Source organism: Pectobacterium polaris, assembly GCF_002307355.1.
Taxonomy (GTDB): domain Bacteria; phylum Pseudomonadota; class Gammaproteobacteria; order Enterobacterales; family Enterobacteriaceae; genus Pectobacterium; species Pectobacterium polare.
This window is the reverse complement of the sequence record NZ_CP017481.1, coordinates 3,802,704-3,860,374: the sequence shown is the minus strand read 5'-3', so window position 1 is coordinate 3,860,374 and position 57,671 is coordinate 3,802,704. Positions and strand designations below refer to the sequence as shown.

Sequence of the window (57,671 nt, the reverse complement as noted above, 5' to 3'; positions counted from 1 at the left end):
GCTTCCAGCGCTTCTACCGTGTTGTGGCCTGCGGCGTAAGGCGGCGTGAAGCCATAATGTGCCGCCAGACGATCGAGAAACGCGGCCGTCGGTTTCTCATCGATCCCCATGGTGCGGTTGCCCTGCACATTACTATGGCCACGTACCGGACACAGCCCCGCGCCCGGTTTCCCTAGCTGCCCGAACAGCAGTTGCAGGTTCACGATTTCCCGCACGGTGGCGACGGAATGCTTATGCTGGGTAATCCCCATCGCCCAGGTGCAAATCACGCGCGGCGACTGCTGATAAATCGCCGCGACATAGCGCAGCTGCGCTTCACTCAGGCCGGACTGTTGTTCGATTTTCTGCCAGCTTGTCGCGTCGACAACGGCCAGATACGCATCCACCTGCTGGGTATGTGTAGACAAGAAATCCTGATCGAATAAACCCGCTTCCCCGGCAGACAAGCGCTGGCGATGTGTTTCCAGCAGCGCTTTTACCATGCCGCGCACGGCGGCCATATCGCCGCCCAGATTGGGTTGCAGGTAGGTTTCGCTAATGGTGCCGGACAGTGGCGTGAGCAGCTCCAGTGGGTTCTGCGGATTGGCAAAACGTTCCAGACCGCGCTCGCGTAGCGTATTAAACGAGACGACGTGCGCACCGCGATCGGCGGCGTGGCGCAGGCTGTGCAGCATACGTGGGTGATTGGTGCCAGGGTTCTGCCCGAAGACGAAAATTGCGTCAGCGTGTTCGAAATCATCCAGCCGGATCGTGCCTTTACCGACGCCGATACTCTGTTTCAGACCGATTCCGCTGGCCTCATGGCACATATTCGAACAGTCAGGAAAATTGTTGGTGCCCAGCATACGGCCAAAAAGCTGATACAGATAAGAGGCTTCATTGCTGGCACGGCCGGACGTATAAAGTTCAACCTGATTAGGGTGCGCCATGTTACTGATGTGGCGAGCGATCAGCGCAAACGCCGCGTCCCAGCTGATAGGAACATAGCGATCGCTGGCACGGTCATAGCGCATCGGGTGGGTTAAGCGGCCCTGATATTCAAGGAAATAGTTACTTTGCTGGCGAAGCGTCGTGACGCTATGGGCGGCGAAAAAATCCAGATCGACCGCTTTGCGCGTTGCTTCCCAGCTGACCGCTTTCGCGCCGTTTTCACAAAAACTGAACGTGCTGCTGTTGTCATCACCCCAGGCACAGCCGGGGCAGTCAAATCCTTTCGATTTATTGACCCGCAACAAGTTTCGGATATTTTTCAGCGCTTGCTTGCTGTCGAGAACAAAACGCGTGGTGGCTTCCAACGAGCCCCAGCCGCCAGCCGCATTGCGGTATGGCTTGATGGATGGTTTGAATTTCATGTTCGAATCCGCAGGTGAATAAACCCGTCATACTTCAAGTTGCAGGTGTGTTGGCTGCCTCGCTCACCCCAGTCACTTACTTGAGTAAGCTCCTGGGGACTCGCTGCGTTGCCGTCGGCCTGAAACTCGAATTATTTAGGGTTTTGTTGTTTTTATGTGAACAAAATTTTAAATGTTTGCTCTTTAGATGAAGTTTAGGTGCCGTCGGCGATCGCGTCTAATCAAATGCGGCTATGGTGGGATAGAGGCGGTTTATCGGTATATACTCCGGGCTTACCCACTACTGTGTCTGATGATCGAGTCTGACGATGGATATTAAGCAACTGCAATACCTGTGCAATCTGGAGAAAGAGCGCCATTTTGGCCGGGCAGCGGAAGCCAGTTTTGTCAGTCAGCCAACGCTCTCCATGCGGTTGAAAAATCTGGAGCGAGAGCTGGATCTGGCGTTAATCAATCGGGGTAACAATTTTGAAGGCTTTACCGCCGAAGGTGAACGCGTGCTGGCCTGGGCGCGGGAAATCGTCTCGGTTTATCAGGGGCTGAAGCTGGAAGTCGCGTCGCTGAAACGCGGTGTGAGCGGCGTATTGCGCATCGGCGCGGTGCCGCAAAGCAGTATCGCGCTGTCGAGCCTGCTGGCAGCGGTGAACAAGGTTTACCCGCAGCTGGATTTTCAGATCTCGCTGTTCAGTGCGGATCAACTGCTGGAAGCGCTGAATGCGCATTCGGTGGATGTCGGCATCGGCTTTTTTGAGTTTTCGACGCTACAGGAACTGCACTTTCAGGCGTCGCCGTTGACGGAGCAGGGCGTTGATCTCTTGTTCCATCCGCACTATTTCCCACAGCTGGTCGGGGAGACGCCGCTGCCTCTCGCTGCGCTTTCTGAGGTTCCGCTCTGTCTGGCGGAGGCCAGCCGCTACTTCCGTCGCTATCTCGATAGTCATTTCCGCGAAATGGGCGTTTCGCCGTGGGTCAAGGTGGAAAGCTCTTCCGTCCTGCAACTGATCCAAAGTGCTTATGTCGGGCTCGGGTGCGGCATTGTGCCTCACGGCAGCCTGATCCCGGACATGACGCCCGCGTTAACGCTCCGACCTCTGCTGTTTCCGCCAATGCGCCGCCGTGCTGCCGTTGTTGTTGCACAGGCTGGTCGAGCGACGCCGCTGGCGCAGAACTTCTTTGACGCGGCGCAGGCGTGGTTGCAGGCTCAGTCGTAGAGGCTTTCATCCTGTATCGGCGCAACGGATTTACTGGCGCGCAGCCGCCTGACGGACTGGCGAACCACCAGCGTGCCGTTTAGTAGCAGGTTGCCGACGGGGGCTTCGGGGCGAATCAGGCGATATTGCAACAGCCTGACGGCTTCTTCGCCCAGCGCCTCACGCGGCACATGTACCGATGTGAGCGGGACGTCGTGAATGGCCGAGAGATTGAATCCATCCATGCTCATCACCGAGACATCCTGCGGCACGCGCAATCCTGCTTTGGTCAAAGCATTTACCACCCCAACCGCGATGAAATCACCACCGGCCAAAATCGCCGTAGGTCGCTTATCCGGCGGGCAGCGGGCTAAAAAGGTCGTCATCGCCTGTTCGGCGTCCGTCGTGCTGAAATTATCTAACGCCAGCAAATTATCCTCAGAGGAAAACGGCAGATTATGGTGCTGATAGGCATCCCGAATCCCGTCCAGACGCAGCTCCATCGTGTAACGACGCAGGCACAGCAGCGTCAACACGGAATGGTGCCCTTGCTCAAAAATATAATGGGCGGAGAATTCGCCTATCAAGCGATGGGCGGGCGCCACACCCGGCAATCGCATCTTACGGTCAATGCAGTTAATCAATATGCAGGGCTTACCGCTGTCCGCCGCCAGCGCGTGAATATAGGGATCGTCGATGCCGATCAGCAGCGCCGCCTCCGTAGCCGGATCGCGCATTTTGTCTAAAAAGAGCGCCGCATCGCTGTCATTTTCCTCCAGCCCGCAGTAGCGCACTCGCACATCGTGTGGCTTCAGGGCATCAATGATGCTCTGTACCACCTTGTGATAGAAGATGTCGGACCGAATATCAAAAGCGCGCGGTGGGGCAAAAATAGTGAGCCCGTTCAACAGCAGGCGGCCGTTGGCGAGATCGGCCAGTACGCCGCACTGGCGGGCGCAGTTGAGAATGTCCGTTTTTGCCTGTTCGCTGGTATTGGACTGACCAGATAGCACGCGTGAGACCGTGCTGATCGAGTAGCCCGTCCGCTGCGCAATTTCGCGTATTTTCAGGTTTCCTTTCATTTTGTGATCCCGTTCACCTTCGAAAATGACAAAGTTTTCATTGCTATCTGTTACCTATTTTCAGGCGCTATATGCAGGTTTTTGTCTGCATTTTGACCATAGCATGAAAATGTTTTCAAAAAAGTGAGTGTTTCACGATTTTCAATTGTTCTACTCTCGATTTGGTAAACCAATTTCAGTGGTTAGAGGTAGTAAAACAGGATTTAACTCAATAAATACAATGATATGAAAATGGTTTGATTGTTCGATAGGCTATAAATACAAAAATGCCGTCGAGATATCAGACCAATGTCACCCTACTTTCCTGTAAAGGAGTCACCATGAGTCTCGACATCAATTCGTCCCCCATCGCTACCAAAGGTAAACGGACATTCAGAAACCTGCGTTGGTGGGTGCTGAGCCTGTTTCTGCTTGGCGTTACCGTGAATTACATCACCCGTAATTCACTGGGCATTCTGGCACCCGAACTGAAAACCAGTATGGGCATCACCACCGAGCAATACTCCTGGATTGTCGGTGCATTCCAACTGGCGTATACCATTTTCCAGCCGATTTGCGGCTGGCTGATCGATGTCATCGGCCTGAAAATTGGCTTTATGATCTGCGCGGTGATCTGGGCGCTGATGTGCATCTTCCACGCGGGGGCGGGAAGCTGGCTGCATCTGGCGATCTTGCGTTTCTTTATGGGCGCGTCCGAAGCGGCAGCGACACCGGCGAATGCCAAAACGCTGGGCGAGTGGTTCCCTAAAAAGGAACGCCCGATTGCGGCAGGCTGGGCCGGTGTCGGTTTCTCTATCGGTGCGATGCTGGCACCGCCGATTATCGTTGTGGCGCATGCCTATCTGGGCTGGCAGGGCGCGTTTATGTTCAGCGGTGGGCTGGCACTGCTGTGGGTGATTCTGTGGTGGCTGTTCTATCACAACCCCGAAAATCACCCCAATTTAAGCCGTGAGGAGCTGGATTTCATCCGTCAGGACAATGAAGCACCGCCGGTCAAACTGCCTTTCTTCACCGCGCTGAAAACCGTCTCAAAAAATAAACGCTTCTACGGTATCGCGATTCCCGCATTTATGGCGGAGCCCGCGTGGGCCGTGCTCAGTTTTTGGGTGCCGCTCTATCTGGCAAATGAGCGCGGTATGGATCTGAAACAAATCGCGATGTTTGCGTGGCTGCCGTTTCTTGCTGCCGATCTTGGCAGTATCGCCAGTGGCTATCTCACCCGACTTTATACCCGCTGGTTCGGCTGCTCGCGCGTTAACTCGATTGTGGCGAGTTCGGTCACGGGCGCGTTTCTGATGCTGTCGCTGGCGCTGGTTGCCATCAGTAAAGATCCGTGGGTGGCGATTCTGCTGATTTCCATCGGTGGGTTTGGCCATCAGGTGATTTCCTGCATGTTGAGCGCACTGGTGGTGGAATCGTTCGATAAAGGGCAGATGGCAACGGTGAACGGGATGCGCGGTTCATTTGCCTGGATTGCCAGCTTCCTGTTCTCGCTGCTGATTGGCGTCACCGCCGACAAAATTGGGTTTAACCCGCTGTTTGTCGCGATGGGATTCTTCGATCTGATCGGTGCCATCTTCCTGATCGCATTTATTGCTGAACGTCGTGGGAAAACGCGGTCGCAGGCATAACGGCTCATTTATTTTTCCTGAAAAGGACGCTGTATGAAAACGTTGAAAAATTGGGTGTTCCGTCATCAGAGTGCCGACCATGTTGAGCTGCTGGTGGACGACAAACATGTGTTTCGCCTGTACGTGCTGGAACCGATGTTGGCCCGCGTGCTGGTTAAACAGCATGGCGAGCTGAAGCTGAACCGCACCTGGAGCATCGCGCCGCAGCAGGATGTCCCTTGGCAGGGGCGCAGCCGTGAGAGCTGCGAGGGTTTCAGCCTGCCGGGATTCTCGCTGGAACAACTGGACGATGCGCTGCGTATCAGCACCGCGCGGATGCGAATTACGATTCATCAGCCGCTGTGGCTGGCGTGGGAATATTGCGATGAACAGGGCGAATGGCAGCCGTTTGCTGCCGATCGACCCACCAGCGCCTATCTGCTCAACCCACACGGTGATGGCGTGGCGCACTATCAGCGCCGTTTCCCGACGGAGCGCTATTACGGGCTGGGTGAGAAGGCTGGCGACCTTGAACGCACCGGACGTCGGTTTGAGTTCCGCAATCTGGATGCGATGGGCTACAACGCGGCGAGCACCGATCCGCTGTATAAGCATGTGCCGTTTACCATTACCCGACGTGACGATGTCAGCTTCGGCCTGTTTTACGATAACCTGAGCACGACCTGGCTCGATCTCGGCAATGAAATCGATAACTATCATCTGGCTTATCGACGCTATCAGGCGGAGGCGGGCGATCTCGACTATTACCTGTTCATCGGGCCGCGCGTGTTGGATGTCACGAAAGCATTTGTGCGCCTGACGGGGAAAACGCTCTTTGGGCCAAAATGGAGCCTGGGTTACAGCGGTTCCACCATGCATTACACCGATGCACCGGATGCGCAGCAGCAGCTGATGAAATTTATCGCGCTGTGCCGGGAACATCATATCCCGTGTGATTCGTTCCAACTCTCATCGGGCTACACGTCGATCAACAATAAGCGCTATGTGTTTAACTGGAACCACGACAAAGTTCCCCAGCCGGAAGTGATGTCGCAGGCTTTCCACGATGCGGGCCTCAAACTGGCTGCCAATATCAAACCCTGTTTACTGCAAGATCACCCGAAATACGACGAGGTGTCGGCGCAGGGGCTGTTTATCCGCGATTCCGAATCCGATGTGCCAGAGCGCTCCAGCTTTTGGGACGATGAAGGTTCGCACCTTGATTTCACCAATCCGGCAACGGTGGCGTGGTGGCAGGAGAACGTCACCCGACAGCTGCTGGGGAAAGGGATTGATTCAACGTGGAATGACAATAACGAATATGAAGTCTGGGATGGTGAAGCCCGCTGCCACGGATTCGGCGAAACGATGGCGATCAAACACATTCGCCCGCTGATGCCGCTGTTGATGATGCGCGCCTCGCTGGAGGCACAGCAGCGTTTTGCTCCGACGCTACGCCCTTATCTGATCTCGCGTTCCGGCTGTGCGGGCATGCAGCGCTACGTGCAGACCTGGAGCGGCGATAACCGTACCAACTGGCAGACGCTGCGTTACAACACGCGGATGGGAATCGGGATGAGTCTGTCCGGCCTGTTTAATGTCGGGCACGACGTTGGCGGGTTTTCGGGCGATAAGCCAGACGCCGAGCTGTTTGTGCGCTGGGTACAAAACGGCGTGATGCACCCGCGTTTCACCATTCATTCCTGGAATGACGACCATACGGTAAACGAACCGTGGATGTATCCCGCGGTAACGCCTGCGATACGCAGCGCTATTGAGCTTCGCTACCGTCTGCTGCCGTATTTTTATACCTTGCTGTGGCAGGCTAGCGCGGACGATGAACCGATGCTGCGCCCGATGTTCCTCGACCACGAGCAGGACAGCGCGACGCTGGAGGAAACCGACGATTTCATGCTGGGACGAGATATTCTGGTCGCCAGCGTGGTTGAGCAGGGACAGCGCCAGCGCACGGTCTACCTGCCGGCGAATACGTCAGGCTGGTACGATTTTCATTCTGGTCAGTGGTTCAGCGGCGGACAGACAGTCGTGCTGGATGCGCCGTTGGAACGGCTCCCGCTTTTGGTCAGAGCGGGTGCGATGATTCCGCTGTCGGCGCGAACGGCCCACGTCAGTCCGCGTGAAGATGACCAGCGTGAATTCCTGCTCTTCCCGCCTGTCGCGGGTGGTACGGACAGCGGGCTGCTGTTCGAAGACGATGGCGAGACGTGGCAATGGCGTGAAGGTAACGCGCTGTGGCTGCGCTGGGAAATCCGCACGGATAGCCAACGGATTGACGTGACGTTTACATCGGAAGGGCGATACCAGCCCGCTTGGCAGCATGCGACGCTGCGCCTGCCGGCGGGCGAGCAACGCCAGCTGTACATTAACGGCGTTCATACGGAGACCTATCAACACCAATAATCATCTCCATTTCTCTATACGCTAAATAATTCGAGTTGCAGGAAGGCGGCCAAAAGAGGGAATCCCGATGAGCTTACTCAGGTAAGTGATTCGGGTGAGCGAATGCAGCCAACGCACCTGCGGCTTGAAGTATGACGCGTATATTGCGCCTCGGTATTATTGTTTACCGGGGCGTTTTTTTTGTTATGCAGAATATAAATAATATCCGATTGGTTATCTTCAGGATAAAGAGATGTTAATAAAGTGAATGGAATATTAAATATAAAAAAGAGTTGTGCGAATACCCTTAATAAAATCGGATCTACAAAATAGTTTAAATAGTAAGAAAAGATTTTATAACAGTTAAAAAAATAGATACTTGGTAAGTAATAAGTTCGCAAATTATCAGCCAGAAAAATTAATAAAAACAAACATGGCGGCTTCTGATTCATTCGCGAACAGAGTTTTTATTTTAAGTGGAGTATTCGCTATGAAGAATAATCACCATGATCTATTTGCCGCTTTTACACTCCCCAACGGCGCGACGCTGAAAAATCGGGTACTGATGGCTCCCATGACCACCTGTAGTGGGTTTTACGATGGGAGTGTGACCAAAGAGCTGGTGGAATATTATCAGGCCAGAGCTGGCAGCATCGGCACCGTGATTGTGGAATGCTGTTTTATTGATGACAAAGGGTTGGCTTTTCCCGGTGCGATAGGGATAGATAACGACGAGAAAATTGCCGGACTGGCCAAAATTGCGACGGCGATTAAAGAAAAAGGCTCGACGGCGATCCTGCAAATTTATCACGGCGGCCGTATGGTCGAACCACGTTTTATCGGTGGCGCGACGCCGGTTGCTCCGAGCGCCATTGCCGCGCCGCGCGCGGGTGCCATCGTTCCGGTTGCACTGTCGGGCGACGAGGTTGAGGCCATGATTGGCAAGTTTGGCGATGCCGTTCATCGTGCCATTCAGGCGGGTTTTGATGGCGTGGAAATTCACGGTGCGAACACTTACCTGATCCAACAGTTCTATTCTCCGCACTCTAACCAGCGTTCAGATAAATGGGGCGGCAGCCGTGACAAACGCGCGGCCTTCCCGCTGGCGGTGTTGGATATCACCCACGAGGTCGCGGATAAATACGCCGATCCTTCGTTCATCATCGGCTATCGTTTCTCGCCGGAAGAAATCGAAGAACCCGGCATTCATTTTGATGATTCTCTCTATCTGCTGGAAAAATTAGCGGCGCGCGGGCTGGATTATGTTCATTTCTCTATGGGCAATATTCTGCGCTCGTCCATTATCGAAACAAACGACCCGACCCCGCTGATTAAGAAATATGTTGCCCGCTGTTCCGCGACATTAGCCGCGATTCCGGTTATTGGCGTAGGGGATATTGTCAATCAGGCAGACGCGGATGCGGCGCTGGAAAATGGTTATGACCTGATTGCCGTCGGCAGAGCCTGTATTGCTTATCCAGACTGGACAGATCGCATTGCCGAGCAGGAAAAACTCGATCTTTATATTGCCAGCGATAAACGTGAAGCATTGACGATCCCTGAACCGCTGTGGCGTTTTTCATTAGTTGAAGCCATGATTCGGGACGTGAATTTAACCGGCAAAAAATTTAAATCCGGGATTTATCAGGAAAACGTTCAGGATGAATGTGGCGAGCTGCGAATTGCTATCCATTTTGAGCAGAATCGAGTCGCCGATATTGCGCTGGAGAATAGCGAGATTGATGATTCACTGAAAATCAGTTTTGAGATTATCCGCGAACGCATTCTGGATACCAATAGCCCCCATGTTGATGCCGTAACGGGCGCAACGGCGCAGAGTGAAGCGATTAAAAAGGCCGTCACCAAGGCGATGGTGAAATCGAGTAAAGACGCCATTATTGCCGACGGCGGTAATCCAGACGCGCGTCGTGAAGCGGATGTGGTGGTGATTGGCAGCGGTGGCGCGGGGCTGGCGGCAGCGATTCAAGCCAGCGAAGAGGGCGCGCGCGTTATCGTCATTGAAAAGATGCCAGTCATCGGTGGCAATACTATCAAGGCCTCTGCTGGTATGAACGCGGCGGGAACCGTCTTCCAACAACATAAAGGTATCGAAGATAGCCAGGCGCTGTTCTATGACGAAACGCTGAAAAGTGGCAAACAGAAGAACAATCCTGCGCTGGTGCAATATTTCGTCGATCATGCGTCTGACGCGATTAACTGGCTGGCGCAGCACGACATTGAACTGAGCGACATTACCACGACGGGCGGCATGAGCGTTGACAGAACGCATCGCCCTGCCAACGGTGCAGCGGTGGGTGGCTATCTGGTCAGCGGACTGATTAAGAACCTCAATAAATACAATATTGAGGTGCTGCTGGAAACGTCGGTAACCGAAATTGTGCAGGAGAAGGGCAAGGTTAGTGCCGTCAGAGTCGTCAATGATGATCAGGAAGAGAGCCTGATTGCGACAAAAGCGGTGATTGTTGCCACGGGCGGTTTTAGTGCCAATCAGGCGATGGTGGAGTCATACCGCCCAGACCTGAAAGGCTTCGTCACCACCAACCACAAAGGTGCTACGGGCGGCGGTATTCGCCTGCTGGAACAGATCGGCGCGGATACGGTGGACATGGGGGAAATTCAAACCCATCCGACGGTTGAACAGACAACCTCTTATCTGATCTCCGAATCCATTCGCGGTGGCGGGGCTATTCTGGTGTCGCAGCGTGGGAAGCGTTTCTTTAACGAAATGGAAACGCGGGATAACGTCTCGTCAGCCATCGTCAACCTGCCGGAAGAGTACGCGTACATCCTGTTCGACGAGCAGGTCAGAAACCGCAATCGGGCGGTCGAAGAGTATGTCGCACAAGGGCTGACCGTCAGCGCGGACAGCGTCGCTGAGCTGGCCGATAAGCTCAACATGCCGCCAGCTGCGCTGCACGCCACGTTCGAACGTTACAATGCCTTTATTGCCGATAAACACGATGAAGATTTTGGCCGTACCACGGGGATGCGTGATCCGCTGAATCAGGCACCGTACTACGCGATTAAGGTGGCGCCGGGCGTGCATCATACGATGGGCGGCGTGACTATTAATGAAAAAGCGGAAGTACTGAATCGCCATAAAGAGACGATCTCCGGGGCTTATGCCGCAGGGGAAGTAGTTGGTGGTATTCACGGTGCGAATCGCATTGGCGGCAACGCCGTAGCGGATATCATTATCTTCGGGATTCAGGCGGGGATTCAGGCGGCGGCCTATGCGCGGGCACCGCGTCGTTCCGATGCTTTTCCGACGAAAGCGCGTAAGCCAAAGTTTGCGAAAACTACGTCAAAAACCACGGCGAAAACGGCTGAAAATCAACCGATGCTGGTAGCCGAGTAAGTGATAGAAAAGAACGTGATAGAACCGTAGTGCTAATGGCGGGCGTCTGAAAGGGCGGGCGCTCGCGATTTTCCGACCGTTTCCTTTCCGTACCGCCATTCGATCATGGGAGTCACCGTATGCCTTCTGTCGATAACGCTTACGTCTATTCTGTTCACCTGATGGGCAGCCCCATTCTGCTCAAACTGTTTGTCCATGATGAAATCGCTGTCAGGCAAGTTTTCCAGCGCATCAAGCAGCTTGAAGACTTGCTAACCGTTAATCGGGTGCAGTCGGAAGTGATGAGCATCAACCACGCGGCGGGAAAAGCGTACGTTTCGGTGAGCCCAATTGTCTTTGAGCTGATTAAACGCGCCAAAGCGGTGAGTCTGATTGAAAACAGCGGCTTTAACGTCGCGATTGGTCCTGTCGTGAAACTATGGAAAATCGGTTTTAGCGGCAGCACGGTGCCTGACAGCGAATCGATACAACGGGCGCTGGCATTAACGCATCCCGGGCGCATTATTCTCAGAGAGCAGGACTGCGCCGTGATGCTGGAAAGCGCGGGAATGGAGATCGATCTGGGCGCGATTGCGAAAGGCTATATCGCCGATATCGTCCGGGACGTTCTGCATCAACATGCGATTCAGGATGCGCTGATCAATCTGGGGGGAAACGTGCTGGCTATCGGCAGCGCGCTGACGGATGAACAAGGGCTATGGAGCGTCGGGTTGCAGAAGCCTTTCGCGGATCGCGATAGCCTGTTGGGCATTATTAAAGTGAAGAACAAATCCGTGGTGACATCCGGCGTCTATGAACGTTTTTTTACCGTGGACGACCGTATTTATCATCATATTATCGATCCCCGGACGGGTTACCCGCTGGATAATGAACTGCACAGCGTAACGGTTATCTCGAACGACTCTCTCGACGGCGATATCTACACCACGCTGCTCTATGGCATGGGCGTCAGCGCCGGCATTCACTTTCTACAAAACCAGCCGGATATCGAAGCCATCTTTGTGACAAAGACCAAAGAGATTATTTTCTCTTCGCAGCGGAATTATGTGTTTGAGTTGCTGGATAAGGATTATTCTGTGACTAATTTGTAAAGGTTAATTTTTATCAAAATTCGACATGGCGTGTTGATTACTGTACGCACTATTTTTTGATATTCAGGAACGGTGTCTATTCACGAATTAACCTACTTACTCGATACACCATATAAAATATTAAATTTCGACTATTTCATTATTCGCCCATAGAGATATGGCCTCAAGCACAGGTTTAAATGATTGGCCGAACTCGGATAGGGAGTAAACCACTTTGAGTGGCGGTTTTTCACCAAAAATTTCTCGCGTGATAAGTCCGTCTATTTCGAGTTTTTTAAGTTGTAAGCTTAATGTCATTTCAGTGATTTGAGGGATGTTTCTGCGCAATTCACTGAACCTTTTATTGCTATCTTTCAAGTAATAGAGAATAACGCCTTTCCATTTCCCACCGATCAAATCCATCACCATGCTAACCGGGCAAGGATAGGTTTTATCATTAAAAAAAACCTTACAATCCGCATTTTTAGTGACTTTTGTTGTCATTTTTTCTCCACTATCTTTCTTGATAGTTATTGCTAATTAAAAGCTACACGGTTAATTTATCACAAGCACTATCATTTTGATAGTTAGATTGCTATTAACGGAGAATGTATGACATTAATAATATTGGCACATCCAGATATCGAGAATTCTATAGCAAATAGTACTATTGTAACTGAATTACAACATGGTCTTTCTGAACTAGAAGTACGTGATATTTTTCGATTAAACAGTGATTATAAAATTAATGAAAAAGAAGAACAGGCAGCGTTATTGCGTCATGACTTGATTATTCTGCAATATCCTATGTATTGGTATAATATTCCAGCCATTCTAAAAGCATGGTTTGATCAGGTTTTTACCTATCAATTTGCTTATGGTTCACAAGGCGATAAGCTTAAAAATAAGTATCTGTTGCCAAGCCTTACCATTGGTCAACCGGAATGTAATTTTTTACAAGAAAAAGGTTTCCCATTGATGGACAGTTTATTAATGCCAATAAAAATGTCGGCTGAGTATTCTCAGATGCACTATGTAGAGCCTGTCATTTTGTATGATACTTCAACCGTGTCCGGCCATACTGAATCAGATATTAGAGCTAAAGCAGAAATTCACAGTCAAAAGCTAATGGGCATAATTAATATGAGTAGAGAAATAGCAGAATAGAGAAGTAGCCTATCCGAGATAGGCTACTTTTGATGACTTATTTCAGTTCCAGCTCGTTCATTGCAGCGATGCTGAAACCGCCGTCAACGTGCAGAACTTCACCGGAGATACCGGCAGCCAGATCGGAACACAGGAACGCAGCAGAGTTGCCCACGTCTTCAATGGTAACGACACGGCGGATTGGCGTAACGGCTTCGCAATGCGACAGCATTTTCTTGAAGTCTTTGATGCCGGATGCAGCCAGTGTACGAATCGGGCCCGCAGAGATGGCGTTAACGCGCACGCCCTGAGCACCCATGGCGTTCGCCATGTAACGTACGTTTGCTTCCAGAGACGCTTTTGCCAGACCCATAACGTTGTAGTTAGGGATGGCACGCTCAGCACCCAGGTAGGACAGGGTAACCAGCGCAGAGTTCGGGTTCAGCATCTTACGGCAGGCTTTCGCCATCGCGACGAAGCTGTAAGAGCTGATATCGTGAGAAATGCTGAAACCTTCACGGGTAACGGCATCAACGTAGTCACCGTCCAGTTGGTCGCCCGGTGCGTAAGCAATGGAGTGCACGAAGCCATCAAAGTTCGGCCATACGTTAGCCAGTTCGGTAAACAGTGCTTCGATGCTGGCATCTTCAGCGACATCACACGGCAGAACGATGCTGGAACCCAGTTCGCTGGCAAAGCCTTCAACGCGTGCTTTCAATTTGTCGTTCTGATACGTGAAGGCCAGTTCGGCACCTTCGCGCTGCATTGCTTGTGCAATACCGTAGGCAATAGAACGGTTGCTGGCAACACCTGTTACCAGAATGCGCTTACCGGTAAGAAAACCCATAGCAGTAATCCTTGTGATCATTGTTGCTGCGATCGCCACCTCTGTACCCGTAAACATACGTGGCAAGTGACGACCGAGATGAATAAACCGCGCGATTCTACCATGTTGGGGACGGTAGGGGTACTCCGAGCAGTATCCGCCTTTTTCCACAGCCCTGTGGCTGTCGCGGGGATGCCGCCGTGGTGCGCGGAGATTAACGTTGTGCGCCGTCGCGTCGCCAGGCGTCGGCGCTGAGCGCTTCGCCGAAGTGGCTGGCAATCAAACGTTTCGTCAGGTCATGGAGCGGGGCGGACAACACATCGGCGGTACTGCCGCGTTCGACCACTTCGCCTGCCTGCATCACCAGAATCTGGTCGCTGATGTGTTTCATCATGCCCAGATGCTGCGTCACGTAAATATAAGAGATACCGTGCTTTTCCTGTAACTCCAGCATCAGATTGATAATCTGTGACCGCATAGACATATCCAGTGACGCCAGTGCCTCATCGGCGACAATCACTTTCGGTTGCAGGATTAGCGCACGCGCCAGACCGACGCGCTGTTTTTGCCCCGGCGCGAGCGCATGCGGATAATAATAGGCGTGATCGGGACGTAGCCCGACCTGATGCAACGCCTGATTAATCGCTCTTTCACGCGCTTCAGCGCTGAGATCGGTATTCAGCCGCAGCGGGACATCCAGCAGTTGCCCGATGCGCTGACGCGGATTAAGCGCGTTGCTCGCATCCTGAAAGATCATGCGGATGCGCTGGCTGCGGTAGCGGTAATCGCCGTAGTGCAGTGGATGGTCATCGATAACCAGCTCGCCGGACGTCGGCGCGATCATGCCCGACAGCATTTTAGCCAGCGTTGATTTCCCCGATCCGTTCTCGCCGATGATGGCGAGCGTTTGCCGTTCACGCAGCGTAAAGCTGACGGATTTCACCGCCTCAACATGCTGACGACGGAACAGCCCGGTCCGATAGCGGAACGTCTTGGTCAGGTTGCGGGCTTCAAGCAGCATCTCAACCATCACGGTTCCTCCATGTTGAGCGGGAAGTGGCAGGCATATAAGTGGTTCTTAACGGAAAGCAGCGGCGGCGTTTGCATACACTGTTTTTGTGAATACGGGCAGCGCGGGCCGAGCCGGCAGCCAATCGGCAGGTGCTCTAACGAGGGGATCGCCCCGTTCAGAGTATTTAGCCGGCTTTTGTGCGGCAGAGAACGACCGAAATCGGGCATTGCGCGAATCAGCGCCTGCGTATAAGGATGGTGCGGCGCGGTGATCAAATCTTCACAGGTGGCGCTCTCCACCGTTTGCCCACAATAGAGCACGTTGATCCGGTCGGCCCATTTGCTCATGGTTTGCAGGTCATGGCTGATGAGCAGAATCGTGGTGTTATTGTTTTGGTTCAGGCGCGACAGCAGGCGGAAAATCTGCGCCTGCGTGGTGGATTCCATCGCGTTGGTCGGTTCATCGGCAATCAGCAGGCGCGGCTGGTTTGCCAGCGCGATAGCAATCATCACTTTCTGACACTCGCCGTCGCTCAGCTCATAGGGGTAGCTGCCCATGATGTCTTTATGATCTTTAATCCCGACGCGGTGCAGCAGTTCGATCGCGCGGCGCTTGCGCCAGTTAAATCGCTGCCACCAGCGGCCTTTGTACGTCCAACCCGGAATCGCCTGTACCAGCTGACGGCCCACACTTTCGGACGGATCGAGACAGGATTGCGGCTCCTGGAAAATCATGGAGACGTTATGGCCGACCAGCTTACGCCGCTCGCGCGACGACAGTTGTAGCAGGTCGATATCATCGAAGCGGAAACGATCGGCGGTCACGCGCCAGTTTTCTTTGGTGATCCCGCAGATGGCTTTGGCGATCAGGCTTTTACCTGAGCCGGATTCGCCCACCAGCCCGCGAATCTCACCCTCGCTCAGCGTCATACTGACGCGGTCGACAGCTTTTACCGCGCCGTCGGCGGTCAGAAATTCAATCGTCAGGTTACGGATATCAAGTAATGGCATAGGGAGTCGTCGCCTCTTATTCCGTTTCCGCGACGAGCGCACGGCGGATGCCGTCGCCCAGCAGGTTGACGATTAACACGCTCAGTGCAATAGCCGCACCGGGCAGCATCACGGTCCACGGTGCGGCATAAACCAGCTCCAGCGAGTTGCCAAGCAGGGCACCCCATTCGGTCGTCGGCAGCTGCGCGCCCAAATCGAGAAAGCCCAGTGCGGCGATATCCAGAATGGCAATCGACAGCGCGCGGGTAAATTCGGAGACCAGCAGTGCGGCAATGTTTGGCAGCACAACGTACCAGACCAGATAAAGCGTGGAAGCGCCGTCGAGACGGGCGGCGATCACGTACTCTTTGTCCATTTCATCGTGTACAGCGTTGTAGATGGTGCGCACCATGCGCGGCAACAGCGCCAGCCAGACGGCGAGCATTGCGTGTTCGAGCTTAGGGCCGATAAAGGCGATGACGACAATCGCCAGCAGCAGCGACGGAATGGACAGCAGCGTATCCAGAATATGGTTGAGCATCGCAGAGCGCAGCCCGCGCGTGACGCCCGCAAAGACGCCCAGCACGATGCCGCACAGCGCCGCCGCGTAGGTGACGATGAGCGACGCGCCAACGGTCGGTGCAGCACCGCTCAGCAGACGGCTTAGCTGATCGCGGCCTAAATCGTCGGTGCCAAGAAAGAACGACACTTCACCATAGTGCGACCAGGAAGGAGGCAGCAACTGATAGCCCAAGAATTGCTGGTCAACTTCATAAGGTACGAGAAATTTGCCGAACAAACACAGGCCGATCAGGATCAGAAAGCCGTATAGCCCGACCATCGCCAGCATATCCTGATGGAATGCCCGCCAGGTATCGCCCAGTCGGCTAGGCAGCCGCTTTTCGCTATAAACGTTATCGTAGGGCATACCATTCCTTGTGTTTCAACGGATTTGCCATGGCACCCCAAATATCGGACAGGATGTTGACCGTGATGACCATTGCGCCAACCACCATCACGCCCGCAGAAATGGCCGCGAAGTCCTGCTGGCGAATGGCGTTCACCAGCCAGCGACCGATGCCCGGCCAGTTAAAGACCACTTCGGTAATCATCGTCAGCGTCAGCATCGTGGAAAATTGTAATCCCAGTTTGGGAATAATCGGCGGCAGCGCGTTATGAATCAGATGGCGGCGAATGATCGTAAAGCGCGACAGTCCGCGAGTCGCCGCTGCTTTAATGTAGTTTTTGCTGATAATTTCCGTAGTGCTGACGCGCATCAGGCGAATCACTTCGGTCGTCGGCCCAACGGCCAGCACGGTAATCGGCAGAATCAGATGGCGGATGGCGCTAACGATCATTTCACCGCGATGTGGCGAATCTGACAGCCAAGCGTCAATCAGTGCAAATCCGGTGACGGTTTTCACCTGATAGAGCAGGTCGAAACGGCCTGAAACCGGTAGCCAGCCGAGGTGCAGCGAGAAAAAGAGCGTTAGCAGCAGCGCCAGCCAGAATACCGGCAGGGAAAAGCCGATGAGCGCTAGCGTGCTGATCACAATGTCCGCGCCGCGGTTCTGCATCACGCCAGCGGTAATCCCCAGCGGAATACCGACCAGCAGCGAGAGTGCAAACGCCAGCAGACAAAGCTCAATCGTGGCCGGGAACACTTCTTTCAGCAGCTCGCTGATGGCCTGTCCGTTAATGCTGGAGCGACCGAAATCCCCCTGAAGCAGGCTGGTGAGGTAAAAGTGATAGGCATCAAACAGCGCCGCGCCGTTGAGCGGGGCGTTAGGCGTGTAATAACTGAGGCTAAAGCCAACCAGCGTCAGCAGTGATAAGGTCACAATCAGTAACACCAGACGTCGCAAGGTAAAGATAATCACGGCTGTGCTTCCTCCACGGTTTCCGGTGCAGAAGGCTTCTGCTGCGCCTGTTGATCCTCGCGGAAGACGCCCGCGAACGAGGCATTGCCGAAGGGACTCAATACCAGCCCTTTCATGTCATAGCGGTAGGCCAGCAGTCGTAATGACGACGCCAGCGGCAGAACGGGTAACTGTTCCGCCAGAATGCGCTGTGCCTGCTGATAATAGTCAATCCGCTTAGAAAGCTGCTGTGACGAAAGCGCGTTTTGCAGCACTTCATCAAACGTGGGATCGCACCAGTGCGCGTAGTTGCTCTGGGAGCGAATTGCTGCGCAGCTTAACAGCGGGCGGAAAAAGCTGTCCGGGTCGTTACTGTCCGTTGCCCAGCCTGCCAGCGTTAAATCGTGGCTAAGCTCCATCAGTCGCGCTTCCTGAAAACGACCTTCCACCGGAATGATGGTCACGGTGACGCCAATTTGCGCCAGATCGGCCTGTATCAGCTCTGCCGTTTTCAGCGGACTCGGATTGTAGGACTGTGACGCGCTGGGCACCCACAGGCGCAGGTTCAGGTTCGTCAGCCCCAGTTCCTGCAAGATTTGTCGCGCTTTCTGCGAGTTATATTCCGTAATTTGCGATTCATTGTCGTACGCCCACGAGGCGCGGGGCAGAATCGACGCCGCCGTTTCCGCTGTGCCGTAATAGATCGACTGCATCAGCCTGTCGTTATTGATCGCCAACGCGATGGCTTCCCGCACGCGGCGGTCGTCCAACGGCGGTTTACGCACGTTGAAGGCCAGATAGGCGACGTTCATGCCGGGACGCAGCGAGAGACGCAGACGCGGGTCATTACGCAGGATCGTCAACTGGCTGGCCGCCGGATAGGCGAGAACATCACATTCACCGGTCAGCAGTTTGGATAAGCGGCCCGTCCCGCCAGAGCCGAGATCGACAACCACCTGCTGCATACGTGGCAGGCCGCGCCAATAATCGCCGTTGCGCGTCAGTCGGATATATTGCCCGTTGCGATATTCATCGAGCAGATAAGGGCCGGTGCCGACCGGTTCGCGATCCAGCAGCTCCTTCTTATCCTCTTGCGCCAGACGTTGCGCGTATTCTGCGGACAGAATCGGCGCGTAGTGCGTGGCCAGATGCCAGAGGAAAGACGCGTCCGGGCTGTTGAGCCGGATCTCAATACTGTAGTCGCCCAGCTTGCGGATGCTTTGCACCGAATCGGCGAATTGCAGGCTGTCGAAATAGGGGTATTCGCCGCCGTTGACATCATGATACGGGTGCTTTTTGTCCAGCATGCGCTGGAAGCTGAATATCACGTCGTCAGCGTTCATATTACGGGTTGGGCTGAACCAGGCGGTGTGCTGAAACGGCACATCGCGGCGCAGGTAGAAACGGTATGTCGAACCGTTATCCAAGACTTCCCAGCGCTGAGCCAGTTCTGGCATCAGACGATAGGTATAAGGATCGACATCCAGCAGGCGATCGTAAAGCTGCGCCGCCAGCGTATCAATCGTGACGCCGCTGCGCGCCATCTGCGGGTTAAACGTGTTCAGGACATCATTGACGCAATAGACAAAACCGCTCTGGCGAATATTTTCCAGCGGAGCAGGCGGCGTTAGCACGGACGGTGGTGCGGCCAGTGCAGGCAATGCCAGCCAGGTGAGTGCCAGTGCGAAACAGGTTTTTCCGAACATACGGGATTTTTCAGTCAAGACGGTTATATACAGAGTGTATCGCACTCTTGGCATCCTCCCCACTCTTGTTATGCGCGTCTGGCGACTTTCCAACCGTTTGAGCCACCAGATGAATGATTGAAAACGTCATAGTGAATGCTATAGTTAAGTCATAATGACGAGGAAATAACTATGAATGCAGAAATCAGTCTTAAAGTTGAAAACTTTGCTCGTGAAGCCGAGTTGCCTGATGGCGTTTTCCATGACCCGTTAATGTTCGTTAATGTCGTGCGCAGTGGGATCTCCGGCGCGATGCTGAAGCGCGGTGCGGATGCCAGCGGGCTAAGCCGTAAGCTGATTGGCTCGGCGCTGTCCGTCGACCCGTCTAATATCTCTCGTCTATTCCGCCGTAAGCATTTAACGCTGGAGCAGGGGGAGGCCGCGCTGGAGACGTTCCGTCTGTGGTTGAAAGCCATGACGACGTTTGAAGATGAAGCGAAGGCGCAACTGTGGATGGAGAGCGGCATTCCGGCCTTTGGCGGGAAAACGCCGGCGGAAATGCTGGATACGCACAAAGGGCGTCAGTTGGTTGATAACGCGCTGAATCGTATTGAATACGGCGAATTTATATGAGGCTTTACCGCATTACTAAAGCGGTCTGGCTGGAGGCGTTTTCAGGGCAAACGGGCGTAAGTTTTCAGCACGGTGCACGTTTCAATCAGCCCAACACGCCGGTGCTATATTTCAGTGAAACGCCCGCTGTCGCGATGCTGGAAATGGGCAATTATCTTCCTTCGCCGCAGTTGCTGCCCGCCAGCTATCGTTTGGGTGTGTATGAACTGCCGGACGATGTCCCACAAGAATCCATTACGCTGGACATGCTGCCTGAAGACTGGCATCGCTATCCCTTTATGCCGGACGTGCAGGCACTGGGATCGCGCTGCCTGAACGCTGGGCAATCGCTGGTGATTTGGGTGCCGACCAGCGCGGTTAAGCCGTTTGGCAGCATGCGTAATGCGTTGATTAATCCGCTACACCCCGCGTTAAGCCAGCTACGTCTGATTGAGGCGATCCCGGATTTTTACAGTCATAGGCTGTTTAACCCGATCGGACACTAAGCCTGCTATCAGCAGCGATGAGGCTGACAGGAACCCCATAATCAGTATGGTAATGAGAAAAATTCTCAACAAAGTGCTTTACAGATGATACTGATAACTATTATCATCATTTTCGCACTTCGACGGTGGCTTCTCGCAGGCACTGAAGGAGAGCACGACATTGCTCACATTGCTTCCAGTATTATTTTAGCCAGCCGACGTGCTGGCTTTTTTTTTTGTCTGAAAAATGACTTCGCCAGATACTTACCCTGCTTTCTATTTCCCTGTAAATAATTAATAAAATCAATATGGTTGGGAAATTTCCTAAATTGTTTGCGGGAACAAAAATCTCCCTTATCATGCCTACACCCAAGATCATGGGTGTACACAATGGAGATAAGGAATATGTGGATGAGAAGGAATCAAATCGTCAGGAAATTGACGTTAGGGGTGGTAACAACGGTGCTGGGGATGTCACTCAGCTTTTCAGCATTATCCGCTACGCCGGTAGAAACGCATGGTCAGCTGTCCATCGAAAACGGGCGACTGGTGGATGAACAGGGGAAAAGGGTGCAGCTGAGAGGGGTCAGTTCGCACGGTTTGCAGTGGTTTGGTGACTATGTCAACAAAGATTCGATGAAGTGGCTGCGCGATGACTGGGGGATCACGGTATTCCGTGCCGCTATGTACACGTCGTCTGACGGCTATATTTCGAATCCTTCCCTCGCCAATAAGGTAAAAGAGGCCGTTGCGGCGGCGCAAAGCCTCGGCGTCTACATCATCATCGACTGGCACATCTTGTCGGATAATGATCCCAATATTTATAAAGCACAGGCAAAAACCTTCTTTGCTGAAATGGCGGGGCTGTATGGCAGCTCGCCAAACGTGATTTATGAAATCGCTAATGAGCCAAACGGCGGCGTGACATGGAACGGGCAAATTCGGCCTTATGCGCTGGAAGTGACTGACACTATCCGTAGCAAAGATCCCGATAACCTGATTATCGTTGGTACGGGCACCTGGAGTCAGGATATCCACGACGCGGCGGATAATCAGTTACCCGATCCTAATACGATGTACGCACTGCATTTCTATGCGGGTACGCACGGGCAGTTCCTGCGCGACCGCATTGACTATGCACAAAGCCGTGGCGCGGCGATTTTCGTCAGTGAGTGGGGCACCAGCGATGCGTCCGGCAACGGTGGGCCGTTCCTGCCTGAATCGCAGACCTGGATCGATTTCCTGAATAACCGTGGCGTAAGCTGGGTGAACTGGTCGCTTACCGATAAGTCAGAAGCGTCCGCCGCGCTGGCTCCGGGTGCGAGCAAATCAGGTGGCTGGACGGAGCAGAATCTGTCGACGTCAGGCAAATTTGTCAGAGAGCAGATTCGTGCAGGTGCGGATCTGAGCAATGGCGATAACGGTGGCGATACGCCAACCCCACCAACGGAACCGACCAACCCAGGTAACGGAACAACGGGTGACGTCGTGCTGCAATATCGTAATGTCGATAACAACCCTTCCGATGATGCGATTCGTATGGCCGTCAACATCAAAAATACCGGAAGTACGCCGATCAAACTGAGCGATCTGCAAGTGCGTTACTACTTCCACGATGATGGCAAACCTGGCGCGAACCTCTTTGTTGACTGGGCGAACGTCGGCCCTCACAACATCGTGACCAGCACAGGGACGCCAGCCGCCAGCACCGACAAAGCCAACCGCTACGTTCTGGTGACCTTCAGCAGCGGAGCCGGTTCCCTTCAGCCGGGCGCGGAAACTGGTGAAGTGCAGGTGCGTATCCACGCCGGTGACTGGAGCAACGTGAATGAAACGAATGACTATTCATACGGCGCTAACGTCACGAGCTACGCTAACTGGGATAAGATCACCGTGCACGATAAAGGCACGCTGGTATGGGGCACGGAGCCGTAATCGCGCGCTGTTAACCTATTAATCCATTTCCTCTGCGGGCGTTAATTCGCCCGTATTTTCTTTCCAGACCGTCACTCATTCACCGCAATATCGTGCTTCTTCAGCAATCCACGCAGTTGGTGATAGGTTAATCCCAGCAGTTCCGCGGCTTTACGCTGGTTAAACTTTGCCTGATTCAATGCCCGTTCGATCAAGCCTTTCTCTTGTTCCAGCAGCCACGGTTTCATCTCCAGCGGTAAATCCGGCTGATTGATTGCCGTACGTAGCGGCGTTTCCTGAACGGCGGTTGCCCGGCGGAAGGGATTCAGAATGATGGCATCGAGAGGCTGCTCACTGTTGCCGTGACGATAGACCGAGCGTTCAACCACGTTTTTCAGCTCACGAATATTGCCCGGCCAGTCGTAATTCAGCAGCGTCTCGCGCGCGGCAGGCGTAAAACCGGGAAACAGCGGCAGATGCAATTCGCGGCACATCTGAATCGCAAAGTTATCCGCCAGCAGCATGATGTCCTGTTGGCGTTCACGCAGCGGCGGGAGCTGCACAACGTCAAAGGCCAGACGATCGAGCAGATCCGCACGGAATTTACCGCTGGCGGCAAGCGCAGGCAGATCGTCGTTGGTCGCACACACCAGGCGCACGTCAACCTGTAGCTGATCTCGGCCGCCGACACGCTCCAGCATGCCGTATTCGATCACCCGCAGTAATTTTTCCTGCACCAGCATCGGCGCGGTAGCCAGTTCATCCAAAAACAGCGTTCCGCCGTCGGCGCGCTCGAAACGTCCCAGATGGCGTTTTTGCGCCCCGGTAAAAGCCCCCGCTTCATGACCAAATAGCTCGGAGTCGAGCAGATTCTCGTTGAGCGCCGCACAGTTGAGGGAAACGAACGGCCCTTGCCAACGCGGGGAAAGATAATGTAGACGGCTGGCGATCAGCTCTTTACCGGTACCGCGTTCGCCAATCACCAGCACGGGCTTATTCAACTGTGCCAACTGCGACACCTGTTCCAGTACCTCCAGAAAGCTGTTGGCTTCGCCCAGCAGGTTCTCTTTTTCCTGAAGCATGATGTTTCACCGTGTTATTTTTACTAACTGTTAGTGTATTTGACTAATCTAGCGGAAAGGAGAAAATAGTCAAAATTATCTATTCTTTAATTTTCAGTTGGTTAAACTGAATTAAAAGTTGGCATGCTTATTGATATATCTATAACGAGATCGCGACTGGCTCAGCTGGTCACGGTGATAAATCAGGCGTAATCAGACGCTGGAAATCATGAAGAGGATGTAATTATGGGTATTTTTTCTCGTTTTGCCGACATCGTGAACGCCAACATCAATTCTTTGCTGGATAAAGCTGAAGATCCGCAGAAATTGGTGCGGCTGATGATTCAGGAAATGGAAGATACGTTGGTTGAGGTACGTTCAACCTCGGCGCGGGCGTTGGCAGAAAAGAAACAGATTGCCCGTCGTATTGAACAAGCGCACGGTCAGCAGGAACAGTGGCAGGAAAAAGCCGAGCTGGCGCTGCGTAAAGATAAAGACGATCTGGCTCGTGCGGCGCTGATTGAAAAGCAGAAGCTGACCGACCTGATCGCGGTGTTGCAGCATGAAGCCGAAAGCGTGGATGAAACGCTGGAGCGCATGAAGCGTGAAATCGGCGAGCTGGAAAACAAATTGAGTGAAACCCGTGCTCGCCAGCAGGCGCTGACGCTGCGCCATCAGGCTGCGGCATCGTCGCGTGATGTGCGTCGCCAGTTGGATAGCGGTAAGCTGGATGAAGCGATGGCACGTTTCGATCAGTTCGAACGCCGCATCGATACGATGGAAGCGGAAGCTGAAAGCCACGGGTTAGGGAAACAAAAATCGTTGGATCAGCAGTTTGCCGAACTGAAAGCGGACGATGAAATCAGCGCGCAGTTGGCGGCACTTAAGGCTAAAGTTAAGCCAGCAGAGTAAAGCGTCATAAGCGCGTAAACGCTATCGGATGGGCTGTCGTTAGAAAACGGCAGCCACCGACGGGTGAATAATAACTAAGGAGACACAATGAGTGCGTTGTTTCTTGCCATTCCGCTGACCATTTTCATGTTGTTTGTGGCACCGATATGGCTTTGGCTACATTACAGTCAGCGTAAAAACAGTGCTCAACTGGGACAAAACGATATGCAACGTCTCACACATTTAACGGAAGAATCCAACCGTATGCGTGAGCGTATCAGGGCGCTGGAAGATATTCTGGATGCAGAACACCCGGACTGGAGAAAATCGTAATGAACAATACGTGGTCAGGTAAAACGTTATACCGCATACCGGAAGAAGGCATGCTGAAAGGGGTTTGCGCTGGTTTAGCACGTTACTTTGACGTGCCAGTGAAACTCGTGCGGCTGATTGCGGTGCTGTCGATATTTTTCGGCCTGTTCTTTTTCACCATGGTGGCCTACATCATTCTGACCTTTATGCTCGACCCGGCTCCGGCGGGAATGGGATTTGAGGATGAAAAAGCGGCTCGCACACCCAGCCAACTGCTGAATGAAGCGGATGCGACCTTGCAGGCCAGCGAACAGCGCCTGCGCAACATTGAACGCTATGTCACCTCGGATACGTTTGGTGTTCAGAACCGCTTTCGTCACCTGTAATTTTTCATCGGTTATACTCTTTCGCTGACATTATCCACCGTACGACTTGAGTCGAGAGTGGATAATGTCGCGCTGTTTTCTCGCAGAAATCTCTATGATCCGATCCCACTGTGCATCGGATGCCAGCCATTTCCTTCTTTCGCGCTGTAGCGAACATTCTGTAGCGGTGCCAGTTTCCACTGACCATGATTGTCCTTCACCAGCTCGCTAGCCTGTACGCGGCACTGGTAGTGCAACGTATCGGCTTCCAACTGGAACTGATATTTTTTGCCTTTTTCCGGAACAAAGCGAGTGGTAATAAGGCATGAGTATTTGCTTTCAACATAAACGTTGATAATCGCTGTTTCAACATCAGGCACTAATGGTGTTTCGTAGTAGTCAATATTGTATTTCTCTCCAGATACTTTTGGCATTCCGCGATCCTGGGTGTTCTGTAAAACCCATTCACTGGAACGAATAAGACCGCCAGTGCGTTTGCCGTTTAACGTCTGGTAAATACTCGTCTGTTCTGTGTTATCTACGATACGTACCCACGGGGAGTCATTTTTTTCAGTTGGTGGGGTAAAAAAGGAATTATTCGGCATGATGGAGCAGCCTGAAGCTAAAATAGCTATCGCAGCAAGGTTGGTTAGTCGTAAAAATTTCACTTTCATTTCCTCGATTACTGGACTATTCAAATCATCTAGTGAAAGGGGGGAGTAATGTCTAAACGTTTTATTCAACCAGAGTAAAAATAAGCCTCAGCATTACGCTGAGGCTATATCATCATTCACTATACATTCTGGGGAAATAGTCGTTGATTTTTGCGTTATCAAATAGTCGATCCGTTGTGAAATCGACTACATCTGATACTGCAATGCCATGATGTAGCTCGCTGGGAAAATCGGCTATCGAACCATAAACCGTAGGTGTTAAGAAGCGGAAGTAATCACCCATTTTCGTGTTACCTTCATAGCCAACAAGATAATCTTCGCCTTCAAAACTTCCCTCAATCCCATGGTAGACAAAAAATCCCTTTACTGAGGGGACATTATATTCCCCGATTTTTTGCTCATAACCAGATCGTTCTTTTAGCCATTGATCAAATTCTTCTCTGCTAGCCATATGGCTAAATCTTAAGCCGGAATAGAGGTCTGACACAGTCTGACCGCACTTATTCTCAGGATAGACGTTAAATTGTTCCGATTCTTCCCATAAAAATTCGTTCAACTGGTCGAGTAATGACTCGGCATCATTGATTGATAAAAGCGCTTTCGGTAGGTCACCAAAGCAGTTGTTAACCATAACGGCAATTTTCCCATGCTTATCCATCGCAAACCAGGTGAAAATTGTACCGAATTCAGGTTTCCAATTTATGTTTAAGGTATTCACATTATTGTCCTTTAGGCCATGTTACCTGGCAATTTTCGCAAGGTTTTATGACCGATTCTGGTGTCACTTTTCCTGCGTCGTACACCGCTCTTGGCCTGACGGCATCCGTGAATTTAACATTCTCCGGTGATGCACCCTGACGAACCAGTTGGTCTGCTGCAGAAACTTCAGCACAGGCTCCTGCTTTGTTCTTACAAAAACTTGTAAATTCACCGATTTTGACGCCTAACTGCTTTTCAATGTAGGCAACAGTTTTGGGATCCAGTGCATCAGCTGTGATGCTGGCATTACTGCTTCCTACCGCGGTTTTACCTGTCACTGGGTCATATGCGCCAACCATGGTGGCGGTTTTATTCGCCTGGGTTTTCGAAGGGAAATTCTTAATTTTATCCAGCAGATCTTGCTGCGCCTGAGCAGCAACTTTATCTGCCTGATTTAACGCACTTCCTTTCCCTGCTCCCGTCTGCGTTTTTTGTATGACTTTGTTGAACGCCATGCCAGCCGCAAATTTTACAACTTCCTGCGCCGATGCACCATTATCGTATAAGCTGAGGATCCCATTGATATCAACAGGCGTCATCGCTGAGGTAATGATATCGTTTTTCAGTGCCAGCTCACGGATTTTCTCATCGCTCAGTCCCTGTGCTTTCCATTCGGTAAGTTGTTCACTGCCCTTAATAGCGGCGACATAAGGATTGCCAGCGATGCCCATCGGTGTCCAGTCAATGCCCGTCTGTGTATAGATGTCACCGATGAATCCAGAGTAATCAGAATTTAACTGGCCCTGTTGCGCGCCATTCATCATAGTCCTGGCATAATCTGTTACGAGATAGCCGAACTCATCAGCCGTTATTGCCCCAGATTGATACATCGCGACCAGCTTTTCACCCGCTTCTTTTTCCCGTTTACGGTACTCATTACGGATATCGGTCTGGCATTGACCATTAGAACCACAGGCAGCAAAGCGTTCCTGTAGTTCATCCATGCCACCGATACCGGCGGCTTTTAGTTTTTCATACAGCGCGCGGCCTTCTTTACTCAGTTTTTCAACGCCGTACTTATTTGACAGCAGGTTATAATCAACGGCATTTTTACCCGCGTCATGTCCTGCCACCGCGCCTGCTGAAGAATCGCTTGCCAGACCTGCCGCCATGGTGGCAGCCAGAGACGCCAGATTACTGACTTTCGCCCGTTCATCATCAGTCAGTGACTCAACCGTTCTGTTTGGATAGAGATAGTCGACGATCGCTCGCGCGGCCAGCTCACCACCTGCTGCACCAACGGCCCCGGCAGTGGCGTTGGAACCGGAAAGCTCAGCCACCACGCCGCCAACGATAGCGTGACCGATGGCATTGGCTGCGATCTGCGCGGCAGTGGGATTGTCGCTATTCTGCAGAGTCAAATCGCGCACGGTGCTGGACAGATAAGGTGCAGCACCTTGTGCCAGTGCTTTCAGTGGATCACCACCCGCCAGCGCAGTGATGGCTGCCGCTGCGGCACGAATGCCTTTATTAAGCTCACCACCTGCTTTATATTGATCGTTGATGTCCTTATACGCGGCGGTATTTTGTACCCGAGTCCAGTACTCCTGACGCGTCTCCTTGGTCTCATCCCACTCGCCAGCCGCGTTAATTCCCGCGTTGTTTGCCATAATCTGGCCCTGGCTGAGGGTGATATCCACGCCTTGGTTAACAACGTCGCTAATCAGGCGCAGTTGGTTCAAACGCTGCTGTTCCTTCGCTTTATCGAAGATTGGGCTGATACTTTGGTTAGCGTGCTCGACATCGCGGCTCAGTTCGCTGACATCCTGCTGCTGGTTCGCCTGATCACGGATAATCAGCGATCCTGGAGAAACGGCAGCATAAGTCGTACCGGAAGCATTCCCATCGCTGCCACTCGCTCCTAGGCCATTGGCCGCCAGATTTTGCACGGCGTTTTTCAGCAGATCCTGCGCACCCAGCCCGCCAGTGCTGATACCGACGCTGCTGTGTGACACCTCAAACTCTGCACTGTTGTTGATATTGCTGAAGCCCAGCGTGCCAGTACTGAGACGGTTTTTATCTTCGCTGGCGGTGCTGCCAATCACGGCACCATCCAACTGCGTGTGGTTACCGACAGTGATATCGAAGCCGCCGTCACCCGCGAAGATGCCGGTTTGCTCCTGCACACTGTTATAGGTGCTGTGGATTTTGTCCTTCGCCACATTGGCGCTGACGCTGCCAGTCATGCTGCCAAAGGTAAAACTGGCGCCTGCTGAGCTGTTCTTTTGCTTCGAGTCGTAGTTATTAACGTCCTGCTCACTCTGTAGCGTCAGGTTACGGCCGACATTGGCGACGACCTGATCGGCACTCAGCTGTGCGCCGCGCAGGGTGGTGTCACGCCCGCTGTTGACCGTCAGCTTATTACCGGCGTCGACGGTGGTTTCTGTATGTGTCAGGCCATCGCCATTCTCGTTACCGGAACCTTTACTGGCATTGGCAAACACACTGATTCCTGCACCGCCTTGGCCCGCACCGATGCTAACGCCGATGCCGCCACCGCTGTTGCTGTTTTTGCCGGTCTGCAACTGCGTGTTCTGCGCTGACAGCAGGTTGATATCGCGGTTTGCCGACAGCAACACATCGTTGCCCGCTTTCAGCTGACTGCCACCGATGGTCAGATCGCCATCGTCGCCATTCTCTGAGCCGGTCGCCACCAGATTGATATTGTTGCCCGCCTGCACGGTGCTGCCGGAGGCGTTGACCGCTTCGCTGTGGCTCTCGCTCTTCGACTTCGAAGTACTCAGCGACAGGCTGACACCAATGGCGTTCTGGTCGGTAGTGTTCTGCGACGCCAGTACTGCCGCCTGAGCGGCCTGTACGCCTGCCAGACCGGATTTCAGCTTCTGCAGCGATGCCATACGGCCATCCTGCTGCTCATCGGCGGCTTTCGCGCTGGTGTAGGCAGTGTTGATCGCGCTGCCAATCGCGCCGGACAGCGCCAACGTCAGCCCTGTCTGTTTACGTTCGTACGTAGTGTCGGTGGTGCTTTGGTTATTCGCGGCATCAATGGTGATGTTGTTCGCCACCATATTAATGTCGTTACCAGCGATCACATCAGAACCCTGCACGGCGATATTATTGCCTGCGACCAGACGGGTATCGCCATTGACGCTGCCCAGCGTGCTGTTGTGATGGGTCAGTGCGTCAGTATCAGAGGTTGAGGCCTCTTTGATTGAACCGACAAAGAAGCCAATGCCGCCGCTGCTCATCAGGCCCGATTTGGTGGTTTTCTTCATCGACCAGCTGTCGCGGCTCTCTTCTGCCGCCGTGACGTTGAGGTCGTTACCAGCATGCAGCGCCAGATCCCGATCCGCCGCCACATCGCTGCCAGTGATATTCAGGTTGTTACCCGCGCTGACGGCGATATTTTCCCCGCCCAGGCTGCTGCCGTTCGCCAGCGTGGCATCGTAGCCGGCGCGGGTGGTCGTGGTGCGTTTCGACAGGAAGCCGGAACCTTTCACCTTCGAGTTCATGTCGAGATATTCCAGGCTGCTGGCGCTGCCGAGGTTGATATCATTGGTGGCCGTCAGCGCAAGCTGCCGATCGGCATTCAGTTTCGCCGCCTGAGCGTTAATATTATTGCCCGCGTTCAGCGTGATATTGCCGTCGCTGGTGACGTCACTGCCCTGTACCTGAGTCAGCGTCTGCGTGACGTGGTTATCTTTATCCCATACCACCTTGTCGCTGCTGCCGGTGGTAATGGTGGTCATATTGATATCGCGGTTAGCGGCGATCTGCGTCTGGCTGTTTTCACCGGAACTGACCACCTGCGCGGCCTGCAGATTGACATCACGGCCTGCCTGCAGCAGCAGTTTGCCATCGTCACCTTGCACATACATGCCTGCCACGCGCTCGATATTGTCACGGCTGAAGCTGTTGCTGCCGTTCTGGCTCTCGGCGTGATTGGTCTCGCTGGCGACGGTGAGATCACGTCCGGCCTGCGCCAGCAGGGTATCGGTCGCACGTACCGTGCCACCGGTATTGGTGATGTCGTTGGTTGCCTGCAGGGACACGGATTTACCGGCGATGATACCGCCCACATTGACGATCTCGTCGCCGGAAATGCTGACCAGTTGGGTGGCGTTGATGCGACCGCTGTTCAGCATGCCGCCGCTGACGCCGATGCTGACGTTCTTACCCGCCAGCAGTGCGCCGCTGCCGTCCATATCGCCTTGCTGCACCTGCGCATAAACCTGCGGTACCAGCACGCGCTGGGTGGTGCCATCTGGCATCTTCATATCCTGCGCCACCAGCCACACCATATCCTGGGTGATCTGCTTCATTTGCTCGGCGGTCAGCGCCACGCCCGGTACCAGGTTGAATTTCTTCGCGAAGCTGACGCCCGCTTCCATCAGGCCTTTGTACTGTTCTTCATCGCTGGTGTAATCCGCCAGATAACGCTGGCCGACCAGCTCAACGATCTGCTCGCGCACCAGGCGCTGTTCATAGAAACCATCGCCGAGGCGTTTTTGCGTGATCGACGGATCGGTCCGCAACTGGCTCAGCATATAGTCGGAACTCAGCCAGGTTCTCTGATTGGTGAAACGCGGATCGGTTTCGATCAGATAGCTGCTGGTGGCATCCGGCAGGGTGGTGAACAGGCTGCCGGTTGGCAGAGAAGCGTCCGGTGTTATGGAACGAATGACATCGGTGTTCTGTCCGGCCACTTCCACGCGCTGCGCGGCATAATCCGCCAGCGATGGCGCGTTGCTGGTCGCTTGGGTATTCTCCTTCATCACGCTCGGGCTGAGGCTGATGGACTGAATTTCTGTCGGCGGGGTATAGGCGGACGCTCTGGCTTTCTGGCTGTCGGTGCCTTTCTTATGAATACGATCCCACTCAATCACCTGGCCGACTTTTTCCGTCAGTTTCTGACCGGTGACTTCGGTGTTCACCAGTTCTTTGACGGCGGTCAGCAGGCTGCCGCCAGCAATAATCTGGCTCTTGTCGTTCAGCAGCTTATCGCCGGCGAGTGAGATCTGGCCGCCCGCGATAATTTTCGCCGGATCGCTCTGTGCGATCTGTTCTTCGCGCACCGTTTCGGTATAGCTGTACTGATAATAGTGGTCACGACCGCACACCACACCTTCAATACAGATATGACGCACTTCATTTTTGTAGAAACTGATGTTGTAGTCGTCAGGGCTATAGTGAACGCCATTATTCAGGTCGACCACCATATACTCATTTTTCTGCTTCTCTGACAGCTGTACGAAGCGGGTTACAAAATTGTCGTTGATATTGTTCAGCGCGGTGAAGCTGAGCGCCATATTGCCGACAGACTCTATTGTGGCACTGTGGTTGTTAAGGTCGCCCGCTTTGCCGCTGGCCACACCGTTTTCATCGAGATTGCCACCGATAGCCAGATCGCCACCGCTGTAGATCAGGGAATGAGTATGGTTGTTCAGCGTGCCGACACCCAGATCGAGACGCTGACGCGCCGCAATGGTGGCGCTGCTGTTATTTTCCGCCAGGTTATTCAGTGTCGCGGCGTTGATCGCCAGGCCGTCACCATAAATACGACCGGTACCGATATTGTTGATGGTGCTGGCATTGATGCGGGTCAGTACGCCGTCGATCAGGCCACGGTTGCTCAGCGTATCGCTGGCGTTCAGCGTGGTCTGCTGCGCGCTCAGTTCGCCTGTGGGCTGGTTGTCGATGTTACTGGCCTGCACATTCAGTTTACCGCCTGCGCCAAGCAGCGCATTGTTAATCAAGCTGTTATTGACGTTCAGCGTCAGATCGCCATTTGCCAGCGTTTTATTGTTGTTACTGAAGCCGTCCGCGAAGCTGAGATCCATATCGCCAAGCGACAGAATTTCACCGCTGCCGTTAATCTCGCGACCGCGGAAGATCAACTGCTGACCCGCCACCAGACGACCACCTTCATTGCTGATACGCAGATCGCTGTTGGTGGCTGCGGCGCGGGAGAGGGCGCTGCTGTTTTGCTGATCGAGCGTCAGCTGTTTATTGGCGGAGATTTGCCCCAGGTTGTTGTTCAGCACCGGCGTGGCGATGGTCAGATCGCTGGCGGCGGCTAGCGTACCGTTCTGGTTATTCAGTTCACTGCTGGCCGCAACATCCAGCGAGCCGGAACCGGCCGCCATGATGGTGCCGCTCTGGTTATTCAGGCTGGCGCTCTGCACGCTGAATTTTTTGGCGTTGGCGGCGATGCGGCCATTCTGGTTATCAATGCTGTCGCTGCTGAGTTGCAGATCGTGGTCGCCGCTTTGCAGTAACTGGCCGCCACGGTTGCTGATAACCGGCGTACTGACCTGTAGCGCATTGGCGTTAATCACGCCGCGATCGTTGCTGAGTTTACCGGCCGCTGAGAGTTTCAAATCGCCACTTGCCAGCAGCTGCGCGTCGTCGGTGATGATATCGCTGCTGCTGGTCAGCGTGGCGTGATGCGCGGCGGTATCGCTGCCACTGAGATCAATCTGGCTGGCGCTGGCGTTCAGATTGCCACCGGCCAGCGCCTGGCCCTGACTGGTCAGTTTGCCGTCGCTGGCGAGTGTCAGATTGCCGCTGTTGGCCAGCGTGCCATCGGTTTTCATCCCAGCGGCAATGGCCGCGCCTTTGCTGTTGCGGATGGTGGCGCCGCGCACATGGGTGTTGCCTTTGGCGGCGATCAGGCCGCTGTTGATCACCTCGTCGCTGGCGGTGGTGCTGTGGTCGCGCTGGGCAAACAGGGTGCCGCTGTTATCGACTTTTTTACCGCCCAGCAGCAGATCCTGTCCGGCATTGACGGTGCCGCTGTTAACGATATCGCCATTAGCGTTAATGGTGATATCACCCGCCTGCGTGCCGAGTGTGCCTTTGTTGCTGACGCCGACCCCTTGCTCTGTCGCCACCAGACGGATTTTACCGGCATACATGCCGCCCAGTTGGGCTACGTCGATCGCCAGTGTCGGCTTGACGTCGCTGCTGTCGCTCTCCGCTGCACTGCTGGCGGTAGCGCTGTTGTTATCGACAACCTTATTGTTATCGGCGGCCACTTCGTTTTTACCGGTGGTGACGGTCACATCTTTCGCCCAGATACCGGCATTCACTTTCACAGTGCGGGCAATCAGATCGGTGTAGTCCTGCCGGCTGCTGTCCATGCCAGCGCCTTCAACCACGATCTCACCGCTGCCCACACGGTAGCCGCGCAGTTCACCGTTGGTGATTTGCGGTGTGCCGGTGGTCAGGGTGGCGCGGTTGGCATTAATAAAGCCACAGCCGTCGCAGCTGATGCCCGCCGGGTTAGCAATCACTACCTGCGCCTTACGGCCTGCGACTTCGACGTAGCCATTCAGCTTGCTTGGGTCACGCGAATTGACTTCGTTAAGAATAATTTTGGCTTCGCCTTTTGCCAGCCATGGGTTACTCGCCACCCAGCCGCCCAGTTGGGTCTGTACCTGCTTGTGGGAGTTATTCAGAATCGCGCCTTTATTATCGACGTCGAACTGGGTGTATTTGTTGTGCGATACGCCACCAGCGCTTGGCGTCTGGATATTGACCTGCGGCGTGCCGTTGGCGCTCTGCATCACATTCGGTTGCTGCCCGCCCGGTGCGCTCTTGTCGGCGACAATCCCGGCCGCCATCACCTGTGGCGCGAGCGTGACCAGGCCGAGTGCGGTCATGGTCAGGAAAGCGGTGGGCTTCATCCGACCAATCAGCTGGCTCAGCGTATGGCCGACGCCGTTTGCGCCACTTTTGCCCTGGCCGCGGTTGATTTCGGAAACCACGATTAACAGGCCGCGAGCCTTGTTGAAAATGACGCGATAGAGGTTCTTGTTCACGAAAAGTTATCCCTGCTAAAAGTGATGTTAAGCAACCAGCGGCGTGTTCTGCTGCCAGAGTCTGAATTGTTGTTGGGTGACGTCATCGCCACGGAATTGTAGTACCCGTTGTCCGCGTTCCGCCCCTTTGTGGTACAGCGCACGGCCACATAAATGGGGAAACAGCGTGCCGCCGACGATGCGGCGAAACGCCTGCTGATCGCCGAAGGGCGCGACCCAGTCGCGGAACCACAGACGGTCGCCGCTGGTCCAGTCCTGTGGCTGCACGAGGATGCCGGGGCCAGTGAGGTAGCGTTGTTCCGCTTCTTCATCCATCCACGCCCAACTGAGGAAAAACATCGGCTTGTCATCGCGGCTGGCGATAACAAACTGTTGATGTTTGATGGCGGGCAACAGCAGCGTCGGCAGAACACTGAGCGGAATATCGCGGTGCTGTGCCGAATGCATCCACAGCCAGACTGCCGCGCCAAGCGCTTCCGCTTCGCTGAACTGGCCGCCGAGCAGCGGGGCGGTTAACTGATAGCCATTAACAGGTATTTTCATCACGCGCCTCCTTAATACTGCCAACTGAGGTTAAAACCGAGGGTGACAGGGCTAGTGTGGAAGCCTTCCGGTTTGGAGAACGGCACACCGACAAACAGGTCGTAGCCCGTGTTAAAGGCGTTGCCGCGCAGACCAAGGACGCCGCCTGCCAGATGTTTTCCGATGAGGTAATCACGCGTGCCGTCAACTTCACCGTAGTCAGCGCCGAGATACAGTTCCTGGTTGGGCAGCGGCGTGCGCCAGGCCAGATCGTTGCGTATGAACCAGCCGCGGTCGGCCGTCAGGGTGCGTTCACCGTCGAAGCCGCGCACGGTCCAACGGTTACCAATCGACAGTTGATCTTGAGGCGTTAGTTTGGTGTGGTTGATCTGGCGCAGATACTGGAGGTTATACCGGAAGGTCTGGTTTCCTATTGTAAACGGCATATCCAACTGGGCATTGAGTTGGATAATTTTCGCCAGTGCTGTGCCTTCATCGAAATACTCTTCCTGCGCCGGAATCGCGCCGAACCAGCGAGTGCCGCGCTGATAGCTTACTGCGGCATCAAGCGTGGTGGCGCCGAAGTAGTGGCGGTGCTGCAGGCCCAGACGCCAGGCGCTGGTTTTACGCCGCTGCACATCCACTTCGGTATCGTTGACGAAGTTCTGTGATTCGCGCGTCAGAATTTCATAGCTCATCGAGGTTTTCTGACTGCCGCTGCGGTACAGCACCCGGCTCAGTTGGAAGTTAAGGTTTTTGCTGTTGCCGCTGTAGTTGTAATCTTCATACGCGCCCGCTACATTCTGGTTGTAGTCGTAGCCGCTGGCGGTGACGCCTGCCATCCAGTAACCGAACGGCACAGAGTAGTGCAGCATGTAGTTCTTGCTGCCTTTTTCGCTGCCGGATTCCAGGTCATGGTTGCCGGAAATGTAGAACAGATCGCTGAGCGCGAAGGGGTTATCGATATACAGCGTCAGGCCGCCTTGATAACGACCGGTGGTTTCGGTGCCAGAGTCATCGAGCGTCGCACCGAGACGCCACATTTTTTCCTGTTTCCAGGTCACGTCAATGTCGCTTTCGCCTGGCTGTTCGCCTGGAACAATCGCCATTTCTGCCTGTACGGTTGGCACGCGCTGCAGGTTTTCCAGTCCCTGTTCGATATCACGCAGATCCAGCAGTTCGCCTTCACGCGCTGGCATGGCGCTCCAGAGGCTCACGTAGCGATCGCTCTCTTTGGTCAATTCGATTTGGCGCGTTTTGCCTGGAATCAGGGTGATATGCAGGGTGCCAGTTTTCAGGTTCTGCGGCGGCGCCATCACGCGCGCGGTGACGTAGCCATGGTCGATCAGACGGTTTTGCAGTGCGCTCATCAGCAGGTTGACACCCTGAGCTCCCAGGCACTGACCTTTACCCTGATCGGCCAGCTGTTGCAGCGGGATACGCAGCCAGGAAGGAAAATCTTCTTTGCCGGTTAGGATAATGTGATACAGCATAAAGCACTGTTTTTCCTGATGAAATTGCAGATTAGTAAAGAATGAAGAGGGGGGCTGCAAACGCACATCGGGCGTTTGTGGCGCTAATTGCTGCTGAATCGCACGCTGGCGATCCTGCTGGTTGATATTCAGCTGTTCATCCACCCGGTCCGGTGCAGACGTCAGATTATTATCTGCCGCCCAGCTGCTTGCTGAGGTGGTCAATAAAATAAAGAGCGCAAGTTGGCTGAGACGCGCAGATTGATACCCGTCAGTGAATGACGCATTCCGTAGCATAATGAATTAACCTGAATTATTAATTGTTATTGGGACACCATTCGTTTCCAGAAACAATTGGTTACTTGGTACAATTTCAGGTTGTATACGTTAACAATTTGTTTGCTAAGAGTTGTCTTATTGCTTGCTAAGAGTTGTCTTAAAATTATCGTTTCTTTACATTTTGGCGGTAAAAATACGGTATGAGATAGGTGAGCGTGGTTGAACTTATGTTGGCGTGAGGCGTTTGTCGGATTTTATTATATTGATACGATATCTCTCTCAGCGATATATGGTTCTCAACGACATACAGTTCTCAACTACATATATCTCCCAACCAAAGGAGTGATGGTTCATTCGATGAGTCGACTACAGAACGAAATTAACTCTCTGGTCAATCGCGGCGTAGATCGCCACCTGCGGATTGCCGTCACTGGGTTGAGCCGCAGTGGCAAAACCGCGTTTATCACCGCGTTCGTTAATCAATTATTGAACACCCACAGCGGTGCCCATTTGCCGATGTTTTCCCCTGTGCGCGAAGAGCGTCTGCTGGGGGTGAAGCGTGTGCCGCAGCGCGATTTGGGCGTGCCGCGCTTCGCCTATGATGAAGGCATGGCCGCGCTGTATGGTTCCCCGCCGGCTTGGCCGACGCCGACGCGCGGCGTGAGTGAGATTCGTCTGGCGCTGCGCTATCGTTCCAAGGATTCGCTGCTGCGTCATTTCAAAGACACCTCGACGCTCTATCTGGAAATTGTCGATTACCCCGGCGAATGGCTGCTGGATCTGCCGCTGCTGGAGCAGACCTATTTGAGCTGGTCACAGCAGATGAGCGGCTTGCTGCAAGGGGGGCGCACCGAGTGGGCCAAACCCTGGCTGGCGCTGTGTGAGAAAGTCGACCCACTGGCCCCGGCGGATGAAAATCAGCTTGCCGAAGTGGCGCAGGCTTACACTGACTATCTGCACCGCTGCAAGCAGGAAGGGCTGCACTTTATTCAACCGGGTCGATTTGTGCTGCCGGGCGATCTGGCGGGCGCACCGGTGCTGCAATTCTTCCCTTGGCCGCAGGTGAATCAGATCGGTGAAGCCAAACTGGCGCAGGCGGATGAGAAAACCAACATCGGCATGCTGCGCAAGCGTTTTGACTATTACTGTCAGTCGGTCGTCAAAGGATTTTATAAGGATCACTTCGTACGCTTCGACCGGCAGATTGTTCTGGTCGATTGCCTGCAACCGCTCAATAGCGGAATTCATGCGTTTAACGATATGCGGCTGGCGCTGACCCAACTGATGCAAAGTTTTCATTACGGGAAGCGCACGCTGTTCCGGCGTTTGTTCTCGCCTTGCATCGACAAGCTGATGTTTGCGGCGAGTAAAGCGGATCACATTACCGCCGACCAGCACGCCAATCTGGTGTCGTTGCTTCAGCAACTGGTGCAGGAAGCGTGGCAGAACGCGGCGTTTGAAGGCATCGATATGCGCTGTGAAGGCATTGCGTCGATCCAGTCAACGCAGAGCGGGGTGGTCGATCATCAGGGCCAGAAAATTCCGGCGCTGAAAGGGCATCGGCTCAGCGACGGTCAGCCGCTGACGGTCTACCCCGGTGAAGTGCCCGCGCGTTTACCGGGTGCGGCATTCTGGCAAACGCAGGGCTTCCATTTCGATCAATTTCGTCCGCGAGAAATGACGGTAGACACGCCGTTGCCGCATATCCGGTTGGATACGGTCATGGACTTTCTGTTAAAGGATAAATTGCGATGAGCGAACCACTGAAACCTCGCGTCACGTTCGATGACGTTTCACCGCAAGAGCCACAGCCGCAGCTGCGTGCCGGGTTGGCGTTTGACGAGCAGAGCGGCACGCCGTTTTCCCCGATCAGCCGCGAAGAAGAAGTACCGGAAGAAGGCGCGGCGGAAGAGGCGATCAGCGCGGCGCTGCGACCAAAGCGGAGCCTGTGGCGGCGTATGGTGATGGCAGGAATCGGGCTGTTTGGTGTTAGCGCGCTGGCGCAGGGCGTGCAGTCGCTGCATACCGCCTGGGTACAGCAGGACTGGATCGCACTGGGCGGCATTACCGCAGGCAGCCTGATTGTAGCAGCGGGCGTCGGCTCGCTGGCCGTCGAGTGGCGGCGGCTCTATCGCTTGCGGGAACGTGCGGAAGAGCGCGACGTGGCCCGCGATCTGTTACATAGCCACGGCGTGGGGCGCGGGCGCGAATTCTGTGAAAAGCTGGCGCGACAGGCGGGGCTGGATAGTGGCCATCCGGCGATACAGCGTTGGCAGGCTTCGCTGCATGAAACCCACAACGACCGCGAAGTGCTGGAGCTTTATGCGCGTCTGGTTCAGCCTGTACTGGACACGCAGGCGCGGCGTGAAATTAGCCGCTCGGCGGCGGAATCCACCTTGATGATCGCCGTCAGCCCGCTGGCGCTGGTGGATATGGCATTTATCGCCTGGCGCAACCTGCGGTTGATTAACCGTATTGCCGCGCTGTACGGCATCGAACTTGGCTATTTCAGCCGCATTCGCCTGTTTCGGCTGGTGCTGGTCAATATCGCGTTTGCCGGCGCATCGGAGCTGGTGCGGGAAATTGGCATGGACTGGATGTCGCAGGATCTTGCCGCGCGGCTATCAACTCGCGCTGCACAGGGCATTGGAGCAGGGTTGCTGACCGCGCGCTTGGGTATCAAAGCGATGGAACTGTGCCGCCCGCTGCCGTGGCTGGATGACAAACCGCGCCTCGGTGATTTCCGCCGCGAACTGATTAGTCAGGTGAAAGAAACGCTGCAAAAAGGGCGTTAGGGCCGAAGACGATGGTGCAGGCAGTGTGCCATCGTCGTTTTATCGTTGCTTAATGGGGAAATGCGGCACAAGCCGCGTGCTACTTCGGCAGACAGTACCGTTGTTACAGAATCGTGTGTAGGATAAAAACTCCTCATTTCTGTATAACAGGACGTTTTTATGATTCCCGGTAAAAAATTGACGCTGGCGGCCCTGTCGCTGTCGGCAGCCATTCTCTGCTTACCTGCCAGCGCACAGCTGGTACTGGCACCCGCCGATGCTGAACGTTACGCGCAACACAGCTTCCCTGAATATCTCGAATTACTCATGTTGCCAAATGATGCCGCTGTGCCTGCGGATATCCAGCGCAATGCCGACTGGCTGGAAAAGGCTTTTCAGAAGCGCGGTTTCACCACGAAAAAGCTTGCAAATGGTGATAAGCCGCTTGTTTATGCTGAGCTGGGCACGCCAAAAGCCGATCGTAAAACCATCTTGTTCTACATGCATTTTGACGGACAGCCTGTGAATCCGGCCGAATGGCAAACGCCGCCGTGGCAGCCCGTGCTGAAAGAAAAAGACGCTGCGGGCAAATGGCAGACGCTGCCTGAGTCACGTCTTCTGAAAGGGGATATCAATCCAGAATGGCGCCTCTTTGCCCGAGCATCGGCCGATGATAAAGGGCCGATCGTGATGTTTCTCGCCGCTATGGACGCAATGAAAGATAAAGGCGTTGAACCTGCGGTCAATATCAAAGTGCTGCTGGATTCCGAAGAGGAAAAAGGCTCGCCCGGCCTGACGACGGTGATGGCCGACAATCTGACGCTACTGAAAAGTGACGGCATGGTGATTTATGACGGCGCAATGCCATCCAGCAATCACCCTGGCATCAACTTTGGCAATCGTGGGTCAATCCAGATCGATATGACGGTTTTCGGTGCGAACGCGGCGGCGCACAGCGGCGGTTATGGCAATGTCATTCCCAATCCGGTGCAAAATCTGGCTACGCTGTTGGCCAGCATGAAAGATGCAGACGGTAAGGTCACGATCCCCGGTTACTATGACCGAGTCACGCTTAGCGAGAGCGATAAAAAACAAGTCGCAGAGACCGCGCCACCCGCTGGCGCGCTGGAGAAACGCTTTGGTGTTGCTCAGTTAGAGAAGGTTGCCAGCAATGCGGCAGAGGCGGTGCAATATCCTTCGCTGGATATTCTCGGCATTAAAGCGGGCGACACGGGCAAAAAAGCCTCGAACGCCATTCCGTCAACCGCGACGGCCAGCGTGAATATTCGCACCGTGCCCGAGACGCCGCCGGATGATATGTATGCGCTGTTACGCCAGTATATCGCCAGCAAAGGCTTTCATATCATTGCCGGTGAAACGCCTACGCAGGCCGAACGCGAGCAGTATCCGCATCTGATTTCCCTTAGCCTGACGGCCTATCCGAGCAGCGCCTATGCGGCCAGAACTGAGATCGATTCCCCACTGGGGCACTGGGCAGTGGCGACTACAACCGCACCACGCGGCATCGCACCGGAGAAGAATCGTATGATGGGCGGGACGCTGCCGATGAGCGGCGCGGTCAGCGTATTGAAAGTGCCTTACGTCATCGTTCCTCTGGTGAATGCCGATAATAATCAGCATAGTTTTGATGAGAATTTACGCCTCGGTAACTATCTGGAAGGCATTCGAACCATTGTGGCGATGGCAACGACACCGCTGTCTTAACCCCGTTTCGTCATTGACGTGGAAAAAACGTACAGATGTGTCAACTTTTGCTGCCACCTTACTTCATCCTGTGCAAACGAAAGGGTATTATCAGTAGCAATAGCCATGTCGTGTCTCTTGAAGAAGGTAGCCGTTGATGCATCTGGAAGTGATTTGTGAAGACCGCATTGGTATGGTCCGTGAACTGTTAGATCTACTTGCGTCACGCAATATTGATTTACGCGGCATTGAAATTGCGTCTATTGGTCGTATCTACCTCAACTTTGCCACCCTCGATTTTGATGATTTCCGTCTGCTGATGACGGAAATCCGCCGTATTGAAAGCGTCAGCGATGTGCGTACTGTGGCGTTCATGCCGTCTGAGCGCGAGCATCGGGCGTTGAATGCGCTGCTGGAATCGATGCCTGAACCGGTATTTTCGCTGGATATGAAAGGAAAGCTGGAGCTGTTTAACCCCGCCGCGCTGGCGCTGTTTGAACAATCGTCAGAGACCATCAGCGAATTGACGATTGGCAGCATGATCCCCGGTTTCAATTTCGCCAGTTGGCTGGAAAAGAACAGCGCTGTCGTCGCAGAGCGTGTGGTGATTCGCGGCCAGGATTTCTTGCTGGAAATGACGCCGGTCCGTCTGGAAGATGATGCCGGTAAAGTGGCAACGGCGGGCGCATTGGTGATGCTGAAATCGGCCGCTCGCATGGGCCGCCAGTTGCAGAATCTCGCCGTGAATGATGAAAATGAGTTCGATCACATCGTGGCCGTTAGCCCGAAAATGCGTCAGGTGGTTGAGCAGGCGCGCAAATTAGCGATGCTGGACGCGCCGTTGCTGATCGTGGGCGACACGGGGACGGGCAAAGATATGCTGGCGCGCGCCTGCCACCTGCGCGGGCCGCGCGGCAAGAACCCGTTCCTGGCGCTGAACTGCGCGGCGTTACCCGATGACGTGATGGAGAGCGAGCTATTCGGCCATGCGCCCGGCGCGTATCTCAATGCGCAGGAAGGCAAGAAAGGCTTCTTCGAACAGGCGAACGGTGGTTCGGTTCTGCTGGATGAAGTCGGTGAAATGTCGGCGCAGATGCAGACTAAACTGCTGCGTTTCCTGAATGATGGGACATTCCGTCGCGTCGGTGAAGATCACGAAGTCCATGTGGACGTGCGGGTGATTTGCGCGACCAAGAAAAACCTGTTGGAGCTGGTGCAGCGCGGCGAGTTCCGGGAGGATCTTTATTATCGTCTCAATGTGCTCTCGCTGATGTTACCGCCGTTGCGCGAGCGTCCGGCGGATATTATGCCGCTGGCAGAGCTTTTCGTGGCGCGTTTTGCCGATGAACAGGGGATTCCACGGCCTAAACTGGCCGCAGATGTGGAGCATTTCCTGCCGCAGTACGGCTGGCCGGGTAACGTTCGGCAGTTACGAAATACCATTTATCGCGCACTAACGCAGTTGGAAGGTAACGAACTGCATATGCAGGATATCGATCTCCCAGCGTTTTCGATTGATGCGCCGCAAGATGAAACCCTGCTTGATGGCTCGCTGGATGACATCAACAAACGCTTCGAGCGTTCCGTGCTGACCCGCCTTTATCAATCTTATCCAAGTACACGCAAACTGGCGAAACGGTTAGGCGTATCGCACACGGCGATAGCCAACAAACTGCGGGAATATGGACTCAGCCAACGCAAACCGGCGGGGGACGACGAGGAATAATCGCGGCGATGGGTATGTATGCTGCGGGACTTGATTAATCAACGGAGTGATTATGGATCAAGAACAGGCTCGACAACTGCTACAGACTGCACTCGCTGACCCCGCCGCACAGTTTCGTGACGGGCAGTGGGAAGCGATTGACGCGCTGGTTAACCGCCAGCAGAAATTACTGGTAGTACAGCGAACTGGCTGGGGAAAGAGTTCGGTCTATTTCATCAGTACGAAAATTTTCCGCGATCGTGGCATGGGGCCCACTATTATTGTGTCGCCTCTGTTGGCGCTGATGCGCAACCAGATAGATTCTGCTGGGCGATTAGGCATTGTGGCGGAAACGCTGAACTCGACCAATAGAGATGATTGGAATAGCGTTGCGCAACGTATCATCAGCAATCAGGTTGATTGTTTATTGATTTCACCTGAGCGTCTGGCGAATGATTCATTTGTTGACACGGTATTGCAGCCCATTGCCGACCGTATTGCCCTGATGGTGATTGACGAAGCACACTGCATTTCGGATTGGGGACATGATTTCCGGCCAGACTATCGGCGCATTGTGAATATTCTTCGTCAATTGCCCGCTAATACCCCCGTGCTGGGTACGACGGCCACCGCCAATAATCGCGTGGTTGAGGATATTCAGGCTCAACTAGGTAACATTCGCATTCAGCGTGGCTCACTCATTCGTGAAAGCCTGTCGTTACAGACGATGAGATTACCTGACCAATCATCGCGTCTGGCATGGCTGGTACAGGCGATTCCAACCCTACAAGGGACAGGAATTGTTTATGTGCTGACGCAGCGCGATGCGGAGATGGTTTCTCGCTGGCTCAATCAGTCGGGTATCGTCGCGCGGGCTTATTACAGCGGTGTAACGCATGACGATTTTATGACGTCGGCAGGGAAAACTGATTCAGATGGATATCGGCAACACCTTGAATCATTGTTGCTTAATAATCAGATTAAGGTGCTCGTGGCGACGACGGCGCTCGGCATGGGATACGATAAACCCGATCTGGGTTTTGTGATTCATTATCAGATGCCGGGATCGATTGTTGCGTATTACCAGCAGGTGGGGCGCGCCGGACGCGGTATCGAGCGAGCTGTCGGTATCCTGATGTCTGGTGTTGAAGATAGAGAGATTCACGAATTTTTCAGGGGATCGGCTTTTCCTGCGGAGACGCAAGTGACTGAAATTATGCAGGCGCTTGCAAATGCGGATGGCCTGACATTGCGAGAAATTGAAGAACAAACCAACCTGCGTTATGGGCAGATCGAGAAAGTTTTGAAATTTCTCAGCGTCGATAGCCCGGCACCCGTGATAAAAATTGACCAGAAGTGGCGTAGGACGCCTATCCCTTATGCGATGGATCGTGCCCGTATTGCTCATCTTACCGGGCAACGAGAACGGGAATGGCAGGAGATGCAGGCATATCTGGCGGCGACGAGTTGCAAGATGACATTTTTGCGCCACGCACTGGATGACCGAGATACGACGCCGTGTGGTCAGTGTACTTCCTGCCTTGGACGTTCTGTGGTCGCTATTTCGCTTAATGCTGAGCTTATTCATCGCGCAGGAACATTTCTCAAACAGGCTGAAGCTATCATTCGGCCAAATATACAGGTCGCCGCTAATGCTTTTATTGAGTACGGTTTTCGCGGGAATTTAGCGCAGAATTTGCGTGCTCAAGAAGGACGTGTCTTGTCCCGCTGGGGTGATGCGGGATGGGGAAGGAGAGTGGCAGATAATAAATATGCAGGCCGTTTTAGTGACGAATTGGTTACAGCGATGGCGGAGATGATTCAACAACGCTGGCAGCCCGAACCCGGACCTGAATGGGTCTGCTGTGTGCCTTCACTTAATCATCCTGTATTGGTACCTGACTTTGCTCGGCGTCTGGCAGAACGGTTGAACCTACCGTTTGTGGATGCTATTCATAAAATACGTGACAACCAGCCACAGAAAGGTCAACAAAACCGCTTCCACCAGTGCCGTAATCTGGACGGTGCGTTTGCTGTCATCCCCTCGATACCAGAAGGTGCGGTGTTGTTGATTGATGATATTGTTGATTCTGGCTGGACGTTGGCGGTGATTGCTGCCTTATTACAACAAGCGGGTAGTGGCTGTGTTTATCCGGCCGCGCTCGCGTCTGCTTCGGTGAGTGATGCATGAATTTATCCCCCACGGCACAAGCGACACTGCTTTTGACCTGTTATTTCAGCAAGGCAAGTGTTGACGACCTCAAGCCACTCACCAATACGGAGTGGGGGCGCTTTGCATTGTGGTTGAAAGAAAAATCACTGAGCCCTGCGGATCTCCTTATGCCGGACCCTACCGCGCAGCTCAGCGGTTGGCATGATTCACGCGTGAGCGTTGCCCGGATTGTTCAACTGCTGGGCCGAGGACATAGTCTGGCTCTGGCAATTGAAAAGTGGCAAAGGGCGGGATTATGGGTCGTTACGCGTTCAGATTATGATTATCCGAAACGTTTAAAGCAGCGGCTGAAAAGTGATTCTCCCCCCGTATTATTCGGCTGTGGTAACCGTACGCTATTAAATACCAGTGGGCTGGCGGTGGTCGGTTCGCGTAATGCTAATGCTATGGATTTATCGTTTACACATCAGGTTGGTATACAGGCCGCTGCTGACGATATTGCCATCGTTTCTGGTGGGGCCAGAGGCGTGGATGAAACCGCGATGCTGGGTGCCATGAGTCAGGGGGGCGTTGTCATCGGCGTGATGGCCGATAGTTTGCTTAAGGCGAGTACGAGTACGAAATGGCGTAAAGGATTGATGGAAGGGCGGGCGGTATTAGTGTCTCCTTTCCACCCTGAAGCAGGTTTCAGTACAGGCAATGCGATGGCGAGGAATAAATACATTTATTGCCTTGCTGAAAGTGCCTTGGTCGTTCACTCAGGTAAAAATGGGGGGACGTTCAGCGGCGCGCAGGAAAACCTGAAGAAAGGCTGGGTGCCGCTGTGGGTAAAGCCAACAGACGAAGAGTCTGCGGGCAACGCAGATCTGGTTATTGCAGGGGGGCGCTGGTGTGATATGGACTGGCGATCTTTGAGTGTTGCCGGATTACTCGAGCAGGTTAACTCTGTATCGACGTCCGTTGCCCTGGGGAGGCAAGGTAGCCTAGTTTTACGCGAGGAGCCGCAAACAGCACTGTCGGATCAGCCCATTGATTTTTACACGTTGTTTTTACAGGAACTCAGTCGGCTGGCGGTAGAAGCGGTAAGCCTGGATGAACTCATCAGTCTCACTGCGCTACACAAATCGCAGCTTACTGTCTGGTTACAGCGGGCTGTTGATGAAGGCGTTATTAGCAAACAGGATCGGCCGATTCGTTATCAATGGATTGCTAACCCTTCTTGATCCTAAGTCAGAATAACAAAACGGCTGCTTGCGCAGCCGTTTTTCATGTAATTCAGCGTAGCTTAGCTTATTTCAGAACAGCCAGTGCTGCGTCGTAGTCTGGTTCAGTGGTGATTTCGTTCACCAGTTCGCTGTGCAGCACGTTGTCGTTCTCATCCAGTACGACAACCGCGCGAGCGGTCAGACCTTTCAGCGCGCCATCGGCGATAGCAACGCCATAGCTTTCTTTGAACTCACCGCCACGCAGGGTAGACAGCACAACAACGTTGTTCAGACCTTCCGCGCCGCAAAAGCGGGACTGCGCGAACGGCAGATCGGAAGAAATACACAGAACAACGGTGTTATCCAGTTCAGAACCCAGTTGGTTGAATTTGCGCACGGACGCGGCACAAACACCGGTATCGATGCTTGGGAAAATGTTCAGGATTTTTCGCTTGCCAGCATAGTTGCTCAGCGGGGTATCAGACAGATCTTTAGCCACCAGAGTAAATGCTGGGGCTTTGCTTCCTTTGGCTGGGAATGACCCTGCTACTGGCACAGGATTGCCTTGAAAATGTACGTTCTGTGACATGTTTGCGTCCTTAATTACAGGTGATTAACACGCTGCTCAGTTTAGGGCAACATTAGCAACATTGGTATAAAAATTACGATTAAAATTGCTGGCTTAGCAACGCCACCATCGCTTTTAGGTAGCATTCGCTGGCGGCATCAGCCGAGATTGGCGGAAGCTCAGCGGTAATGCAATGAAGCGAACGATCGGCGCACCAACTTCCGAAAGAGCCAGGCGTGTCGTAACCGATACTCGATACTAACGGCAGTTCGCACCGCTGCGCCAACCATTGACCCAGTTCGGAACGATGTGGATCTTCAATACAGGCGAGTGGCTCATGAAAAGAGACAACCCAGTGAGGATTAAGTTTCTCAATCAGCGTGCAAAGGGCTTTTGTTTCCGGCTCTGAACCTGCCGTTTCGCCCGTGGATAGCTCGACATCGCGTTCATCTGCGGCGCTATTCCAGCGATAGACCGTCTTCCCCGGCTGCCAGTTACTGGCCGGAAAATTGCGATTGAGATCGACACCGTTGGCGTTGGCGCGCAGCCCCAACTGACAGCCATCCGGGTTCACTGCAAGAATCACATGATGGCGACGCTGGCCTGAAAAGAGGGTACGCAGCGCGCAGGACAGCGCCACGACTGCTGCGGTTTCATCGCCGTGTGTACCGGCAATAATCAGCCCGCTCTCTGAAGGGGCTAATTCGGCTGGGAAATACAGCAGCGGCGCGCCCAGCAGCGATTTCCCATACGGTTCGCCCAGCGACGGTAGATTGCCTCGTTGCCGGCGTGCCTGAAGAGGAATGATCGGGTTTTCCATGTTATCGCCCTGTGGTTACCTATGCGTTTCATCATAAAAAAATCGGCCCGGAGACGCAAACGGCGATGCAAGCTGACAAATTGCGGGGGTATCGCTGGATGATAGCGCTAATTTCTGACTATTATATTCTTCAATCAATTCATTACGCTTTCAGGTCAAATCATCATGCACTATGGATATTCTGCATTTTATGCCGCGTTGATGGCGGCCATGACGGGCAATGCCGTTGCGGCGCAGGTTCCGGCGGGAACGGTTCTGGCTGAGAAACAAGAAATCGTTCGCCACATTAAAGATGAACCGGCTTCCCTCGATCCGATAAAAGCGGTGGGGTTGCCGGAAGCTCAGGTGGCACGCGATCTGTTTGAAGGGCTGGTCAATCAGGACGCGCAGGGGAACCTGGTCCCGGGCGTAGCGCTGCGCTGGCAGACGACCGATAACCGCACGTTTATCTTTACCCTGCGTGATAATGCCCGCTGGTCTAACGGTGAACCCGTTACGGCGAATGATTTTGTCTACAGCTGGCGTCGTCTGGTCACCCCTGAAAACAGCTCGCCGTTCGCCTGGTTTGCCCGACTGGCGGGGATTCAAAACGCCGAACAGATTCTCGCGGGCAAGTTGCCCGTCGATCAGCTTGGCGTGACGGCCGTCAATGATCACACGCTGAAAGTGCAGCTCAGCAAGCCCGTGCCTTATTTTGTCAGCCTGACGGCGAATTTCAGCCTGTTTCCGGTGCATCAGGCTACGATAGAAAAATTCGGGAACGACTGGACGAAGCCAGGCAATCTGATTGGCAATGGCGCGTTTAAGCTGGATCAGCGCGTTGTTAATGAGAAGCTGGTGCTCACGCAGAATCCATATTATTGGGATAACGCTAACACGCGCCTGACAAAGGTGACCTTTGTTCCGATCAATCAGGAATCGAATGCGACGAAGCGCTATCTGTCCGGCGATATCGATATCACCGAGTCGTTTCCTAAAAACCTGTACCAGAAGCTGCTGAAAGACTTGCCCGGCCAGGTTTATACGCCGGATCAGCTTGGCACCTATTATTACGCGTTTAACACGCAGCGTGCGCCGACCAATGACGTACGAGTGCGAAAAGCGCTGTCTTACGCCATCGATCGTAAAGTTATTGCGGAAAAAGTATTGGGCACGGGGGAAAAACCGGCCTGGCACTTTACGCCGGACGTCACCGCGGGCTTCAAACCGACGGAAAGTCTGTTGCAGCAGTATTCTCAGGATGAGCTGGATGCGCAGGCAAAAGCGCTGATGGCAGCAGCAGGCTACGGCCCCAATAATCCGCTGAAATTATCGCTGCTGTATAACACGTCAGAAAGCCACCAGAAGATCGCGATTGCCGTGGCCTCCATGTGGAAGAAAACGCTGGGGGTAGACGTGCGTTTATCCAATCAAGAGTGGCAAACCTATATCGACAGCCGTAATAGCGGTAATTTTGACGTCGTGCGGGCCTCCTGGGTCGGTGACTACAACGAACCGTCGACATTCCTCTCACTGCTTGCCTCGCACCACAGCGGGAATATCGCGCGCTTTAAAAACGCGAATTACGATCGTGTTCTAGATGAAGCGGGTAATCAGACTAACCCGCAGGCACTGAATGCGGACTACAACCGGGCAGAGCAGATCTTGGTGGATGAAGCACCGATTGCGCCGATCTATCAATATACCAACGGACGCTTGATCAAACCGTGGGTGAAGGGCTACCCGATTACTAACCCTGAAGACGTGGCGTACAGCCACATGCTTTACATCGAAAAGCATTAAGTACTGTATTAATACATCGAATGATGTGGCGATAAAGCCGGAGCGATCGTGATGGTCGCTCCGGCTGGCAGAGAGCAACGCTGATAGCAAAAAGTGATAGCAAAACCGTTGGAGGCAAGACGTGGAATCCTTGGCAGGAAAAGAGTTGCAACACAGCGGTGCGGTTCATGCGTATCAGTTGGATGGAAAGGGGGGCGTGACCCCGATTGGCGAGCAGGATGTGGTTAACAGCGAGAAACCCTGCTGGCTACACCTGGATTCTACCTTGCCTGCCAGCGTGCGCTGGTTGAATAAAACGACGCTGGTGCCGGATAGCGTACGCAATGCACTGGCGGGGGAAAGCGCCCGCCCCAGAGTCACGCGCTTAGGGGAAGGTACGTTGATCACGCTGCGCAGCATTAACCTGAATGCCAATGCGCGACCGGATCAGCTTGTGGCCGTTCGGGTGTTTATTACCGATAAACTGATTATTTCCACTCGACGCCGTAAAGTTCTGGCTATCGACGAGATTCTTACCGATCTGAAGGAAGGCAATGGCCCGACGGACAGCGGAAGCTGGCTGGTTTCCATTGCGGAATCGTTGACCGATCATACCAGCGAATTTATTGATGATTTGCATGAGAAAATCATCGATCTGGAAGAGGATTTGCTGGAGCAAAAGATTCCACCGCGCGGCGAGCTGGCGCTGATTCGCAAACAGCTTATCGTGTTACGCCGCTATATGACGCCACAGCGCGATGTCTTCTCGCGTATTTCCGGCGAGAAACTGCCCTGGATGCAGGATGACGATCGCCGCAGAATGCAGGAAATTGCCGATCGATTAGGGCGCGGGCTGGAGGATCTGGACGCCAGTATTGCGCGCACCACGGTACTGTCGGATGAAATTACTGCGTTGATGACTGAAGCGATGAACCGCCGTACCTATACGATGTCGCTTTTGGCGATGGTTTTCCTGCCGACGACGTTCTTAACCGGCTTATTTGGCGTCAACTTAGGGGGAATTCCCGGCGGTGATGCGCCGTTTGGTTTTTTCACGTTCTGCCTGATGTTGGTGATATTGGTGGGCGGCGTTGCATGGTGGTTAAAACGCAGTAAATGGCTATAACGACTTGCGGCGAGCGGGTGCGCAGATAATCACAAACTGTCGCGAACGGCTAAAAAACCACGCGTAAATTGAGCAATATCAACATTTTTTACCCTGTTGTGCGGCACTATCATTCCCGCAGGTGAATGCAACGTCAAGCGATGGGCGTTGCGCTCCATATTGTCTTACTTCCTTTTTTGAATTACTGCATAGCACAATTGATTCACACCATGCCGACAGTTTTGTCGGCATTTTTTTATCCCTCGATCCTGACCTTTTCCGTCATCCCGCAGACGACGTTATAAAATGCCTTTGGCATTTTATTCATTAGCTTACTATGCTTAAAGGGAACCGCTGGTGCTATTTGACCAGCCGTAACGCATGTCTGTACTGCTTCAGTAGCTGGATTTGCCTCAACATTATCCAACACCGAGGAGGAAAATATGCTCACTCAAGACGCAACGGATTATCTGCAAGCTGACACGGTTCCGGTTGAACCGATTCCCATTATACCGAACGATCCGATACCTCGTCCGCTCCCCGATCCACCGCCCATTCCTGATCCGCCGCCGACAGGGCCGGAACACGAACCTGTCACTGAACCACCGCAAGACCGATAGCGGCGCGCTACGCGGCAGAAAATGGCAATAAAAAACACGGTGGTGAAACAGCAACCGCTGCTTCTTGCCACCGTGTCTCTATTCTTTATGGTAATGCCATTCCCTCACAGGAATATCGCGCTTATTTTATTTCCAGCACGTCAAGGCGTGTCATTGACGGCGCGTCGTCATCGTCTTCCGGCTGCCAGCCAACGGGCTGCAACGGCAGTTCTTCACGATCAAAAGCGAGATCGCCACCATCTACCACGTCGCTACCGTGACGAATGCCTTTAAAATCGAACAGCGCATGATCGGCAAGATGAGAAGGCACAACATTCTGCATGGCGCTGAACATGGTCTCAATACGGCCGGGGTGACGCTTGTCCCAATCGCGCAGCATATCTTTAATCACCTGACGTTGCAGATTTGGCTGCGAACCGCACAGGTTGCACGGAATAATCGGGTATTGGCGAGCTTCAGCAAAGCGTTCGATATCTTTTTCACGGCAGTAGGCAAGAGGGCGGATGACGATATGCTTACCGTCGTCGCTCATCAGTTTCGGCGGCATGCCTTTCAGTTTTCCGCCGTAGAACATGTTCAGGAATAGCGTTTGCAGAATATCGTCACGGTGGTGACCAAGGGCAATTTTTGTTGCGCCAAGCTCCGTCGCGGTACGATACAAAATGCCGCGGCGCAGGCGTGAACACAGTGAACAGGTGGTTTTTCCTTCTGGAATTTTGTCTTTCACAATCCCGTAGGTATTTTCTTCGACGATCTTGTATTCCACGCCGATGCTATCAAGGTACTGCGGCAGAACGTGCTCCGGGAACCCCGGCTGCTTCTGATCCAGATTCACCGCAACCAGAGAAAAATTAATCGGCGCGCTCTGTTGCAGATTGCGCAGAATTTCCAGCATGGTGAAGCTATCTTTCCCGCCGGACAGGCACACCATGATGCGGTCGCCTTCTTCAATCATATTGAAATCAGCGATAGCTTCGCCGACGTTACGCCGCAGGCGCTTTTGCAATTTGTTCAAATTGTATTGTTGTTTCTGGTTAGTTTGTTGATTTTCTGACATTTTTATCTGTGCTCGTTGCAAAAGGCGTTGCGGATGGAAAACGGTTCAGCGCAGACGCCAATACGGTCTGCACGATCATGGCGTGTATGGTACGGATTACGGCGACGAATGCCAGATCGTTTTACAGCGGTGTTCCAGAATTACCCTGTGGGTGAGGGGGGCGTTGCTGCTTTTTGTTCGTCTTAGAGGGAAATTATCCCACTACATAGCGATGGTTTGATGCTTCGGCTGTGGAAAACTGAGAGGGTTTACTTCACTCATCTCACGGTTAAGGCTGGGTTTTACGATCTAGTTAGGAGGGAAAAATGGCTAATATGATAGAAGTTATCCAAAATGAAACATTGGAAGATGTTCTTACGATTTTCGCATTAACATCGGATTATAAGCAATTGGATAGACTTTATACTTATACTAATTTCGACGTTATATCTAGCGGCGAACTTTCCGCCAAATACAATGAGCTTTTCCACAAGGGCATTCTTGAAGACAAGAATGGCACAGTCGTAAAAGGACCTAATTGGGTGGCTCCAAAGTTTGTGACTGATAAAAAATACGGTTTCTAATCGAAGGTCTGTTACTTTCGCTCTTAATTAATACTCGCTGAATTCTCGAAAACACCGGAATATGCCTTAAAAAGCTGCTCCGGTTTTTTATACCATAAAATCAGTATCGGCCACCTTCGGTGGTTTTTTTGTGAAAATAAGCGTGTTGTGTGACTACAGAGTCTAAAAGCAAACATCTGGGAGGTCACCAGAAATGAATAAAGCGCGGGATTTTATTCGTGGTGCCGATTCTTTGTCGCCTCTCTTATGATGTGGATGTCAGATGAGTAACTTGCGGTTTACCACACTATGGCGGTTGCCGAAGTGCGGTGTGGTAGATATAGTCTTTGTCTGAAAAGTCTATTCGATGGGTGTTGATGCCAAACGTGGTGTCAGAACCTTCGCTCTACTCGATCCGAGGCCAAAACATGAAATTATTGCCATGGCTATGTACTGCCGCTGCGCTTCTGCTGGCGGGATGCAGTAATCATAGTGAGAATGCTGCCGCTACCCAGCAAAACGTCACGCAAAATGATGACACAAGCACCGTGGTGTTGCTGAAAAGCAGTTCGCCGGTTGACGTCAACTGTACGCTGATTGGTGGGACGATGGCGATTTCCCGGCAGCTTGATGGTGCGAGCGTGGGAGCCTGTCAGTTAGCCAACGGTAAGCGTTGTAGTGAACAATCGCTGATGAATGGAAGTTGTCCGGCAGGGTGAGTGTTGCGGCAGTCTGCACTGCCGCAGGAAAACTTAAGATGCAACCAGATTTGCGCAAGGTGCGTTCTGGCTGATGTCTTTCAAGTTCTGTAGCGTGGTTTGGGAAATGCTGATCAGCGCCTCTTCTGTCAGGAACGCCTGATGTCCGGTAAACAGTACGTTGTGGCACGCGGATAAGCGGCGGAAAATATCGTCCTGAATCACATCGTTGGATTTATCGGCAAAGAAGAGATCTCGCTCGTTTTCATAAACGTCCATACCCAGCGCGCCAATTTTCTGCTGCTTCAACGCGTCGATAGCGGCCTGTGAGTCGATCAGTCCACCACGGCTGGTATTGACGATCATCACGCCGTTTTTCATTTGTGCAAAGGCCGCCTGATTCAGCAGATGATGATTCTCCGGCGTCAGCGGACAGTGCAGGGAGATGACGTCCGCGTTGGCGTACAGCGTTTTGAGATCGACGTACTCCGCCCCTAATTCCAAGGCCTGCGGGTTCGGGTAGGGATCGAAAGCCAGCAGTCGCATGCCAAAGCCTTTCAGGATGCGCATCGTGGCGATACCGATTTTTCCGGTGCCGATAATGCCCGCTGTCCGGTTGTGCATATTGAAGCCAATCAGCCCTTCCAGAGAGAAGTTCGCGTCGCGAGTACGCTGATAGGCGCGGTGAATGCGGCGGTTAAGCGTCAGCATCAGGCCGACGGCGTGTTCGGCGACAGCTTCAGGGGAATACGCGGGAACGCGCACCACACGAATACCCAGTTCCTTAGCGGCTTCCAAATCGACATTGTTAAAGCCCGCACAGCGTAGCGCTAGCGTTTTAATGCCCAACGCAGCCAGTTCGGTCAATACCTCGCGGCTACCGTCATCGTTCACAAAGATGCAGACGGCTTGACAGCCCGCGGCGGTTTTCGCGGTGCGCGATGTCAGCATGAAATCGAAAAACTCCAGCTCATAGCCAAACTGCTGATTGACCTGCTCCAGATATTTACGGTCATACTGCTTAGTGCTGTAAATTGCCAGTTTCATTGATAGTTTCTCCGAAAAATCCTTAGGTTAAGCTATCAGAAAATCGGGCGGTGACAAACCGTTACCTGACTGACAGTAACGGTTTGAAATTGAGAGGCAATAATAGCGTAAGACCGATTTTAGCGAGACGTACTGAAAACCGACACGGCTTCGGACATCGTGGAGATCTGCTGTTCCAGGCTGTTAATAGCAGAACTGGAATGTGTCGCCAAAATGGTATTCTGTCGCGTCAATTCATCAATGTTGTTCACCGCCGAGTTAATCTGCCCCAGCCCTTGCGATTGCTCTTGTGTCGCTAGGCTGATTTGATTCACAAGCTGCGTCACCTGCTGCACCTGAGTCAATATGTTGTGCATCGACTGGCTGGTGTGGCTGACCAATTTATCGCTGGTGTGAATGTTCGCGATTGTGGTGTCGATAATTGCCGCGATGTCTTTGGCGGCAGCGGCGCTACGCTGTGCCAGAATGCGGACTTCCCCCGCAACTACGGCGAAACTTTTGCCTTGTTCTCCGGCGTGAGCGGCTTCTACTGCCGCATTGAGCGCCAGAATGTTGGTCTGGAACGCCAGATTATCCAGCACGCTGATGATGTCGGTGATCTCTTTGCTGGAACGGGTCATGACCGCCATGGTGTCCGTGACCTGGTTAACCGCTTTCTCACCCGCATCGACGGCCTGATTGGCATCGTTCGCACAGCGTGTCGCCAGCTGAGAGGCTGAGGCGTTGCTTTGGATCGTCGCTGTCAGTTCTTCCATTGATGACGCGGTAGATTGCAAACTTTGCGCGGTATCTTCACAGCGCTGGCTTAGCGTGTAATTCCCGGAAGCAATTTCGCCGCAGGCGTGGCGCAGCTCGGCCAGCTTGCCGTTGACATCATCGACAAACGTGCGGAAATTCATGCCGGATTGATTGACGGCGCGTAATAACATGCCAACTTCATCCACGCGATTAAGTTGAAACGAGTTATCTGCCTGCCCGGATGCGGAATTAATGGCCTGGCGTAGAATCTTTTCCAGTGGTTTTGCCAAGTGCTGGACTAATAATTCACTGGTTATTACCGCGCCAGCGAGTAGCGCCAAAACAAAAATTAATAGCGGTGTGGTGAGTGGAAGAGTAGCCAGTAAGAAAAGTAGTGCGAATAGCATGAAAAGGAATACGTAGCTTCTTATCCGCCAACGTACGGGAATAACGTTAAATAAGCTAAGAAGTTTTAGCGGCCCTTTATAAATCAGCAATCCCTGAAAGAGTCGGCGGTTCTTTAATTTATTCTCATTCATTTGATGGTAAAGCGCTTCAGTTTGCCGAATTTCTTCCTGTGAAACTCGGGTTCGTACCGACATATATCCTGTTATTTTTCCTTCTTTCATTAGCGGTGTCGTACTGGCTTTTACCCAGTAATAATCGCCATTCTTGCGGCGGTTTTTTACGACGGCCGTCCAGATTTTACCTGCCTTCAGCGTCGCCCACATGTCGGCAAACGCCTGCGGGGGCATGTCTGGGTGGCGCACGATATTGTGAGGTTGGTGGAGGATTTCCTCAAAGTCGTAACCACTGGCATCAATAAAATCGTCATTGGCATAAGTGATATGGCTATCGGTGGTGGTAACCGACATCAGTTTGGCTTTTTCATCTAATAAATACTGAATATCACTGACCGGAAAATTCTTACGCATTTATTGATCCTTTTAGTATAAGCAAGCATAAACGTAATTTTTTTAGATCCATTAACTAACGGAAAGCGATGGGTGCTATTTAATTAACGGCAATCTTCACGAAATACTTAGCGAGTAGACTTATATATTCTTACTAGTTTCGCCCGTTATTTTTTCTTTAGGAAATCGTTATTTTTGTTTAGAAAAATCGTTGCCTAACCCAACTCGCTACCAGAGCACGCGCCGATGACCAAAAGCATTCATTTGTTAAGTATATTATGACTCTGCGAATTTGCACTGTGGCCAACGCATGTTAAAGAAAGGGAAAAATGATGAAGAAGCAGGGCGACGGACGCCCTGATGTGAGCGCCCGTGAAGATGAGATTAGCTAGCGAGAAAGGCTGAAGACAGAGGCGGCCTGCACCATGCTTGATATCTGCTGTTGCAGGTGATCGGTGGCCGAATGCGACTGACTGGCTAACGCGGTATTCTGATGCGTGAGTTCATCGATGCGGTTTACCGCTTCATTAATTTGATCTAGCCCCTGAGATTGTTCCTGCGTTGCGAGGCTGATCTCATTCATCAAATTGGTGACGTGTTGAACCTGCAACAGAATATTGCTCATCGATTTATGCGTGTGCGAAACCTGCTGTTCACCAGTACGAATACTATTCAGCGTTTCGTCAATGATGGTCGAGATATCGCTGGAAGAAGAGGCGCTACGCTGTGCCAACGAACGCACTTCACTGGCGACCACCGCAAAGCTCTTACCCTGTTCTCCAGCATGAGCGGCTTCAACAGCGGCGTTCACGGCCAGAATATTGGTCTGGAACGCGAGATTATCCATCACGCTGACGATATCCGTAATCCGTTCGCTGGAACGGGTGATCGTCTCCATCGTATCGGAGACCTGGCTGACAGCCTGCTCACCAGAGTTCACCGCCTGATTCACATCCTGCGTATAGAGTGAGGCCTGAAGCGAAGCTTCCGCATTACTTTTTATTGTTGCAGTCAGCTGTTCCACGGAGGCGGCAGTTTGTTGCAGGCTTTCTTCCGTTTCCTCGCAACACTGTGCCAACGTATGGTTACCTTGCGCGATCTCATTACAGGCGTTTTTCAGCTCGCTCAGATTGGTGTTCACATCGTCCACGAAGGTACGGAAATTCATACCGGACTGATTTACCGCGCGCATTAACATGCCAATTTCATCCACGCGATTAAGCTGCGTCAGGTTGTCTGCCTGTCCGGCGGCGGAACGCATAGCCTGAGCCAGAATTTGCTCGATAGGACGGGCAACATGATGTACCAGAAGCTCACCACTGGCAAAACAGCAGGCGATCAGCAGCGGGAAGAGTACGGAAGCCAATGCGGTTCCCGCCAGCAGGGAATAGGCGGCGATGAGCGGAAGCAGGCTAAAGAGCAGAAAATAGCTGCGGATGCGCCAGCGTAGCGGCATGGTTTTAAAAAGACTCAGGATGCGCAATGGCCCAGTATAAATAAGCAGGCCATG

At 53.2% G+C, this 57,671-nt stretch carries 44 protein-coding genes (2 of these 44 cut by a window edge); 23 read left to right on the top strand and 21 right to left on the bottom strand.

Annotated features, from left to right (window positions below):
- Positions 1-1,352: the 5' portion of an FdhF/YdeP family oxidoreductase gene (locus BJJ97_RS17265; protein WP_095994757.1), read on the bottom strand. 961 nt of this gene lie to the left of the window's left edge; 1,352 of the gene's 2,313 nt are visible here — the first part of the coding sequence; it begins with the start codon at positions 1,350-1,352; its stop codon lies off the left edge, out of view.
- Positions 1,353-1,660: 308 nt separating this feature from the next.
- On the opposite strand from BJJ97_RS17265, the gene BJJ97_RS17260 reads away from it, so the two are divergent.
- Positions 1,661-2,563, top strand: coding sequence for a LysR family transcriptional regulator (locus BJJ97_RS17260; protein ID WP_095994756.1), 903 nt, complete (start codon positions 1,661-1,663; stop codon positions 2,561-2,563).
- Here BJJ97_RS17260 and BJJ97_RS17255 read toward each other — a convergent pair.
- Entirely contained in the window at positions 2,554-3,624 is a 1,071-nt protein-coding gene (locus BJJ97_RS17255) for a LacI family DNA-binding transcriptional regulator (RefSeq protein ID WP_095994755.1), read from the bottom strand. The genes BJJ97_RS17260 and BJJ97_RS17255 overlap by 10 nt on opposite strands.
- A 320-nt stretch (positions 3,625-3,944) precedes the next feature.
- Here BJJ97_RS17255 and BJJ97_RS17250 point away from each other — a divergent pair, with 320 nt between their 5' ends.
- The 4 genes from BJJ97_RS17250 (at position 3,945) to BJJ97_RS17235 (ending at position 12,104) form a co-directional block, all read left to right on the top strand.
- Entirely contained in the window at positions 3,945-5,255 is a 1,311-nt protein-coding gene (locus BJJ97_RS17250; protein WP_095994754.1) for an MFS transporter, read from the top strand.
- A 33-nt stretch (positions 5,256-5,288) separates the two neighbouring features.
- Complete coding sequence (locus tag BJJ97_RS17245; protein ID WP_095994753.1) at positions 5,289-7,655, top strand: glycoside hydrolase family 31 protein; 2,367 nt, start codon at positions 5,289-5,291, stop codon at positions 7,653-7,655.
- Between the two features lie 469 nt (positions 7,656-8,124).
- Positions 8,125-11,013: a flavocytochrome c gene (locus BJJ97_RS17240; RefSeq protein ID WP_095994752.1), complete on the top strand. Its 2,889-nt coding sequence runs from the start codon at positions 8,125-8,127 to the stop codon at positions 11,011-11,013.
- Between the two features lie 119 nt (positions 11,014-11,132).
- Complete coding sequence (locus BJJ97_RS17235) at positions 11,133-12,104, top strand: FAD:protein FMN transferase (protein WP_095994751.1); 972 nt, start codon at positions 11,133-11,135, stop codon at positions 12,102-12,104.
- A 120-nt stretch (positions 12,105-12,224) separates the two neighbouring features.
- Here BJJ97_RS17235 and BJJ97_RS17230 read toward each other — a convergent pair whose 3' ends face one another.
- Positions 12,225-12,587, bottom strand: coding sequence for a winged helix-turn-helix transcriptional regulator (locus BJJ97_RS17230; RefSeq protein ID WP_095994750.1), 363 nt, complete (start codon positions 12,585-12,587; stop codon positions 12,225-12,227).
- 108 nt (positions 12,588-12,695) lie between these two features.
- Between BJJ97_RS17230 and BJJ97_RS17225 the strand changes: the two genes are divergently transcribed.
- Positions 12,696-13,250, top strand: coding sequence for an NAD(P)H-dependent oxidoreductase (locus BJJ97_RS17225; RefSeq protein ID WP_095994749.1), 555 nt, complete (start codon positions 12,696-12,698; stop codon positions 13,248-13,250).
- Between the two features lie 37 nt (positions 13,251-13,287).
- Here BJJ97_RS17225 and fabI read toward each other — a convergent pair whose 3' ends face one another.
- The 6 genes from fabI to sapA form a co-directional block, all read right to left on the bottom strand.
- Complete coding sequence (fabI, locus tag BJJ97_RS17220; RefSeq protein WP_010276729.1) at positions 13,288-14,076, bottom strand: enoyl-ACP reductase FabI; 789 nt, start codon at positions 14,074-14,076, stop codon at positions 13,288-13,290.
- A gap of 193 nt (positions 14,077-14,269) precedes the next feature.
- The gene (gene sapF, locus BJJ97_RS17215) at positions 14,270-15,085 is read right to left on the bottom strand and encodes a putrescine export ABC transporter ATP-binding protein SapF (RefSeq protein ID WP_010276730.1); all 816 of its coding nucleotides are present in this window, start codon (positions 15,083-15,085) and stop codon (positions 14,270-14,272) included.
- Entirely contained in the window at positions 15,085-16,077 is a 993-nt protein-coding gene (gene sapD / locus BJJ97_RS17210) for a putrescine export ABC transporter ATP-binding protein SapD (RefSeq protein ID WP_095994748.1), read from the bottom strand. Before sapD ends, sapF begins: the two co-directional genes overlap by 1 nt.
- A gap of 16 nt (positions 16,078-16,093) precedes the next feature.
- A complete protein-coding gene (sapC, locus tag BJJ97_RS17205) occupies positions 16,094-16,984 on the bottom strand; it encodes a putrescine export ABC transporter permease SapC (RefSeq protein WP_039480947.1) in 891 nt (296 codons plus the stop codon).
- On the bottom strand, positions 16,971-17,936 hold the full coding sequence (gene sapB / locus BJJ97_RS17200) for a putrescine export ABC transporter permease SapB (protein WP_014915699.1): 966 nt from the start codon (positions 17,934-17,936) through the stop codon (positions 16,971-16,973). Before sapB ends, sapC begins: the two co-directional genes overlap by 14 nt.
- Positions 17,933-19,621 (bottom strand): ABC transporter substrate-binding protein SapA, encoded by a 1,689-nt coding sequence (gene sapA, locus BJJ97_RS17195; RefSeq protein WP_095994747.1) that lies wholly within the window; start codon positions 19,619-19,621, stop codon positions 17,933-17,935. The genes sapB and sapA overlap by 4 nt, the downstream gene beginning before the upstream one ends.
- A gap of 171 nt (positions 19,622-19,792) precedes the next feature.
- Here sapA and parS point away from each other — a divergent pair, with 171 nt between their 5' ends.
- From parS to BJJ97_RS17180, 3 genes are all read left to right on the top strand, one after another.
- Complete coding sequence (gene parS / locus BJJ97_RS17190; protein ID WP_040031583.1) at positions 19,793-20,233, top strand: type II RES/Xre toxin-antitoxin system antitoxin; 441 nt, start codon at positions 19,793-19,795, stop codon at positions 20,231-20,233.
- A complete protein-coding gene (locus tag BJJ97_RS17185) occupies positions 20,230-20,718 on the top strand; it encodes an RES family NAD+ phosphorylase (RefSeq protein WP_095994746.1) in 489 nt (162 codons plus the stop codon). The genes parS and BJJ97_RS17185 overlap by 4 nt, the downstream gene beginning before the upstream one ends.
- A 384-nt stretch (positions 20,719-21,102) precedes the next feature.
- Complete coding sequence (locus tag BJJ97_RS17180; RefSeq protein ID WP_095699671.1) at positions 21,103-22,632, top strand: cellulase family glycosylhydrolase; 1,530 nt, start codon at positions 21,103-21,105, stop codon at positions 22,630-22,632.
- 71 nt (positions 22,633-22,703) lie between these two features.
- Here BJJ97_RS17180 and pspF read toward each other — a convergent pair whose 3' ends face one another.
- Positions 22,704-23,693, bottom strand: coding sequence for a phage shock protein operon transcriptional activator (gene pspF, locus BJJ97_RS17175; RefSeq protein ID WP_095994745.1), 990 nt, complete (start codon positions 23,691-23,693; stop codon positions 22,704-22,706).
- A gap of 225 nt (positions 23,694-23,918) precedes the next feature.
- Here pspF and pspA point away from each other — a divergent pair, with 225 nt between their 5' ends.
- The 3 genes from pspA (at position 23,919) to pspC (ending at position 25,261) form a co-directional block, all read left to right on the top strand.
- Positions 23,919-24,584 (top strand): phage shock protein PspA, encoded by a 666-nt coding sequence (gene pspA, locus BJJ97_RS17170; RefSeq protein ID WP_010295838.1) that lies wholly within the window; start codon positions 23,919-23,921, stop codon positions 24,582-24,584.
- A gap of 87 nt (positions 24,585-24,671) precedes the next feature.
- Complete coding sequence (pspB, locus tag BJJ97_RS17165; protein WP_095699669.1) at positions 24,672-24,896, top strand: envelope stress response membrane protein PspB; 225 nt, start codon at positions 24,672-24,674, stop codon at positions 24,894-24,896.
- Positions 24,896-25,261, top strand: coding sequence for an envelope stress response membrane protein PspC (pspC, locus tag BJJ97_RS17160; RefSeq protein WP_095994744.1), 366 nt, complete (start codon positions 24,896-24,898; stop codon positions 25,259-25,261). The genes pspB and pspC overlap by 1 nt, the downstream gene beginning before the upstream one ends.
- A gap of 92 nt (positions 25,262-25,353) precedes the next feature.
- On the opposite strand, the gene BJJ97_RS17155 is transcribed toward pspC, so the two are convergent.
- From BJJ97_RS17155 to BJJ97_RS17135, 5 genes are all read right to left on the bottom strand, one after another.
- On the bottom strand, positions 25,354-25,908 hold the full coding sequence (locus BJJ97_RS17155) for a hypothetical protein (RefSeq protein WP_227003534.1): 555 nt from the start codon (positions 25,906-25,908) through the stop codon (positions 25,354-25,356).
- A 118-nt stretch (positions 25,909-26,026) separates the two neighbouring features.
- Positions 26,027-26,632 (bottom strand): hypothetical protein, encoded by a 606-nt coding sequence (locus BJJ97_RS17150; protein ID WP_095699666.1) that lies wholly within the window; start codon positions 26,630-26,632, stop codon positions 26,027-26,029.
- A 1-nt stretch (position 26,633) separates the two neighbouring features.
- Positions 26,634-34,457, bottom strand: a complete 7,824-nt coding sequence (locus BJJ97_RS17145; RefSeq protein WP_095994742.1) for a hemagglutinin repeat-containing protein — start codon at positions 34,455-34,457, stop codon at positions 26,634-26,636.
- A gap of 27 nt (positions 34,458-34,484) precedes the next feature.
- On the bottom strand, positions 34,485-35,000 hold the full coding sequence (locus BJJ97_RS17140) for a toxin-activating lysine-acyltransferase (protein WP_039480927.1): 516 nt from the start codon (positions 34,998-35,000) through the stop codon (positions 34,485-34,487).
- A gap of 11 nt (positions 35,001-35,011) precedes the next feature.
- A complete protein-coding gene (locus BJJ97_RS17135; RefSeq protein WP_095994741.1) occupies positions 35,012-36,748 on the bottom strand; it encodes a ShlB/FhaC/HecB family hemolysin secretion/activation protein in 1,737 nt (578 codons plus the stop codon).
- A 339-nt stretch (positions 36,749-37,087) separates the two neighbouring features.
- On the opposite strand from BJJ97_RS17135, the gene BJJ97_RS17130 reads away from it, so the two are divergent.
- From BJJ97_RS17130 to BJJ97_RS17105, 6 genes are all read left to right on the top strand, one after another.
- Positions 37,088-38,485, top strand: coding sequence for a YcjX family GTP-binding protein (locus BJJ97_RS17130; protein WP_095994740.1), 1,398 nt, complete (start codon positions 37,088-37,090; stop codon positions 38,483-38,485).
- Positions 38,482-39,525 (top strand): YcjF family protein, encoded by a 1,044-nt coding sequence (locus BJJ97_RS17125; protein ID WP_039480920.1) that lies wholly within the window; start codon positions 38,482-38,484, stop codon positions 39,523-39,525. The genes BJJ97_RS17130 and BJJ97_RS17125 overlap by 4 nt, the downstream gene beginning before the upstream one ends.
- Before the next feature lie 159 nt (positions 39,526-39,684).
- Positions 39,685-41,229 carry a M20/M25/M40 family metallo-hydrolase gene (locus BJJ97_RS17120; RefSeq protein ID WP_095994739.1) on the top strand — a complete coding sequence of 515 codons (1,545 nt, stop codon included), beginning with the start codon at positions 39,685-39,687 and terminating at the stop codon, positions 41,227-41,229.
- A gap of 136 nt (positions 41,230-41,365) precedes the next feature.
- Positions 41,366-42,934: a transcriptional regulator TyrR gene (tyrR, locus tag BJJ97_RS17115; protein ID WP_095994738.1), complete on the top strand. Its 1,569-nt coding sequence runs from the start codon at positions 41,366-41,368 to the stop codon at positions 42,932-42,934.
- 52 nt (positions 42,935-42,986) lie between these two features.
- The gene (locus BJJ97_RS17110) at positions 42,987-45,104 is read left to right on the top strand and encodes a RecQ family ATP-dependent DNA helicase (RefSeq protein ID WP_095994737.1); all 2,118 of its coding nucleotides are present in this window, start codon (positions 42,987-42,989) and stop codon (positions 45,102-45,104) included.
- On the top strand, positions 45,101-46,309 hold the full coding sequence (locus tag BJJ97_RS17105; RefSeq protein WP_095994736.1) for a DNA-processing protein DprA: 1,209 nt from the start codon (positions 45,101-45,103) through the stop codon (positions 46,307-46,309). The genes BJJ97_RS17110 and BJJ97_RS17105 overlap by 4 nt, the downstream gene beginning before the upstream one ends.
- 67 nt (positions 46,310-46,376) lie before the next feature.
- Here BJJ97_RS17105 and tpx read toward each other — a convergent pair whose 3' ends face one another.
- Positions 46,377-46,880 (bottom strand): thiol peroxidase, encoded by a 504-nt coding sequence (tpx, locus tag BJJ97_RS17100; protein ID WP_010276796.1) that lies wholly within the window; start codon positions 46,878-46,880, stop codon positions 46,377-46,379.
- A gap of 79 nt (positions 46,881-46,959) precedes the next feature.
- A complete protein-coding gene (mpaA, locus tag BJJ97_RS17095) occupies positions 46,960-47,679 on the bottom strand; it encodes a murein tripeptide amidase MpaA (RefSeq protein ID WP_095994735.1) in 720 nt (239 codons plus the stop codon).
- Between the two features lie 165 nt (positions 47,680-47,844).
- Between mpaA and BJJ97_RS17090 the strand changes: the two genes are divergently transcribed.
- The 3 genes from BJJ97_RS17090 (at position 47,845) to BJJ97_RS22165 (ending at position 51,165) form a co-directional block, all read left to right on the top strand.
- Positions 47,845-49,461 (top strand): peptide ABC transporter substrate-binding protein, encoded by a 1,617-nt coding sequence (locus BJJ97_RS17090; protein WP_095994734.1) that lies wholly within the window; start codon positions 47,845-47,847, stop codon positions 49,459-49,461.
- Between the two features lie 121 nt (positions 49,462-49,582).
- Entirely contained in the window at positions 49,583-50,566 is a 984-nt protein-coding gene (gene zntB, locus BJJ97_RS17085; RefSeq protein WP_095994733.1) for a zinc transporter ZntB, read from the top strand.
- A 422-nt stretch (positions 50,567-50,988) separates the two neighbouring features.
- Positions 50,989-51,165 carry a hypothetical protein gene (locus tag BJJ97_RS22165; protein ID WP_167385205.1) on the top strand — a complete coding sequence of 59 codons (177 nt, stop codon included), beginning with the start codon at positions 50,989-50,991 and terminating at the stop codon, positions 51,163-51,165.
- Positions 51,166-51,286: 121 nt separating this feature from the next.
- On the opposite strand, the gene ttcA is transcribed toward BJJ97_RS22165, so the two are convergent.
- Positions 51,287-52,222 (bottom strand): tRNA 2-thiocytidine(32) synthetase TtcA, encoded by a 936-nt coding sequence (ttcA, locus tag BJJ97_RS17080; RefSeq protein ID WP_095699655.1) that lies wholly within the window; start codon positions 52,220-52,222, stop codon positions 51,287-51,289.
- Between the two features lie 305 nt (positions 52,223-52,527).
- Between ttcA and BJJ97_RS17075 the strand changes: the two genes are divergently transcribed.
- Together BJJ97_RS17075 and BJJ97_RS17070 are read left to right on the top strand one after the other, a co-directional pair.
- Positions 52,528-52,785: an immunity protein gene (locus BJJ97_RS17075; protein ID WP_095994732.1), complete on the top strand. Its 258-nt coding sequence runs from the start codon at positions 52,528-52,530 to the stop codon at positions 52,783-52,785.
- 407 nt (positions 52,786-53,192) lie between these two features.
- Positions 53,193-53,483 carry a putative hemolysin gene (locus BJJ97_RS17070; protein WP_095995392.1) on the top strand — a complete coding sequence of 97 codons (291 nt, stop codon included), beginning with the start codon at positions 53,193-53,195 and terminating at the stop codon, positions 53,481-53,483.
- Positions 53,484-53,516: 33 nt separating this feature from the next.
- On the opposite strand, the gene BJJ97_RS17065 is transcribed toward BJJ97_RS17070, so the two are convergent.
- From BJJ97_RS17065 to BJJ97_RS17055, 3 genes are all read right to left on the bottom strand, one after another.
- A complete protein-coding gene (locus BJJ97_RS17065) occupies positions 53,517-54,509 on the bottom strand; it encodes a 2-hydroxyacid dehydrogenase (protein ID WP_095994731.1) in 993 nt (330 codons plus the stop codon).
- A gap of 119 nt (positions 54,510-54,628) precedes the next feature.
- Complete coding sequence (locus tag BJJ97_RS17060; protein ID WP_095994730.1) at positions 54,629-56,182, bottom strand: methyl-accepting chemotaxis protein; 1,554 nt, start codon at positions 56,180-56,182, stop codon at positions 54,629-54,631.
- Positions 56,183-56,549: 367 nt separating this feature from the next.
- Positions 56,550-57,671, bottom strand: the 3' portion of a protein-coding gene (locus tag BJJ97_RS17055) for a methyl-accepting chemotaxis protein (RefSeq protein ID WP_095994729.1). 432 nt of this gene lie beyond the right edge of the window; the window shows 1,122 of its 1,554 coding nt (coding positions 433-1,554); its start codon lies beyond the right edge, outside the window; the stop codon is at positions 56,550-56,552.

What these genes read in the sequence shown, in the direction of transcription:
- sapD (WP_095994748.1), bottom strand. Translation starts at nt 16,077, where the DNA reads ATGCCATTACTTGATATCCGTAACCTGACGATTGAATTTCTGACCGCC.
- BJJ97_RS17070 (WP_095995392.1), top strand. Translation starts at nt 53,193, where the DNA reads ATGAAATTATTGCCATGGCTATGTACTGCCGCTGCGCTTCTGCTGGCG.
- BJJ97_RS17120 (WP_095994739.1), top strand. Translation starts at nt 39,685, where the DNA reads ATGATTCCCGGTAAAAAATTGACGCTGGCGGCCCTGTCGCTGTCGGCA.
- BJJ97_RS17105 (WP_095994736.1), top strand. Translation starts at nt 45,101, where the DNA reads ATGAATTTATCCCCCACGGCACAAGCGACACTGCTTTTGACCTGTTAT.
- parS (WP_040031583.1), top strand. Translation starts at nt 19,793, where the DNA reads ATGAATGCAGAAATCAGTCTTAAAGTTGAAAACTTTGCTCGTGAAGCC.
- BJJ97_RS17110 (WP_095994737.1), top strand. Translation starts at nt 42,987, where the DNA reads ATGGATCAAGAACAGGCTCGACAACTGCTACAGACTGCACTCGCTGAC.
- BJJ97_RS17255 (WP_095994755.1), bottom strand. Translation starts at nt 3,624, where the DNA reads ATGAAAGGAAACCTGAAAATACGCGAAATTGCGCAGCGGACGGGCTAC.
- BJJ97_RS17075 (WP_095994732.1), top strand. Translation starts at nt 52,528, where the DNA reads ATGGCTAATATGATAGAAGTTATCCAAAATGAAACATTGGAAGATGTT.
- BJJ97_RS17225 (WP_095994749.1), top strand. Translation starts at nt 12,696, where the DNA reads ATGACATTAATAATATTGGCACATCCAGATATCGAGAATTCTATAGCA.
- BJJ97_RS17185 (WP_095994746.1), top strand. Translation starts at nt 20,230, where the DNA reads ATGAGGCTTTACCGCATTACTAAAGCGGTCTGGCTGGAGGCGTTTTCA.
- BJJ97_RS17125 (WP_039480920.1), top strand. Translation starts at nt 38,482, where the DNA reads ATGAGCGAACCACTGAAACCTCGCGTCACGTTCGATGACGTTTCACCG.
- pspA (WP_010295838.1), top strand. Translation starts at nt 23,919, where the DNA reads ATGGGTATTTTTTCTCGTTTTGCCGACATCGTGAACGCCAACATCAAT.
- BJJ97_RS17260 (WP_095994756.1), top strand. Translation starts at nt 1,661, where the DNA reads ATGGATATTAAGCAACTGCAATACCTGTGCAATCTGGAGAAAGAGCGC.
- BJJ97_RS17065 (WP_095994731.1), bottom strand. Translation starts at nt 54,509, where the DNA reads ATGAAACTGGCAATTTACAGCACTAAGCAGTATGACCGTAAATATCTG.
- BJJ97_RS22165 (WP_167385205.1), top strand. Translation starts at nt 50,989, where the DNA reads ATGCTCACTCAAGACGCAACGGATTATCTGCAAGCTGACACGGTTCCG.
- BJJ97_RS17130 (WP_095994740.1), top strand. Translation starts at nt 37,088, where the DNA reads ATGAGTCGACTACAGAACGAAATTAACTCTCTGGTCAATCGCGGCGTA.
- BJJ97_RS17240 (WP_095994752.1), top strand. Translation starts at nt 8,125, where the DNA reads ATGAAGAATAATCACCATGATCTATTTGCCGCTTTTACACTCCCCAAC.
- BJJ97_RS17245 (WP_095994753.1), top strand. Translation starts at nt 5,289, where the DNA reads ATGAAAACGTTGAAAAATTGGGTGTTCCGTCATCAGAGTGCCGACCAT.
- BJJ97_RS17140 (WP_039480927.1), bottom strand. Translation starts at nt 35,000, where the DNA reads ATGAAAATACCTGTTAATGGCTATCAGTTAACCGCCCCGCTGCTCGGC.
- BJJ97_RS17060 (WP_095994730.1), bottom strand. Translation starts at nt 56,182, where the DNA reads ATGCGTAAGAATTTTCCGGTCAGTGATATTCAGTATTTATTAGATGAA.
- BJJ97_RS17230 (WP_095994750.1), bottom strand. Translation starts at nt 12,587, where the DNA reads ATGACAACAAAAGTCACTAAAAATGCGGATTGTAAGGTTTTTTTTAAT.
- pspF (WP_095994745.1), bottom strand. Translation starts at nt 23,693, where the DNA reads ATGCTTCAGGAAAAAGAGAACCTGCTGGGCGAAGCCAACAGCTTTCTG.
- BJJ97_RS17135 (WP_095994741.1), bottom strand. Translation starts at nt 36,748, where the DNA reads ATGCTACGGAATGCGTCATTCACTGACGGGTATCAATCTGCGCGTCTC.
- BJJ97_RS17250 (WP_095994754.1), top strand. Translation starts at nt 3,945, where the DNA reads ATGAGTCTCGACATCAATTCGTCCCCCATCGCTACCAAAGGTAAACGG.
- BJJ97_RS17180 (WP_095699671.1), top strand. Translation starts at nt 21,103, where the DNA reads ATGTGGATGAGAAGGAATCAAATCGTCAGGAAATTGACGTTAGGGGTG.
- pspB (WP_095699669.1), top strand. Translation starts at nt 24,672, where the DNA reads ATGAGTGCGTTGTTTCTTGCCATTCCGCTGACCATTTTCATGTTGTTT.
- mpaA (WP_095994735.1), bottom strand. Translation starts at nt 47,679, where the DNA reads ATGGAAAACCCGATCATTCCTCTTCAGGCACGCCGGCAACGAGGCAAT.
- ttcA (WP_095699655.1), bottom strand. Translation starts at nt 52,222, where the DNA reads ATGTCAGAAAATCAACAAACTAACCAGAAACAACAATACAATTTGAAC.
- tpx (WP_010276796.1), bottom strand. Translation starts at nt 46,880, where the DNA reads ATGTCACAGAACGTACATTTTCAAGGCAATCCTGTGCCAGTAGCAGGG.
- fabI (WP_010276729.1), bottom strand. Translation starts at nt 14,076, where the DNA reads ATGGGTTTTCTTACCGGTAAGCGCATTCTGGTAACAGGTGTTGCCAGC.
- sapA (WP_095994747.1), bottom strand. Translation starts at nt 19,621, where the DNA reads ATGTTCGGAAAAACCTGTTTCGCACTGGCACTCACCTGGCTGGCATTG.
- pspC (WP_095994744.1), top strand. Translation starts at nt 24,896, where the DNA reads ATGAACAATACGTGGTCAGGTAAAACGTTATACCGCATACCGGAAGAA.
- sapF (WP_010276730.1), bottom strand. Translation starts at nt 15,085, where the DNA reads ATGGTTGAGATGCTGCTTGAAGCCCGCAACCTGACCAAGACGTTCCGC.
- sapC (WP_039480947.1), bottom strand. Translation starts at nt 16,984, where the DNA reads ATGCCCTACGATAACGTTTATAGCGAAAAGCGGCTGCCTAGCCGACTG.
- BJJ97_RS17090 (WP_095994734.1), top strand. Translation starts at nt 47,845, where the DNA reads ATGCACTATGGATATTCTGCATTTTATGCCGCGTTGATGGCGGCCATG.
- tyrR (WP_095994738.1), top strand. Translation starts at nt 41,366, where the DNA reads ATGCATCTGGAAGTGATTTGTGAAGACCGCATTGGTATGGTCCGTGAA.
- BJJ97_RS17235 (WP_095994751.1), top strand. Translation starts at nt 11,133, where the DNA reads ATGCCTTCTGTCGATAACGCTTACGTCTATTCTGTTCACCTGATGGGC.